The sequence below is a fragment of the Lysinibacillus sp. genome (assembly GCF_032093475.1).
Taxonomy (GTDB): domain Bacteria; phylum Bacillota; class Bacilli; order Bacillales_A; family Planococcaceae; genus Lysinibacillus; species Lysinibacillus irui.
This window is the reverse complement of the sequence record NZ_DAMDAY010000005.1, coordinates 44,369-85,480: the sequence shown is the minus strand read 5'-3', so window position 1 is coordinate 85,480 and position 41,112 is coordinate 44,369. Positions and strand designations below refer to the sequence as shown.

At 36.6% G+C, this 41,112-nt stretch carries 46 protein-coding genes and 1 pseudogene; 15 read left to right on the top strand and 32 right to left on the bottom strand.

Going from position 1 to position 41,112, the window contains the following annotated elements:
• The 6 genes from RT445_RS02665 to RT445_RS02640 all read right to left on the bottom strand — a co-directional run.
• Positions 1-389: NAD(P)-dependent oxidoreductase (locus RT445_RS02665; RefSeq protein ID WP_313469628.1), on the bottom strand; the 389-nt coding region annotated here is incomplete at its 3' end.
• Between the two features lie 69 nt (positions 390-458).
• Positions 459-872, bottom strand: a complete 414-nt coding sequence (locus RT445_RS02660; RefSeq protein ID WP_274797040.1) for an Rrf2 family transcriptional regulator — start codon at positions 870-872, stop codon at positions 459-461.
• A gap of 104 nt (positions 873-976) precedes the next feature.
• Positions 977-1,183 carry a thymidylate synthase gene (locus RT445_RS02655; RefSeq protein ID WP_274797039.1) on the bottom strand — a complete coding sequence of 69 codons (207 nt, stop codon included), beginning with the start codon at positions 1,181-1,183 and terminating at the stop codon, positions 977-979.
• A gap of 44 nt (positions 1,184-1,227) precedes the next feature.
• Positions 1,228-1,491 carry a hypothetical protein gene (locus tag RT445_RS02650; protein ID WP_274797038.1) on the bottom strand — a complete coding sequence of 88 codons (264 nt, stop codon included), beginning with the start codon at positions 1,489-1,491 and terminating at the stop codon, positions 1,228-1,230.
• Positions 1,492-1,596: 105 nt separating this feature from the next.
• The gene (locus tag RT445_RS02645; protein WP_274797037.1) at positions 1,597-2,574 is read right to left on the bottom strand and encodes a thymidylate synthase; all 978 of its coding nucleotides are present in this window, start codon (positions 2,572-2,574) and stop codon (positions 1,597-1,599) included.
• Between the two features lie 74 nt (positions 2,575-2,648).
• Entirely contained in the window at positions 2,649-3,569 is a 921-nt protein-coding gene (locus RT445_RS02640) for a hypothetical protein (RefSeq protein ID WP_274797034.1), read from the bottom strand.
• A 189-nt stretch (positions 3,570-3,758) separates the two neighbouring features.
• On the opposite strand from RT445_RS02640, the gene RT445_RS02635 reads away from it, so the two are divergent.
• The 3 genes from RT445_RS02635 (at position 3,759) to RT445_RS02625 (ending at position 6,969) form a co-directional block, all read left to right on the top strand.
• On the top strand, positions 3,759-5,951 hold the full coding sequence (locus tag RT445_RS02635) for an ATP-binding protein (protein WP_274797033.1): 2,193 nt from the start codon (positions 3,759-3,761) through the stop codon (positions 5,949-5,951).
• Positions 5,926-6,552, top strand: a complete 627-nt coding sequence (locus RT445_RS02630) for a response regulator transcription factor (protein ID WP_274797032.1) — start codon at positions 5,926-5,928, stop codon at positions 6,550-6,552. The genes RT445_RS02635 and RT445_RS02630 overlap by 26 nt, the downstream gene beginning before the upstream one ends.
• Positions 6,553-6,768: 216 nt before the next feature.
• On the top strand, positions 6,769-6,969 hold the full coding sequence (locus RT445_RS02625) for a cold-shock protein (RefSeq protein WP_274797030.1): 201 nt from the start codon (positions 6,769-6,771) through the stop codon (positions 6,967-6,969).
• A gap of 126 nt (positions 6,970-7,095) precedes the next feature.
• Here the strand turns inward: RT445_RS02625 and RT445_RS02620 are convergent, their stop codons facing one another.
• A complete protein-coding gene (locus RT445_RS02620; RefSeq protein WP_274797029.1) occupies positions 7,096-8,409 on the bottom strand; it encodes a hypothetical protein in 1,314 nt (437 codons plus the stop codon).
• Between the two features lie 150 nt (positions 8,410-8,559).
• Here RT445_RS02620 and RT445_RS02615 point away from each other — a divergent pair, with 150 nt between their 5' ends.
• Positions 8,560-10,089, top strand: coding sequence for an AbgT family transporter (locus RT445_RS02615; RefSeq protein WP_313469623.1), 1,530 nt, complete (start codon positions 8,560-8,562; stop codon positions 10,087-10,089).
• A 12-nt stretch (positions 10,090-10,101) separates the two neighbouring features.
• Entirely contained in the window at positions 10,102-11,292 is a 1,191-nt protein-coding gene (locus RT445_RS02610; RefSeq protein WP_313469621.1) for an amidohydrolase, read from the top strand.
• A gap of 405 nt (positions 11,293-11,697) precedes the next feature.
• On the opposite strand, the gene RT445_RS02605 is transcribed toward RT445_RS02610, so the two are convergent.
• Both RT445_RS02605 and ccsB read right to left on the bottom strand, forming a co-directional pair.
• The gene (locus tag RT445_RS02605) at positions 11,698-12,036 is read right to left on the bottom strand and encodes a hypothetical protein (protein ID WP_274797026.1); all 339 of its coding nucleotides are present in this window, start codon (positions 12,034-12,036) and stop codon (positions 11,698-11,700) included.
• Between the two features lie 16 nt (positions 12,037-12,052).
• A complete protein-coding gene (gene ccsB, locus RT445_RS02600) occupies positions 12,053-13,237 on the bottom strand; it encodes a c-type cytochrome biogenesis protein CcsB (protein WP_274797316.1) in 1,185 nt (394 codons plus the stop codon).
• Between the two features lie 310 nt (positions 13,238-13,547).
• Between ccsB and RT445_RS02595 the strand changes: the two genes are divergently transcribed.
• Complete coding sequence (locus tag RT445_RS02595) at positions 13,548-14,285, top strand: class I SAM-dependent methyltransferase (RefSeq protein ID WP_274797025.1); 738 nt, start codon at positions 13,548-13,550, stop codon at positions 14,283-14,285.
• 14 nt (positions 14,286-14,299) lie between these two features.
• On the opposite strand, the gene RT445_RS02590 is transcribed toward RT445_RS02595, so the two are convergent.
• From RT445_RS02590 to RT445_RS02580, 3 genes are read right to left on the bottom strand one after another with little or no spacing between them, the layout of a single operon-like run.
• Positions 14,300-14,731 (bottom strand): GNAT family N-acetyltransferase, encoded by a 432-nt coding sequence (locus RT445_RS02590; protein WP_274797024.1) that lies wholly within the window; start codon positions 14,729-14,731, stop codon positions 14,300-14,302.
• Complete coding sequence (locus RT445_RS02585) at positions 14,719-15,216, bottom strand: GNAT family N-acetyltransferase (RefSeq protein WP_274797023.1); 498 nt, start codon at positions 15,214-15,216, stop codon at positions 14,719-14,721. Before RT445_RS02585 ends, RT445_RS02590 begins: the two co-directional genes overlap by 13 nt.
• Complete coding sequence (locus tag RT445_RS02580) at positions 15,217-15,801, bottom strand: SMI1/KNR4 family protein (RefSeq protein WP_274797022.1); 585 nt, start codon at positions 15,799-15,801, stop codon at positions 15,217-15,219.
• 192 nt (positions 15,802-15,993) lie between these two features.
• Between RT445_RS02580 and RT445_RS02575 the strand changes: the two genes are divergently transcribed.
• Complete coding sequence (locus tag RT445_RS02575) at positions 15,994-16,545, top strand: GNAT family N-acetyltransferase (protein WP_274797021.1); 552 nt, start codon at positions 15,994-15,996, stop codon at positions 16,543-16,545.
• Positions 16,546-16,592: 47 nt separating this feature from the next.
• Here RT445_RS02575 and RT445_RS02570 read toward each other — a convergent pair whose 3' ends face one another.
• Positions 16,593-17,150, bottom strand: a complete 558-nt coding sequence (locus RT445_RS02570) for a histidine phosphatase family protein (protein ID WP_274797019.1) — start codon at positions 17,148-17,150, stop codon at positions 16,593-16,595.
• 25 nt (positions 17,151-17,175) lie between these two features.
• On the bottom strand, positions 17,176-17,700 hold the full coding sequence (locus RT445_RS02565; protein WP_274797017.1) for a hypothetical protein: 525 nt from the start codon (positions 17,698-17,700) through the stop codon (positions 17,176-17,178).
• A gap of 521 nt (positions 17,701-18,221) precedes the next feature.
• On the opposite strand from RT445_RS02565, the gene RT445_RS02560 reads away from it, so the two are divergent.
• Positions 18,222-18,392, top strand: coding sequence for an aspartyl-phosphate phosphatase Spo0E family protein (locus tag RT445_RS02560; protein ID WP_004230265.1), 171 nt, complete (start codon positions 18,222-18,224; stop codon positions 18,390-18,392).
• Between the two features lie 161 nt (positions 18,393-18,553).
• The gene (locus RT445_RS02555) at positions 18,554-19,024 is read left to right on the top strand and encodes a hypothetical protein (protein WP_312507287.1); all 471 of its coding nucleotides are present in this window, start codon (positions 18,554-18,556) and stop codon (positions 19,022-19,024) included.
• 128 nt (positions 19,025-19,152) lie between these two features.
• On the opposite strand, the gene thrS is transcribed toward RT445_RS02555, so the two are convergent.
• The 3 genes from thrS to RT445_RS02540 form a co-directional block, all read right to left on the bottom strand.
• Complete coding sequence (gene thrS / locus RT445_RS02550) at positions 19,153-21,069, bottom strand: threonine--tRNA ligase (protein WP_313469614.1); 1,917 nt, start codon at positions 21,067-21,069, stop codon at positions 19,153-19,155.
• 723 nt (positions 21,070-21,792) lie between these two features.
• Positions 21,793-22,149 (bottom strand): hypothetical protein, encoded by a 357-nt coding sequence (locus RT445_RS02545; RefSeq protein ID WP_274797014.1) that lies wholly within the window; start codon positions 22,147-22,149, stop codon positions 21,793-21,795.
• Positions 22,150-22,161: 12 nt separating this feature from the next.
• Entirely contained in the window at positions 22,162-22,761 is a 600-nt protein-coding gene (locus RT445_RS02540; RefSeq protein WP_274797013.1) for a hypothetical protein, read from the bottom strand.
• Between the two features lie 134 nt (positions 22,762-22,895).
• Between RT445_RS02540 and RT445_RS02535 the strand changes: the two genes are divergently transcribed.
• Positions 22,896-23,378 (top strand): hypothetical protein, encoded by a 483-nt coding sequence (locus RT445_RS02535; RefSeq protein ID WP_274797012.1) that lies wholly within the window; start codon positions 22,896-22,898, stop codon positions 23,376-23,378.
• Positions 23,379-23,441: 63 nt separating this feature from the next.
• Here RT445_RS02535 and RT445_RS02530 read toward each other — a convergent pair whose 3' ends face one another.
• The 6 genes from RT445_RS02530 to RT445_RS02505 form a co-directional block, all read right to left on the bottom strand.
• Positions 23,442-23,888 (bottom strand): DUF6241 domain-containing protein, encoded by a 447-nt coding sequence (locus tag RT445_RS02530; RefSeq protein ID WP_274797011.1) that lies wholly within the window; start codon positions 23,886-23,888, stop codon positions 23,442-23,444.
• Between the two features lie 313 nt (positions 23,889-24,201).
• Complete coding sequence (locus tag RT445_RS02525) at positions 24,202-24,708, bottom strand: hypothetical protein (RefSeq protein ID WP_274797010.1); 507 nt, start codon at positions 24,706-24,708, stop codon at positions 24,202-24,204.
• A gap of 134 nt (positions 24,709-24,842) precedes the next feature.
• A complete protein-coding gene (locus tag RT445_RS02520; protein ID WP_274797009.1) occupies positions 24,843-25,307 on the bottom strand; it encodes a hypothetical protein in 465 nt (154 codons plus the stop codon).
• Between the two features lie 47 nt (positions 25,308-25,354).
• Positions 25,355-25,840, bottom strand: a complete 486-nt coding sequence (locus tag RT445_RS02515) for a GNAT family N-acetyltransferase (protein ID WP_274797008.1) — start codon at positions 25,838-25,840, stop codon at positions 25,355-25,357.
• Positions 25,841-25,856: 16 nt separating this feature from the next.
• The gene (locus RT445_RS02510; protein WP_205443261.1) at positions 25,857-26,204 is read right to left on the bottom strand and encodes a DUF3147 family protein; all 348 of its coding nucleotides are present in this window, start codon (positions 26,202-26,204) and stop codon (positions 25,857-25,859) included.
• Positions 26,204-26,602, bottom strand: a complete 399-nt coding sequence (locus tag RT445_RS02505) for a MarR family winged helix-turn-helix transcriptional regulator (RefSeq protein ID WP_274797007.1) — start codon at positions 26,600-26,602, stop codon at positions 26,204-26,206. The genes RT445_RS02510 and RT445_RS02505 overlap by 1 nt, the downstream gene beginning before the upstream one ends.
• A gap of 239 nt (positions 26,603-26,841) precedes the next feature.
• Here RT445_RS02505 and RT445_RS02500 point away from each other — a divergent pair, with 239 nt between their 5' ends.
• The gene (locus RT445_RS02500) at positions 26,842-27,177 is read left to right on the top strand and encodes a hypothetical protein (RefSeq protein WP_274797006.1); all 336 of its coding nucleotides are present in this window, start codon (positions 26,842-26,844) and stop codon (positions 27,175-27,177) included.
• Between the two features lie 224 nt (positions 27,178-27,401).
• Here RT445_RS02500 and RT445_RS02495 read toward each other — a convergent pair.
• From RT445_RS02495 to RT445_RS02470, 6 genes and pseudogenes are all read right to left on the bottom strand, one after another.
• Positions 27,402-27,686, bottom strand: a pseudogene (locus tag RT445_RS02495) (HD domain-containing protein); the annotation flags it as partial.
• The gene (locus tag RT445_RS02490) at positions 27,687-28,334 is read right to left on the bottom strand and encodes a class I SAM-dependent methyltransferase (protein WP_274797005.1); all 648 of its coding nucleotides are present in this window, start codon (positions 28,332-28,334) and stop codon (positions 27,687-27,689) included.
• A 449-nt stretch (positions 28,335-28,783) separates the two neighbouring features.
• Positions 28,784-30,049 (bottom strand): S-adenosylmethionine decarboxylase related protein, encoded by a 1,266-nt coding sequence (locus RT445_RS02485; RefSeq protein ID WP_274797004.1) that lies wholly within the window; start codon positions 30,047-30,049, stop codon positions 28,784-28,786.
• A gap of 386 nt (positions 30,050-30,435) precedes the next feature.
• Positions 30,436-31,113, bottom strand: a complete 678-nt coding sequence (locus RT445_RS02480) for a DUF2642 domain-containing protein (protein WP_274797003.1) — start codon at positions 31,111-31,113, stop codon at positions 30,436-30,438.
• A gap of 13 nt (positions 31,114-31,126) precedes the next feature.
• Positions 31,127-32,476: an arsenic transporter gene (locus tag RT445_RS02475; RefSeq protein ID WP_274797315.1), complete on the bottom strand. Its 1,350-nt coding sequence runs from the start codon at positions 32,474-32,476 to the stop codon at positions 31,127-31,129.
• Between the two features lie 185 nt (positions 32,477-32,661).
• Positions 32,662-33,195 carry a hypothetical protein gene (locus RT445_RS02470; RefSeq protein ID WP_274797002.1) on the bottom strand — a complete coding sequence of 178 codons (534 nt, stop codon included), beginning with the start codon at positions 33,193-33,195 and terminating at the stop codon, positions 32,662-32,664.
• A 591-nt stretch (positions 33,196-33,786) separates the two neighbouring features.
• On the opposite strand from RT445_RS02470, the gene RT445_RS02465 reads away from it, so the two are divergent.
• Entirely contained in the window at positions 33,787-34,440 is a 654-nt protein-coding gene (locus RT445_RS02465; protein WP_274796999.1) for a FusB/FusC family EF-G-binding protein, read from the top strand.
• A 322-nt stretch (positions 34,441-34,762) separates the two neighbouring features.
• Here RT445_RS02465 and RT445_RS02460 read toward each other — a convergent pair whose 3' ends face one another.
• Positions 34,763-35,659 carry a TetR/AcrR family transcriptional regulator gene (locus RT445_RS02460; RefSeq protein WP_274796998.1) on the bottom strand — a complete coding sequence of 299 codons (897 nt, stop codon included), beginning with the start codon at positions 35,657-35,659 and terminating at the stop codon, positions 34,763-34,765.
• Between the two features lie 470 nt (positions 35,660-36,129).
• Here RT445_RS02460 and RT445_RS02455 point away from each other — a divergent pair, with 470 nt between their 5' ends.
• Both RT445_RS02455 and RT445_RS02450 read left to right on the top strand, forming a co-directional pair.
• Positions 36,130-36,552, top strand: coding sequence for a gamma-type small acid-soluble spore protein (locus tag RT445_RS02455; protein WP_313469607.1), 423 nt, complete (start codon positions 36,130-36,132; stop codon positions 36,550-36,552).
• A gap of 1,278 nt (positions 36,553-37,830) precedes the next feature.
• Positions 37,831-38,220 (top strand): spore coat protein, encoded by a 390-nt coding sequence (locus RT445_RS02450; protein ID WP_274796996.1) that lies wholly within the window; start codon positions 37,831-37,833, stop codon positions 38,218-38,220.
• A 375-nt stretch (positions 38,221-38,595) separates the two neighbouring features.
• Here the strand turns inward: RT445_RS02450 and RT445_RS02445 are convergent, their stop codons facing one another.
• Positions 38,596-39,267, bottom strand: coding sequence for a serine/threonine protein kinase (locus RT445_RS02445; protein WP_274796995.1), 672 nt, complete (start codon positions 39,265-39,267; stop codon positions 38,596-38,598).
• Positions 39,268-39,810: 543 nt separating this feature from the next.
• On the bottom strand, positions 39,811-40,314 hold the full coding sequence (locus RT445_RS02440; RefSeq protein ID WP_274796994.1) for an Rrf2 family transcriptional regulator: 504 nt from the start codon (positions 40,312-40,314) through the stop codon (positions 39,811-39,813).
• Positions 40,315-40,686: 372 nt separating this feature from the next.
• Between RT445_RS02440 and RT445_RS02435 the strand changes: the two genes are divergently transcribed.
• A partial coding sequence (locus RT445_RS02435) for a carboxymuconolactone decarboxylase family protein (RefSeq protein ID WP_313469605.1) occupies positions 40,687-41,112 on the top strand: 426 nt, incomplete at its 3' end.

The window sequence follows — 41,112 nt, the reverse complement described above, 5'->3', positions numbered from 1 at the left end:
TGATTTTGGGCTGTTGCCAAAAACATCTCTGGGAAATCAGGTGTATCCATAACACGCACTTTTTTCTCTGGGTCCACAAATAGACTGCCTGCCCCACCTACGACAAATAATTTTGTGTCAATTCCGTTGAAAATTGCAATCAAATGACGACCTGCTTTTACATGTAACTCCTCTTGACCTGCTGGTGCACCAAATGCATTTACCACCACATCAAAGCCCTTCACATCTTCTTGCGTTAATTCAAAAACCTCTTTTTCAATCACTGGAATAGAGGCTGTTACCTTTGCTGCCGAACGAACGATGGCTGTTACTTCATGACCACGTTGTAACGCTTCCTCTACTATTTTTTGTCCTGCTTTCCCTGTTGCACCAATCACTGCTATTTTCATTCAATTTTCCTCCTCAAATATAGTTGTAACTATTTTAGTTACAGGTTGGATACAAAAGATCATCTCCGTCTAAATACGAAGTTGATCTAGCACGTCCTGAAGCGTCTGTGCTTGTAATTGCTCCTCCATTGCCTGCCAAACAGATGTATAAACCCCTTCCAATGTATGTTGGATTTTACGTCCCACTGCACACGCTGGATTAGGCTCATCATGAATCGCAAAAAGCTGCTTTGGCCCATCCATTGCTTGATAAATGGCTAACAATGTTAAATCCTTTGGCTCAACTAATAGCTCGTAGCCGGCCATCCCAGATCGTGATGAAAGTAAGCCCGCTTTTTTTAGGACACCAATCATACGTCTCACCACAACCGGATTTGTATTCACACTGCCAGCAATAAAATCGGACGTTAATAGGCTTTTATCAGATGTTGTGGCAATGAGCGAAAGTATATGGATCGCCACCGAAAATCGACTGTTCACCATATGAATCACCACCTGTTGTAACCATTATAGTTACAGGTGCAGAAAAAAGTCAAGCACTGTCACCTGTAAATATTGTTTCCCTTTAACTATTTCCCATGCATGACTTATATTTTTTTCACATAAATCACTAATTCTTGACGGATTTGTCCATTGTCCTCATAAAAATCTAAATTGTGAAATTCATATTTAAAGTGACCTACTGGAAATGTCACACTTTCTCCCTGAGCAGCTGCCAAAATACCCGCTACATCCTGTGAGACCATATGTAATAATTCTTCCCCTGAAAATGAATCGATAAAAATTACGTTCATAAAAAACACCTCCACAGCCATTATAGCTTAGAAGGCGCTTACATTTATAGTGTTTCTTTATAGCCTTTCAGCCGAATCTCCTCAATGATTTGCATCATCTCTAGGACTTGCTGCTCTGACAATTTTGCAGTATTAACAGAAAACATTTGTTGCTCCAAACCAATTTTTTGTTCTAGATGTCTTGGATGTGGTTCACTTTCTTCTGCTTGAAGTACTAGTGTATTCTTCACAACTTTCACCTCTACCATTATGTTGACGAACGCCATTGTTCCAAATAATGCTAATAATCCCATAATTAATATAATCAACTTCTCTTTAACTAGTCATCTAACTATTTACCCGTTTACTAAAATGATTAGTAAGAACTAGATGAAAGCAAGAAAAAACAGCAACCATAATGGCTGCTGCTAGTATTATACGGCAATAGGAGCTTTAATCGTAGGATGCGGATCATATCCTTCAATAGATAAATCCTCAAGCTCAATATCAAAAATCGATGTTTTATTCGGATTGATGTGTAATGTTGGTAGGTCTCTTGGCTCACGTGAAAGCTGTTCCTTAACTTGCTCCACATGGTTTGCATAGATATGAGCATCCCCAATGCTATGAATAAATTCACCAACCTCGAGTCCACATTCATGGGCAATCAAATGAGTTAATAAGGCGTAAGAAGCAATATTGAAAGGACAGCCTAATAATGTATCTAAGCTTCTCTGCATTAACTGACAGCTTAATTTACCATCAGCTACATAAAACTGGAACATGACATGACATGGCGGTAATGCCGCTTTACTGCCCTTTGCACCCGCATTAATGACATCCTCTGGATTCCATGCATTGACAATGATACGACGTGAGTCAGGATTATGCTTAATTTGATCAATGACATCCTGTAACTGGTCAATGCTTTCTCCATTAGAGGTTGTCCAATGACGCCATTGTTTGCCATAAACATTGCCAAGATCTCCGTACTGTTGTGCAAAATCATCGTCTGTTAAAACACGCTCACAAAATGAGGCAAGCTCTTTTTGATAGAGGACATTAAACGATTCGTCCACTAAACAACGGCGACCAAAATCCGTCATATCAGGGCCAGTATAATCGTCTGATTCTACCCATTTTTTAAATGCCCATTCATCCCAGATGTGATTATTATGCTGTAATAGATAACGAATATTTGTATCCCCTTTTATGAACCATAGCAATTCACTCGCTACAAGCTTAAAAGGCACACGCTTTGTTGTTAATAGTGGAAAGCCTTTGCTTAAATCGAAGCGCATTTGGTAACCAAAGACACTGTATGTACCTGTCCCTGTACGATCCTCTTTTTTCGTGCCATGTTCTAATATATGTTGTAGTAAATTTAAGTACGCCATTTCTGGATGCGTCATTTTTCTTCAACAGCTCCTTCAAGTTTGCTGTTGACCATTATACCATTTTACAGCGTATTTTCGTACGTCTATTATTAGCTCGAATGGTAGGAATTCTTGTTGTTAAGCTCCCGGGAGATTTCACTCTCTGCCGTGACGAAAAAGCTAGGAAGTAAAATAATATTGAGTAAAATAGGTCCAACGATAACTAATAAATCGATGCCAGGGCTGAAGTAAAGCCCGAATGCTGTAATAAGGCCAGTCATCACAAGAAAGATGATTTGGGCAACAATAATTAAAATTGGTAGTAATTGATACAGATAATTCAGTCTACGGAACTGATGCATATTGTCTGGATTTTGAATGATTTTTCTTTTTAAGCGTCTCGACAAAATGAGACAAGCAAGCAATTGAATACCAATAAAACTAAAATAAATGACACTGTATACTAATAATTGATTTTTCTGAATCGTACCATTAAAATGACCCACCCTTTGGTTCAATAAATCGTCGACTGCGCCCTCATATATATATTCGCGCTCACTTAAAAAAGTAAAAGGCTCCATAAAGCCAAGTGCCGTCCAATCCTTTGTATTGACAGTCCAATGGGATAACTTACTCGCTAAAATACGCAATTGAATAGGATCCTGTTCCCCAAACATCCCAAGTAAAATACGATAAGGAATCGATACCTTCAGCTGCCCATCTTGCTTTTCTTGAAATAAATCCCCTATGTAAAAGGTGTAAGCAACATTTGAATTATTCGCCTCATAATGAGCTTCTTCAATTTTCCAATGACTAGCTAAGGAAGCTTGAATGCCATTCCTCATTTCAGTGTAGGGTATATCCTTATGTAAACGCTTCGGAATTTTATAAACAAAATGATTATCACTACCGATGAGACAAATTTCCACTTCGACTTTCTCTTGATCTACCGTTTTGGCTTTCGTGGTCAACGGACTCATGATCATAGCGATGAGGAAAAACACAATAAGTGATAAAATGCCTTTTTTCACGCAATAGCCCCCCTATTCGTCACAATGATTAAATTTACCCTATCATAGCCATGTCCGAAAACACTATTTCGTTATTCCGAAAAAATAATAGTGGTTTTCCGAAACGCGTCATTTCGGTATTCCAAATTTATCAATAATTAGCGATAATATATAGGAGATTATTATCATAAGCAAACTTGAGGTTTCATAATGAAAAAATGGACATATAGTATTTTTCTTACCTATTTTATACTTGGCATTTATGTATTAGCCATTGCAATCAAGTCGCCCTTTATTAGTATGAGCGTTGATATAACAAATGGACAACCTGTCTTCATCGATAGCTACTATCCTCAATGGGCACAGCAAAAAAATATTAATAAAGGGGACATCGTTCTAGCCATTGATGGAGAGCCGACTTTGGAAGACCGCTCTGTTCAGCTATATTCCATCATTAGAAGTGCCCATACATTAACGATTCAAAAACCTGATGGGGCGATTCAAACCATTGCTGTAAAGCATCGAGATATGCCGGAAGAATTATATTTACAAATTTTGTTTCCTATCTTTTATTTTCTTTTAGCTTTCGTTGTTGCACTTTATTTATGTCAGCGTAATAAAAATAATCTATCCACTTTTTTATTGATTCTATTTTTATTAACCTGTTCCCTGGCCTACATTAGCACAGGCGCTTCTGCAAGAGGGAATGTCATTGGCAAGTTTGTCATCGGCATATGTATTATTTTATGTATGGTTCTCTTCCTTCACTTTTTACAGCATTTTTTCAACTACTTACGAATTAAATGGACCTATATCGACAGTAAATGGCTATATCTGTTTCCACTTATCATTCCGGTCTGTGATTTACTAGGAGAATTTTTGCCAACTGTTCGTGAGTTGACACCTCTCTTAAACTTGAGCTTATTTGCTATTCTTGTGCTCTATGCTATTTATATTTTATTAACGAGTTACTTACGGACGAAACTAGCTAAAATTCGTTTGATTGCCATTGCGTTTATTGTGCCATTTTTACCATTTTTATTGTTTTTCGTGGCACCTGAAATTTTAGGACATAAGCCGTTATTACACGCCGAAATAGCTGCTTTATTTTTATTATTTATTCCATTCTCATTTCTGTTTATTCAGGTGAACGAACGATTATTTGATATTGAATACCAATTATCCCGTTTACGCTATTATTCAACACTGGCCTTTTTCAGTGCCCTTCTAGCCACAGCAGGGATTACGCTATTATTTTTAGGCGAGCTTTCCATTGTTCATATGACAAGTATTTTTTTACTGCTGTTTTTGGTTATCATTGCTAGCTTTTATGTAAAAGAACGCATTGATTTTAAGTATCGAAAAATTATCTTTTCTTCCACTGGAAATTATGTACATAATTTATATGCGGCGGTTCATCGTATGGGGAAAGCAAAAAACCAGCAAGAATTATTAGACCGTTTTAAATATGAAATTACCGAAAAACTAGGCACGACAGCCTTTCATATCTGTACGATAACAGAAGATTCCCCACAGCTTGCCAGTTCCTATACGCGGCTGCTGCTACATGATGCTGGTGAGGAAAAAATTATGTTAGAGATACAACATGCCTTACAAAAGGAAGAGCTGCTTTGGTTAGAATTGCTCGCGCTGTATGTGTCCATGTCCATCAATAATTTACAGCAAATTGAGGATTTAGTTCGTGACATACAGCAAATTAAAAACACCAGTGATACACCGCTTCATTGGCTCGATAAATTGCTGTGGAATATTATTGAGAAAGAAAAAAGTATTTTAGCACAGGAATTACACGATACCATTTTGCAGGAGCAGCTGCATTTAGCTAGAGAGCTTGATGTTCTTGCTGGCTCACCTACTATTAACAAAGGAACCGTGCTGGATATTCGTGAGCAACTATTAAATGCGACGAAGGACTTACGAGAATATTGCGAGAACTTAAGTCCCCCTCTACTAGATACCTTTGGCTTACAAATAGCCTTAAAAAAACTGATTCAAAAGGTAAAGATACGTGCCGACTTTTTATTAGATGCTCGAATAGATCAGGTGCAATTCCAGGATGTAACCCTCCATCTCGTGGTCTATCGTCTCGTTCAGGAGCTTTTCAATAATGCAATCAAGCATTCCGAAGCAACGGAGGTCTCGCTCCAATTACAAGCAGTTCCCCATGGCTTTATCCTTCAATATGACGATAATGGGATAGGCTGTGACATAGACGATTTGATCCAGTCCTCTGCATCCATGGGCATTAATGGCATTCGCGAACGTGTCCGTGCTTTTAATGGTAATATTACCATCCAATCTAGCCACAATGAGGGCATGCATATTTTTATACAAATACAAGAGGACGGGGATTCATATGATGAACATACTTATTATAGATGACCATCCTGTCGTTTTAGATGGTACAAAAACATTGTTACAGGATTTAGCCAATGTCAAAATCGAAACCGAACAGGATAGTGCAGCTGTTTTACCAAGAATGGATACCGAAGCTTTTCAGTTATTCCTAATTGATATTAATATGAAGCCAATCAATGGCATTCAATTATCAGAAATGATTAAGAAAAAACAACCTGAAGCACTCATTATTCTTTATACAGGCTACGAGCTGTCCGATTATTATGAGCTACTCATTGAGAAAAAAATTGATGGCTTATTATCAAAGCTTGCAACGAAGGAACAGGTGATTCAAACGATCCAAGCAGCGCTAAGAGGCGAAATTTTGCTGGCAGCCGATTTCTTAGACTTTGTCCAGCAACGTACCAACCTACCTAATGTTCAGCAAGAGGTATTATTAAGTGATAAAGAACAGGAAATATTACAGCTCGTTGCACAAGGCTGTACGAACAAAGCCATTGCCTCAGCTATAGGGGTCACTCAGCGCACGGTAGAAAATTATTTATCGAAGCTATTCGTCAAACTGAATGTTGAATCCCGAGCAGAGGCCGTCATTGTGGCCAAGGAAAAAGCATGGATTGATTAATATCATTACCATTTGATGACAATTGTAAAAATTCTTTTACTAAAAACGGAATATACTGGATATACAAACAATTCTGTACTATAATAAAGGTAATAATTACATTACTTCGTTGCGATGATTAAAAACGCGTATACACAAGGAATACAAGCTTTTGAATACGTTTTTTATATGTGATGGAAGCAATTGATTGTTGAATTTTTTTGGGAGGGTGTTTACATGACACAAGGAACAGTAAAATGGTTTAACGCAGAAAAAGGTTTTGGCTTCATCGCAGTTGAAGGTGGCAACGATGTATTCGTACATTTCTCAGCGATCCAAGCAGATGGCTTCAAAACTTTAGAAGAGGGCCAAAAAGTAGAATTCGGCGTAGAAGAAGGAAGCCGTGGACCTCAAGCAACGAATGTAGTGAAACTATAATCTTCACTTAACATAGACGTGCATCATAAAGAGACATCCTACAATGGATGTCTCTTTTTCATATTTCAAGGCTATATCATACAAGCTCCAAGGAACTGTCCACTAAGCCCCTGTTTGATAGTAAGTTTAGTTAAGGTCCTTGTTCGTTAAAGTAATTTGATAATACTTTTTTGGGCGCCCACGTGTTGAAGAGGTATTGCTTGGCAATTCGTGTGCTAAATTTTTTTCATGGAGCTGCTTTAAAATTCGGTTTGCCGAGCGGACTGTTATGCCAAGATGAGTGCTGAGCAATTCGCCACTGACGATAGTGGTCGTTAGCTTTTCCAGCATAGCGTCAATTTTTTGTAATTGTAATAAAGGAATGTCATAGGTAGTGCTTAACGTTTTTAAGTATTGTTGTTTTTCATCGTCAAACTGTAGCTTTGTTGCATATAATAAAGGTCCGATTTCTCGTGTATTTTCAATTATATAGCCCTGTGTTTCCTTTGAGGAGCAGAGGGTTGCGGCTTTTTTAGCAAACTCCTGACTTTCAATAAGAGAGTCACCAATCCCCCACCCTATTTTGACAGGAAAGGATAGCTTATCATTTAAAAAATCAACTAACTGACAATGTGTATATTGATCTGTTGTAGATAAGAATTGCTGATATGTCGTGATAATCGCAAGGAATGAAGCCTCTCGATGCACGATAAACGAACAAGCATATAGTCGTTTGAAATCTAAAATCGCTTTATATAAGGCGATTTGCCGATATTCTAAGTCATCTAGATTCGATTTGTCTATCGGAATTAAAATATGTACAACAACGACTTTGTTTTGATTAAGCTGGCGAATTTGAAGCTGTTTGACAAAATGATCCAATGTTAATTGCATGGCATACAGAGATGGGTAAAAAGCAATAAACGGTATGTTTTGAAGCGCTAATCGTTCACGTATTTCTGCAATGCGTGTAAAGCTTAGCTCAACCTTGTTTTCGTTATGCAATTGTATGTGCCATTCTGCAGCTTTGTCGATAATATCGCTACTAGCGAACTCGCTCATTGTTTGGCTAAAAAGAAACGGTTTTTCACCTATCGACCATTCATGAATACCAAGATAGCCGTTTTCCTCATAACAAAAATCGATGGCGATACGATTCATAGCTATCTTTTTCTCATAAAAAAGCTCCGTAACGGTACGGTAAAAATCACGCTCTGAAATATCGAAATAATGCATGGGTACTGTTACTTCTTGAAAATAGCTTTTAGCAAAGAAATAAGGAATCTGCCCGCTAAAAAGTGCTCCATCTCCCCCATCTAAATGCTTCTCTAAAAGCTCATGTAAATGTGCATTATCGTTATAAGCATAGTAATGAAATTTACAAAAAGCGGGTTTAATTTTTTCAAGTTGCTGAACCCAAGAAAGCGAACGTTTTGCGGTAAAAACATTAATTTTATACATACATATATCTCCTTATTGAAAAATAAATATTGAAAATAGTCAGAAAATATGGTTTCTTTGTATAAAGGACATAGATTTTTAATGTCTTAAATTACAGACATTCATTTTTTAAAGAATAAGTCTAATAAAGTATAAAAGGAGATGAAATTTATGCAAGGGAATTCACAAACAATTAAGAAAAAATCTTGGATTGACAACATGTTAGATAAAATCGATCGTGCAGGCAATAAATTACCAGACCCAATCACGTTATTTATTATTCTAGCAGGTATAGTACTAGTTTTATCATGGGTTCTATCTATGCTAGGTATTTCAGCAGTTCAACCCGGTACAGATGAGGTCATTGAAGTCAAAAACCTGCTAAGTCAAGAAGGACTCATCTTAATTTTAACGCAAATGGTATCGACATTTACAGGCTTTGCTCCTCTAGGGCTAGTTATCGTGACGATGATTGGTATTGGTTTAGCTGAGCAAACAGGGCTAATTTCGGCTGTCATGAAGAAGATCGTGATGTCAGCACCGACAAAGTTAATTGTACCTTTTATTATTTTTACAGGTTTAGTTGGAAACTTAGCTGCTGACGCGGCATTTATCATTTTACCACCTATTGCAGCTATGATTTTTATGAGTATTGGTCGCAATCCATTAGCTGGTTTAATTATTACATATGCAGCTGTAGCTGGAGGCTTCAGTGCCAACATTTTGATTAGCTCTCTCGATGTATTATTACTAGGAATTACCGAATCAGCAGCACATATAGCAGACCCTACGTATACTGGTCGTGCAACGATGAACTACTACTTCTTAATTGCTTCGACATTTTTACTAGTCATTATTGGCACGTGGGTTGCGAAAAAGTTTACAGAGCCTCGCTTCGGTACGTTTAACGGAGAGGTTGAAAAGCTAGAGCCATTGACAGCCCTAGAAAAACGAGGATTAAAATGGGCTGGAATCGTAACGCTAGCTTATATTTTAGTCATTGCTATTACAGTTATTCCATCGAATGGGCTTTTACGTGATCCTGAAACAGGCGGCTTTTTAAATTCACCTTTCATGTCAGGCATTGTACCCATCATGTTATTCTTCTTCCTATTACCTGGTCTTGCCTATGGTATTGCAGCGAAGGAGGTTAAAAACGATAAAGAAGTTGCGGAGAAAATTTTTAAATCCATCGCTGATATGGCACCATTTATTGTATTAGCTTTTGCCGCTTCACAAATGATCGCCTTCTTCAACTGGAGTAATATTGGTTCTATTTTAGCCATAAAAGGGGCTGAGCTGTTACAAGCATTAAATTTTACAGGTTTACCAATGATGATTGGCTTTGTTTTAATTTGTGCATTTGTTAACTTATTAATCGCCAGTGCATCAGCCAAATGGGCTTTGCTTGCACCGATTTTTGTTCCGATGTTCCTCTACTTAGGTTATACCCCAGCGATTACACAAATAGCCTATCGTGTAGGGGATTCGATTACAAATCCAATAACGCCGATGTTACCGTATTTCGCGATTCTTCTGTCGTTTGCAAAGCGCTACGATAAAAATATCGGTATCGGGACACTTATTTCCTCTTTATTACCGTTCTCGGTATTCTTTGCAATCGGCTGGATTATCTTATTTGCTCTTTGGTTCCTATTCGGTTTACCGCTAGGACCTGGTGATTATATTTACTTAAAATAAGGAGTGTTTTACATGACAGCATTACAACAACAATTAGCAGAGTTATTAAAGCAATATGAGGAAGAAATGATTCAGCTTCGTCGTCATTTCCATGAAAATCCTGAACTTTCCTTCGAGGAAGTAGAAACGCCGAAAACAATCGCAGCCTTTCATCGCGCCTTAGGTCATGAGGTTCATGAAGGTGTAGGTGGCAATGGTGTTGTGGCAAAGCTAGTAGGTGGTAAACCCGGGAAAACCGTAGCGTTACGCGCGGATTTTGACGCCTTAGCCATTACAGAAGAAACAGGCTTACCTTTCCAATCAAAAATTAAAGGTCGTATGCATGCTTGCGGACATGATGGACACACAGCCTCCCTGTTAATTTTAGCGAAGGCCCTCAACAAAATGAAGGATGACCTAGCAGGAACTATCGTCTTTATTCATCAGCATGCAGAGGAGCTGGCCCCGGGTGGAGCTATTTCAATGATTAAGGACGGCTGCCTAGAAGGTGTCGATGTTATTTTTGGTACACATTTATGGGCTCCAACTGAACTTGGAAAAGTACAAACAGCGAAGGGACCATTAATGGCTGCAGCAGATGGTATTTATATAACAATCAAAGGCAAAGGTGGCCACGGTTCCAACCCAAGTGACACCAAGGATTCCATTGTTTTAGCGGCACAGTTTATTACGAATTTACAGCAGCTCGTGGCACGTCGCGTCAATCCATTACGTCCAGCAGTAGTGTCGATTGGGCATATCGAGGCCCTCAATCCATTCAATGTCATTGCTGATCAAGTGTATATGAAAGGTACTGTACGCACTTTCCACGAGGAAGAGCGCAGTTTGCTAGAGCGTGAAATTGAAGAACTATTAAAGGCCACATGCTATTTAACAAAAGCAGACTACGAATATGAGTTTGTACGAGGCTATCCACCTGTTGTTAACCATGAAGCAGAGACAGAGCATATTATGGAATCCGCAGAGAAAATTGCAGATGTAGCAGCTGTTGAACTGGTTGACCCTAATATGGGTGGTGAGGATTTTGCCTATTACTTAGAGGAAATCCCAGGTGCCTTCTTCTTTACAGGCGCAAAAAATCCAAATTGGGAGGAAGTATATCCTCACCATCACCCGAAATTCGATATCGACGAACGCTCCTTACGAATTGCTGCCAACGTTCTAGGCCAAGCAACATTAGACTACTTCGCAAAGCATAATTAAAATTAATAGGACGAGATGCATGCAGCATCTCGTCCTGTTTTTGTTGAGAAGCGGAGGATTTAAGAGGTTCTCTTCGGGGTGAAGTGGTTCTGCCTTGCATTGGTGTGATTTCCTGATTTGGTGGAGCGGTTCGATCACTAGTTCGATCACTTCCCCCTCGCTTTGGAGCGGTTCGATCACTTTTTGGATCACTTCCAACTCACTTTGGAGCGGTTTCCTCACCTTTTGGATCACTTCTCACTCAATTTGGAGCGGTTCTATCACTTTTTGGATCACTTCCCCCTCACTTTGGAGCGGTTCGGTCACCTTTTGGATCACCTCTCACTCACTTTGGAGCGGTTCGATCACCTCTTGGATCACTTTCCTCTCACTATTGAGCGGTTCGATCACCTTTTGGATCACTACTCACCCGATTTGGAGCGGTTCGGTCACTTTTTGGATCACTTCCAACTCACTTTGGAGCGGTTCGATCACCTTTTGGATCACTTCCCACTCACTTTGGAGCGGTTCGATCACCTTTTGGATCACTTCCCACTCACTTTGGAGCGGTTCGATCACTTTTTGGATCACTTTCCCCTCACTAATGAGCGGTTCCCTCACCTTTTGGATCATTTCCCACCCAATTTGGAGCGGTTCAATCACCTCTTGGATCACTTCCAACTCGCTTTGGAGCGGTTCCCTCACCTTTTGGATCACTACCCACCCGATTTGGAGCAGTTCTCGCACTGGTTGGTCTACTTCCAAGCAAGTGCACTCTAAATTAAGCATAGGAATGTAGGCCGGCAATTACTAGATTGACGAAGACTTGGTTGAATACGATGATGCCGAAGCCGATGATGGCTAGCCAGGCTGTTTTCTCACCTTCCCAGCCTTTGGATAGTCGGAAATGGAGAAAGGCAGCGTAGAATAAAAAGGTAATCAATGCCCAAACCTCTTTTGGGTCCCAGCCCCAATAGCGACTCCACGCAATTTGTGCCCAGATCATAGCAAACAATAGGCCGCCTAATGCGAATAAGGGGAAGCCGATGACGACAGCACGGTAGGATATTTCATCCATTAATTGGGGCTGCACTCGGCTTGTCCATGGCTTTAATAAAGCACTAATAGATTTTCTTGTAATTAATCGAATGACAGCGTATAAAATCGTACCGACCATAAATGCCCAAACAATGGAATTTAACTTTTTGGCATCAATTTTGTTCGTGATTTCAATCATACCGACTGCTTCACCATTTTCTGTGACCGCACCTTTTGTCACAATAAGTGGCATCATCGAGTAAACGGCTTGTTCTGACTGTCCCTGCGCATTGTCAAATTGTACTTTGACATCGTCTGAGGCAAAGCTAAATGTCGTGGAAACACCGATAAAGCCGATGACCACAACTAAACAATATAAAACAAACTCTAGACCGTATGTACTGATGGATTTCTTCGAGACATCCAACGTTCTTAATAAATAAATCAAACCTGTAGCAAAGGACACTGATAAAATTGCGCTAGAAAAGGCAACTGTCATAACATGAATAGTTAACCAGTGGCTTTGCAGTGAAGGAACAAGTGGTGATACTTCCTTCGCGAAAACGCTTCCATATCCAAGGATGATTAATGAAACAGGAATAGTAAATAAGCCCACTACAATTTGTTTATAGAGGAAATGAATAATTAAATAACTTCCTGTCAGCATAATGCCAAAGAATGTCATAAATTCATACATATTACTCACAGGTGCATGATCTACAGCCATCCATCTCACCACAAAATAGACGAGCTGTAAAGCAAAGGCTACATACGTGAGAAACAGTCCTAGCTTGCCGAATAATTTGCCCTTTGATTTGACCGCAAGCCCTAAAGGCACAATTGCAATCAGTAGTAAGATAAAGGCAACAAATAAAGAATTGCTGCTAATAGATAATAAGGTTTCTTGATTCACATGAATCCCTCCCATGTTCTGTTTCGGAATTTGCTTCCAACTAATAGGAACGATACAAGATTGCAAGAGGTGCCATGTTTTCCCTGTAAATATTTTTATTTTTTTGAATTGTTACAAATTGGTGAAATAGCAGGTGAATTGAAGGACGTAGAGCATAACAAAAAATCATCTAACTGTAAATAGATGGTAATAGAAAAAGTGATATGCCTCTATCTACATCCTACAAAAAATTGCAAAAAAAGTCTATTTCTTTTTTGCCTCCCATGGGAAAATAATGATGCGCACAATTGACATAACGTTATGTTTCACAAATTGGAGGTTTTCCATGAAACAAAATATTTATGATAATCCGATATTTTTCCATCAATACAAAGCATTAAGGCAAAAGGAATTGAATTATAATCGTCTGTTGGAGCAGCCCACAATGAAATCTTTACTACCACCATTAACGAATAGCGACATTCTCGATATCGGCTGTGGTATGGGTGAGTTCGCCAAATATTGTATCGACCATCAGGCCAAGCATGTGACCGCACTGGATGTTTCTAGTAATATGTTGGCAATGGCGAAACAAGAGCATGCCCATCCGCAAATTGACTATCAGCTACAAGCAATCGAGGATTATGAAGCACCTTCCAATAGCTTTGATTGTATAACAAGCTCCCTTTCCCTTCATTATGTTAAAGACTTCGATGCGGTTATTGACCGAATAGCTCGAATGCTACGTCCTAACGGTGTTTTTGTTTTTTCTGTCGAGCATCCGATTGCTACAGCTCGTCAAGCAATGGAGGATAATTGGATTTATGATAACGAGCATAATCGTCTTCACTATGCAATCGATCATTATCATGAAGAGGGCTTGCGTGAGCAGACATGGCTCGTGGAAGGGGTTGTCAAATATCATCGTACCATTGCGACGATGATCAATACATTGATTGCCCACGGGTTAACCATTGAGAAAATAGTCGAACCTCTTCCTAGCAAAGAAGCTATCCTTCAGCTTCCTTCCCTTGAAAAGGAGCTACGCCGTCCGTCCTTTTTATTTATAAAAGCTAAAAAATAAGTAAAAGCCTCACCCTACTCCTGTGGTGAGGCTTTTTTTACATAAATAATTTCTGGATCCCCTTCATCTAAGTTGTCAATAAAGCCACTTTTAATAAACCCTAAGGCTTGAAATACTTGCTGCATGCTTGTATTGGATTGATTAGTAGAAGAAAATACCTTTGGTGTCCTCGCGACTTCCAAATATGCACGCATTAAGCTAGTCGCCACCCCTTTTCTCCGCTCGGAAGGCTTGACAATCACTAAAGAAATAAAGCTATGACCAAAAAAGTCGTTATTAAATAGTAGAAAACCCGCAGCATCCTTATTAGCTTGATACAAAAGGCAGCGTTGCTCTTTAATAGCTTGTTGAATTTCATGGCTTCTTGATTGATCGCCAATTACTTCTTGATCAATCGCACAAAGTACCTGTAAGTGCTCCATTCCTGCTTCTATTATATTTTGCATTTATCATCATCCTTCATGGAATAGCTCATCACCTTAATCTCATCTCGAAATCCCATGACCCGTCTTCCCTCATCCACAAATCCGCACTTTGTATAAAGGGCTTGCGCCGCTTTATTTGGTACATTTACACCTAGCACAAGCTCATTTATATGAGGGAAATGCTGCCGCACAAAATCAGGTAACAATTGCAGTGCCTTCTTGGCATAGCCTTTACCCTGCTCGTAATAATCAGTAGAAAATGAACGGATTAACAATGCCTTATCATTAGAAGTGTAAGGCTTGACCCCGTCTTTTTCATGTAGCACAAAAAAGGTTACCAGCTTGTCTCCATCCATGGCTAAAATAGCATGCCGACTGTGATCCTGCCTAGCGAGTTCAATATTTTCCTGTGGTGACTTTGTATAGCGGAGCTGCTCATCTGTTATTGTATATTCTTCTATTAAAGATTGCGCACTATCCTCATAGAACATAAGCTTCATGGACATTTAGTACTCCTCCTCGTAAATAGCTGTAAATTCGTAGTCCCCTTCTTGAAGCTGCTGTAAGTAATCATCAAAGGAGGAGGCAATGACCTCAAAGCTATCTGGATCATGCACATAACGAACCACTTGCCCTACTTGTCCCGCTTCATTTGGTGAAAAATCAAGAAACAGGCTAGATGTTCCACCATTATTCATGCAATCGGCAAAGCATAATCGTTCATTTAATGGCACATGCATATTGATTTTTCCGTCGACTTCGACATACTCCAAAAACTCTTGATAACGTTCATATATTGATTCTCGATTGTCATGATAATCTTCAATGATTTGCTCAACGGATTTCAGATAATACGGGTAGTCACCTAAATCGGAACCTAGGACAAGAACACAGATTGTTTCTTGACCATGCTTACAATAATAGGTACCATTGACATCCTGAAGTAATGCTAGTAAGGACTGCGGACAATCCGGAAAAACTTCAAGCAATGCCTGAATTTGTGTATCTGTTGCACCAGTTGCACGCTCTAATTGTCGTTGTTCCTCTTCAGGTAAGTGTTGGAGTAAACGTTGAAAATAGCTAGTACGCATTTTAATCCCTCTTTCTATTAAACTTATTTTTTACATTAATATACTTTTACTATTCCGTCATGCTACTATGGAAGTATTCATGAAGAAGGAGTTGTGCCTATGAGTTCGTTCAATGCAGTAGACGTTAAAGTTTTATCAACAATCAAAGGGTTGTAACGCTACTTGCAGCCCTGATACAAGGGAGAATAACAAATGGAACACTATGTCAACACATTTCTAACTGGTCAATCAGTTATGCTACAGCAAATGGATTCTACTGATTTAAAAGCCTTCGTAGCCAACGAAAGTGAAATAACTACATTGCTTCTTGCCAATGATGATATTCCCTTTCCTCAAACGAAAGAGGATCACACTGCATTCTTTCATAGTATAAGTGGAAAAAAGGAGGAATTCTTTTTTGGCATTTATGAAAAGGACTCCCATCAACTGATTGGCTCCTGCGGTGTTTTTTCCGTCAACTGGCAAAACAGTACTTGCTCTGTAGGCATTGCAATCGGAAAAGCGTGGCAAGGCAAAGGATATGGGACTGATGCAATGAAAACACTCATAGATTTTATTTTCCAATACATCGCTGTACAAAAAATCAAGCTTCAAGTTTTTAGCTTTAATCAGGCAGCTATTCGCTCCTATGAAAAATGCGGCTTCACAAAAGAAGGTACTTTACGCCAAGAAATTTTTCGCTTCGGTACATTTCATGACATCTTATTGTTTGGCTTATTACGCTCGGAATGGGAGAAAAATTAACCAATAACTACAAGAGAGATACTATGGTTGCTGTAGTATCTCTTTTTTTATTCCTCTTGCCATATGCGTGTTACTTGCTGTAGTGCTAAACCTTGGAATGTTAGTTTATAAATATCCGGCATCGTAAGCTGCTGCCAAAATGCGTAATCATAGCGGGCATCAAAGTATTGCATCATCAATACCATGATATTGCCATGTGTCCCTAAAACAAGGCTCTCCTGTGGATGGGTAAGAATGATGGATTGCAAGCTCTCGACAGCACGTGCCGTCGCCTGTTCATTTGACTCCCCACCCTCCCACGCAAAGCTTGGCTCCTGCCACACTCGCTGAATAGCTGCATGAAAATCCGTCATCTCTCCACTTGAAAGCTGCCGTTCTTTTAAAGCATCCACGGTTTGTATGGGTAGATGATGAGCATGCGCAATGCCCTCCACTGTTTGAATTGCTCGACGATATGGACTAGCATAGATTGCTTCAATTTGTTTCTCTTTAAATAATTTTGTAACACGCTCCGCATCCTTTATCCCTTGCGTCGAGAGAGGTCGGTGATATTCATCCACTGAATAATGTGCATGAGCATGTCTTACAAAATACATAACAGTCATCCTATTCTTTTCATCTCCCCTGTTATCAAAATAAAAGAATCTTCCAAATACCATCTTGCCTTTGAAGAGCAAAGGTTTTTGCGAAGTTGTGATTACTCGCGGAAATTTCCAGTTGAACAACCTGCCTATCTGGGGTGCTCGCTTCATTAATAGCTACTTGATCATAATAACGAAACATTAGATGGGTTTCTAACAAATCATATGCCCGTAAATCCATATATTGCTGTTCAAACTTTTCTTTTGTAGGAGTTGCACTATTTTGGTAAGTAATTGCATATAATGCATCTATTCGTGTTTCGTGCACTAAATCGAGCATTATCAGTACCATCTCCTCTGGCGAAAAGGTTTGCAAAACTGCTATATCGCCGTCATTTAAGAACGTCTGATAGTGCTCCTTTTTTTCTGATGGTAAATTGGCTACATAACTAAAGTCAGTCGCAGCTGTCTTGACGATGTCAGCATCAATGGTAGGTTGTTGAGCGGGTTCTTTCGCTTCACATGCTGCTAGTAAACTTGCAATAACTGCAACATAAACTAGCTTTTTCACCATACACTTCATCACCTCAAATCTATCTTTTATTATTCCATTAATTTCAAAAATTCTCAACATTTCACCATACATAATGAAATGTCCACAATTCTAAACAACATAAAAGGGAATTTGCTAAAATGTGACAAGATAAAAATCACAGGATAAATTATCGGAAAATTCAATTTCTATTCACAACTATTTTCATAGTATAAAAGGATCAATACCTTCTTTTTTTTCACTTAATTTTTTCTAAATAAAAGCAAGCAAATAACCCTATCAAGTCAATGAATAGGGTTTTAAGCATGGTATAATTTTCTATAAAAAGGGAATTAAATAGACCATTTTATTCAACATTATAAAAAACATTTCATTTTATTAAACAGGATAAAGGTCCCTACATGTGACTAAATTACGAATTTGCTAAACGATACACAATATGACATTTTTTTTAATATAAGTGATATACAATGAAAAAGTTGAATCGAGGTCATGAGAAATTAATTTCAGGAATATGGATAAAAAATTAGGAGGAAAATATCTTGGTAAACTTATTACTTAAACAATTCTTGAAGGCGGAAATTGAGATCAAACGAAGAATTATGTATAAAAAGGCAAAGGATCTTGGTTTCACCCACCCTATTGTAGTAGATTACAGTCAAGAATTGGATGTCCTACTTAATAGATATTTAAAACAAGCTCAAGCTTCCTAATCAAACGAGGCATCTATATAGAAGAAAGAATAGATTGAGATAAAGCCAGACAAGTTTTTTGGCTGGTTTTATCTTTCATGCATGCATTCATCAAGCCGAAATGTATAGATACAGTAAAAGTAGGCGATGTTTTTCTTAAGAAGACATTTGGAGGTTGAATGATGCAAGTATTCATCTTAACTTTTATGGTTGTTTCTAAAATATTATTGCCACCTCAACATTCAGTAGACCAAACAACACCCACACTTTGCACACCAACTGAAATCAATACACTATATCAATATCCAAACAACCAATTTCAATCGTTTCGTGATGAGGACGAATTTTATCAGCAGCTTAATCGTACAATTTATGAGGAATATGCTAATGCTTCATTGAATATTCGTCAAAAAATGGCTTTTAGAGATGTAGAAAATGCGACACAAAACTTTTATTTACAAACAAATAGTAATCAGGAAACAATCGACCTCTCTCAACATACTTTTATTCATCCCAATCGACAAGTTTATTTTTTAGCATCCTTTCAGCACAATACCGATGAGTCCTATCAAAAATTTCTTGTCATCGACGCTGAAACACAAGAAGTAATACTTGGACATTCACATTTTCTAGAAAGTTCCAAGGACCTTTAATTCATTGTATGCACATCACGTAGATTCTAGTAGTCATTTCAAAAAAATAGAAATAAAATTTTTCTAAAAATTGAAAAGCTTGCTTTGAACACGTACATTCAAAGCAAGCTTTTTTTTCTACAGTGGAATTAAGATAACCTTTTTTCTTGAATAGCTCCTGTGATGTCATCTATTAGTTGCTGTAGTGATTGCTCAACGGAATTTTGCTGACCATGTCTACGAACAGCCACTCGTTGGTTCTCAACCTCACGATCTCCAATGACAAGAATATACGGAATTTTTTGTAGCTGTGCTTCACGTATCTTTTTCCCAAGCTTTTCTTGGCGGTCATCTAATTGCACACGAATTTCTTGCTCTTGTAATACTTCTACTACTTGTTTGGCATAGTCATGATGCACTTCTGCAACATTAATAACTTGTACTTGCTGTGGTGCTAGCCAAGTTGGGAATGCTCCTCCAAAATGCTCAATAAGAATGCCTAAGAAGCGATCAATCGAGCCAAATACCGCTCGATGGATAACAACAGGTCTTACTTTTTCATTGTGTTCATTAATATATGTTAAATCAAACTTCTCTGGCAGTTGGAAATCGAGCTGTACTGTTGCACATTGATGGCTGCGCTGAATTGCATCTTTAATATGAATGTCAATTTTTGGTCCATAAAAAGCGCCATCGCCCTCATTGATTGTATAGGCAATACCCAAATTTGTTAGCACGTTCTCTAGTGCCGCTTCTGCTTGATCCCATAGTGCCAAATCGCCCATATAATCATCTGGTCGTGTCGATAATTCTATTGTATAGCGGAAACCAAATACGTTGTACACCTCGTCAATAATCTTTAATGCCAGCGCAATTTCATCCTCAATTTGCTGTGGTGTTGCAAAAATATGGGCATCATCCTGACAAAATGATCGGACACGTAATAAACCATTTAAGGCTCCACTAAATTCATGTCGATGTACTTGCCCAAATTCAGCCATGCGAATTGGTAAGTCTCTATAGGAATGGAGGCTGTTTTTAAAAATGAGCATATGTCCTGGGCAGTTCATTGGCTTTAAGGCAAAGCTTTGATCATCCACCTGTGTAAAATACATTTGATCCTTATAATGATCCCAATGGCCCGACTGCTCCCAGAGGCGCTGATTCATCATTAGTGGTGTCCTTACTTCCCTATAATCATATTTCGCTTGTAAATGTCGCAAATAGGATTCCAGCTCATTGCGCAAAATTTGACCGTTTGCTAAATAAAATGGCATGCCAGGCGCTTCTTCTGAAAACATAAATAAGGATAGCTCTTTACCAAGCTTGCGATGATTACGCTTTTCCGCTTCCTCTAAAAAGACAAAATGGTTGTGCAGCTCTTCTTTTGTAGCAAAGGCTACACCGTAAATGCGCTGAAGCATTGGCTTACTGCTGTCACCTCGCCAATAAGCTCCTGACACATGCATTAATTTAAAGTGCTGCAATTTACCTGTAGTTGGGACATGTGGGCCTCGACATAAATCGTAAAACTCTCCCTGCTCATAAATCGTTACCGCTTCATCTACCGGAATAGCCTCAATTAGCTCTAGCTTCAACGCATCGTGTGCAAATAGCCGCTGTGCTTCCTCCCGAGATACTTCACGCCTGTGAATTTGGATATTTTCCTGCGCAATTTGTTTCATCTTTTTCTCAATTTGCTGCAAATCATTTGGTGTTAATGTGTTGGCAATATCTATATCATAATAAAAGCCGTTTTCAATGACTGGTCCTACCCCAAATTGTGCATGTGGGTATAGTAGCTTAATTGCTTGCGCTAATAAATGGGCCGTAGAATGGCGAATAACCTCGATCCCTTCCTTCGAGCTTGCATCGTACAATGTAACTTGAGCATCTTCCATAATCGGGTGCGTCAAATCAACGATGGTTCCATTAACACTTCCTGCCACTGCCTTTTTACGAAGCTCGGGACGAATTGCCTGCGCAATATCGGTTAGTGTCACGCCTTTCGTAAATACTTGCTGTTGACCATCTGGAAATTGAATGTGAATAACTTGATTTGACATGTTCTCTACTCCTTTTAGTAAAAATGTAATAATATGCGCCTCGGCATTGTTTCTGTCTAGATTTTTGGAGTTTGCTCGAAAAGCTCTCTCCAAAATTCATCCATGACACCAGCCTGAGCGTTTATCTTGATTCCGTTGTCGCTATGTTTTCGAAATAAAAACAATTGCTGAATCAAAATAAAAAAAACACATATTCGCCCCAACAAAGGGACGAGTATGTGTTATTACCCGTGGTTCCACCCAAATTCCCACTAGTTTATTTGCTAGCGGCTCATTGATTTTGCTGTAACGTTGCAAAAAACGGTGCAAGTTTCCAAGCACGGCTCCAAGGTAGTAAGAAGAAATCACGACATTAGGAAGCTTGCAGCGATTGCCTCCCTCTCTGAAAATGGTTGATTAAATCTCTTGTCCTTATCATTGCCCATTTCATCTTGCATGAAATTGTTAATTACTATAACGAATAGTGGATTTTTTGTCAAACACTGATTTGAAAAAATTAACGATTGCTAGGCAGTGTGTAATCAGGCCGCTGTACACAGTAGCGGCAATGCAGATCATCACATATTTCCTCTTTCAACTCATTACAGCATGTGAAAAATAAAACTATAAAAGGTATCATCATAAATGACATAACGTTCACAAGTGGAGTATTTTGGTTCCGCTAATCTTTATTCACGACCACTACATTTCCCCGTTGCTCAATTCGCACATTTTTGTTATCTCTTAATGATTTTTCACTTCTAAAGTCTCGCTTTTAGTTTGCCATTTCATATGAATTATAGGTTTCGCATCACGTTTAAACATTTTCTCACTCTCTTTTTTCGTGAATGAATAATATCCCTCTTTATTTAAATGTGCATCATCCAACGATTGAGTGATTTTTGTTCCTTCAATTGTAATTTGTAAAGGCCCCAAATCATGGGAGTCACCCAGATAATATAAACGTAAGCCTTCCTCGGTATTATTATGATAGATCGCTTTCCAATGTTCACTTTTAGCAATGTAATGAATCTCTTGTTCTTCACTTTGACAGCCTGCTAAAAGGATAAACAGGACCAGTGGAAGTATCCATTTTTTCAACAAGCCTTCCCCCTAACAATGTATAGTGACAGTAAATCCTGTTGGCTTTTCTTCAAAAACATCATGATATTCTGTAAACACGAAGTCGAGTCCTTGGATGTCATCTGGTAAGGGTGGTGTCACCACAAACTTATTGCTTTCATGCCCATCCGAGCCGCTCGCACCCGTATTCCGACATTCGTAATGATCATCTATAAACAACTTTAAATATTTGCAGTCCAATTTTTCATGAATACGCTGAGTAGCGTCTTGTTGCGCATCCCAGTCAATTAATAGCTGGACCACACTTGCATTTTCGTATTGGCGAATATAGGAAACTGTATATAACCGTTCTCCCGCTTCAACTGTCTGTAATACGGGAATATATTGAAGAAAGCCTGTAGGTTCTACCTTTGCTTGATAGTATTTTTCTGATCTTATTAAACTAAAGAGCATGGTTAAAAATAAGTCATCAAGGCCATACTTTTGCGCCCATTCCGTGATGGTTTCATCAGTGGGGAAACCTGGGGTATGACTGAATTGCTCTTTCCGTAGTTGCAACAGTACACAAATTTCTTCGTCTATTTCTTCTAGCCTTGGGTCGTCGTAGCCCTTGCTTGGCATTTTAGACATCCAACTCCTCCTCCATCCTACGATCCTTCTTCTTTCTATACGATATTCCCACCATTTGGTTCCATAAACAGCCTAATTTTACTTTCAAGTACCAAAATTGCTATAATTCAGTTAATTAAAAAAGGGGGGTCTATATGAAAAAAATCATCATGATCTTGTCTTTCCTTATCATTATCACTGTTGGTTTTTTAATTGTAAAAAAAGACCAAAGCGATTCTACAACAGATGTTATGAAAAATAACAACTCTACAACAGACGTACTGGAGAACACTGAATACTCCGCAAAGGATATATTAGCAAACGCTGATTTTAATGTGGAAAAGCAGACTATAACCGTTCATACCATTGATACAGATAAAAAAGATATATTTACACGAATTGAAATTCCAGAAGAAACGCAAAAAAAGCTTATACAAGCTTTTCAGAATGCAAAATTTGCTAAAACAACAATAGACCCCATTGAGTACGATTACCGAATAACGATTTCATTAAATACAGGTTATACAATGTATCTTATTTCAGACAAAAAGTCGCTGCATATTGTTAATAATCGAGAAAATTATGCCATTGTAAACGATAGTGATTTTTTTAGTATTTTAGTAAATGCAACAAAATAAAAGGCACTTACTCAAGTGTAAGTGCCTCTATATAAGGACAAAAGCTGTATTAGCGTAATTAAATCATCGATCATAAAGAGAATGGAGTAGTTGATGGTCATCCTCAACTGTTGAAAAATCATTTTCTTTCCAACGTTTTAATATATCAATATATGTTTCATTATGAAAAAAGACGGCTTCCTCTTCTTCTGTTATCTGCATCAAATGATCAATTCGTTCCGCTGTTATCTCCATTGTACCTTCTTCTACATGCGTATCAACCTTTTGGTGTGTCATATCTAACATCACTTCTTGCACTAAACGTTCATCAAACGTTTTATCTCCACTTTGCCAATCATCAAGCATAGCGGCATGAACACCGTCTACCCAAGATAAATCCGTTTCCTTAAGTGATTCTTCCCCATCATCTTCAACAATGGACTCTGTTTCTTTATCATTTATCCAAAACGCAACACCTATACTCAACACTACAGCTACAAAAAGAACACCCCAAATATAACTTTTTTTCAATTTTAAACCACCTCTTTAAAAATTATCGCAAATTTATTACGTCCAAACAATAGAAACACAAAAAGTCCCCTACATATGTAGGAGACGTTATGAATTGTCTATTCACGCTGCAAAGCATTTGTTGATGCTTGTATGCATGAGAGTTTGGTAGTTTGCAATAGCATAGATTTTTGCCATAACTCGAATAAAGGCTCCAATTTCATAAATGCTCAAGCGATGGTTCGTTCTGAGTAGCCTCAAATCTTCTGCTAGTTGTCTTTTTTAAGGATACGTCAACGTATTTTCCATTGCCCTAAGACATTGGATAGCTAAGCTAATTGACTACAACATCATTGTGCCAGCTCGTTGAGTCAGATAATTGATATGTGACCATATTGGCTGTGACCGCGAGAACAACCCCCGCTCTCGATATATTAGAATGGGTCGGACTTTCCAGCACAAGAACTACATAGCCCTCTCCCCGCCCCTGTTCATCAATTGCCTTTGCTGCATTGATGTCAAAAGTACAATAGGATTGCTCAGTTGTTGCAAATAGAAGCCGCTCTTCATGATAAGCACCGTTCTCTTTTAAATTGTAGCTAACTGGCAACCAACCTTCAGACCATTCAATACTACCTATTATTTCTCGTCTTCGACTGGCAACCCGACCAATTGAATACATAAAATATATTTTCATTATCGTTTGATTGTCTTCATTTCTCCCATTACAAGTGGCTGTCACGTCAAGCATAATATCATTGTTCGAAAGCTTTTTCATTAACACTAACGTCACAGTGATAATACAGATAAATAGTACTATACCAAAAATGATAAATGCCATTAGGTCCCTCCTAGTATCAAGATTGCTGTTACTAAAATATTACCATGATTTAGGAGAGATAGGTGCTTTTCATCAAACAATCTTAGAAATAGACACGGGCATAAAGGATAAGACAAAATTTGCTTCGCTTATCCTTATTTCCCCGCTTGAAGCTCGGCTGTTAGTGTAAAAGGTATTTTTAAATACTCATAGTGAATCGTTACTTTCTTAATGTCAGAAGCTTGAACTTGAACAGCATAATGCTGAGGCTGCTTGCCAATCGCTTGTTGATCTATGTATCGACTTGGTAAAATTATGCGCTGTGATAATTTATGAAAAGACATTTGGCTATTTCCCTCTAGTTTTGTTTCTACCTCAAATGGTTCGGACTTACTAATGACAAGCTCTACGCTGTCTGGGAGCTTATCGTTCACAAGAAGTTGTTTGAGTTTAATTTCACGTAGCCCTTTATTTTCAAGCGCTATTATTTTGACTGCCTCATTGTCCTGTTTGCTTGTATAGCTTTGAATGACAAGTGGCGGATTACTTTTGAGATAAATCATAAAAACGGCACCGACCACAAGTACACTCAATACAAAAATAAATAGTAATTTTTTCATACTTTCCCTCTCTTTCTCTTTCATCAGTATAACAAAAACAACCTGACCTATTGATAGTCAAGTTGTTTTTGTAAACGTATTTCATCTCGTATCGGGATACCATCATTACCAATGAAAGGGATAGAAGGCTTATAGGCTCTCGCCTGTTCGACTGCATTGCGCAATATTTCGAGTAAATAATAGCCTCGTTTTTGATAAAATTTCAAGGCATGTAAGTTATCGTTCGTTGTGATAAGAGAAATGCTTGTACAACCTTGTCCAACAGCTTCTTGCTCTACAGCTTTTACAAGCGCTGAACCAATGCCTCTCCCCTCAACTGTACTATCCAATGATATAATTTCACAGTCCTCTTCGCGCATAATATAGGTAATCAATCCAATGATCGCTCGCTGCTCATCCAAAAAAGCAAAGCCTTCTAATTGACTGCAGTCATAGATCCCACTGGAAATGACCATTTCTGTACTGCCCCAATGCTCCTCAAAAAAATGAAGCACCTCATGTTGGGGTAATTGGTGAATTTTTGTCAATGTCATGTTTAGAACCCCTTTTTTAAATCGAAATATGAAAAACACCTGCAATCGCCTTTTGAATGCCTAGGAACACTGCCCATGACAGCACACCTAGACCAATAGCAAGGACGATATGCATTGAGGATTTCATCGCCATGTATATCACAAAAAGCATGCACATTGTTGCTGGCAGGCCAACGATGACTCCTACTGTAAAACGCTGAATATGCTCGCTCGACTCACTTTGCACCGTCAGCCAAATAATACTTAAAATACTCACCAACGGCAATGCGGCAATGATGCCACCATAGGTTGGAAATCTTCGTGCTACCTCGGTTACAACACCAATAATCGCCGCCGAGCTAAGAATTTTAAAAAATGTATACATTATTTCGCCACCTCACTTAGGCGTCTAAATGCCTGTAGGATAGCTTGCTGTTCCTGTTCAGTTAGCTGAAGAAGTGCCTGCTGTAGCTTGTCCTCATCTAATTCGGAGTTTTTCTTCAGCACCTGTAGCCCTTCTGGGGTTAAATGAAGAATAACTTTCCGTTGATCATCACTCGCCCGCTCCTTTGTCACCCAGCCATGGCGCTCCAGCTTTTTAATATGCTCTGACGCTGTATTGGGAGAAATATTTAGTAATCCAGCAATATCACGTACTGTTACTTCCGCCTCCTTTTGAATCATCTGTAAAATACGGACGCTTTGATGGGAAATGACATCCTCATGTGTTGTATGTAGATGATAGAAAATCGTTGTAAAATAGTCATTTATATCTTTAATCATCGTCTAGACTCCTTTATATCGTTCCACACGATTATATCGTATAATACGACATAACGAAAGAGACATCCTTAAAGTTTTTATTTTCAGACAGTTCCCCAACAACCTTCTTAAAATTTCTATCTATTTTTCATAATCATCTATCTTTCTGCGTATCTTGCTAACGATGTGAAATAGGTACTTGTCATCATCAACTTTCTACATTATTATTACCCTATTCTGAATTTAATCGAGGGCATCCAATGTTATACTTTCTCTATTTTCTAGTTGGTGGCACAATCATGGTACTGGCGCTGCTACTTAGCCAATCAAAATACTTATTTTTGTCAGGCATTATTACCGCATTACCGATTCTGACGCTCATCAATATGGGGATGCAAATGAAAAATATGAAAGAAGATACCTTTCATACCGTCTTACAAAATACAGTATTTGGCGCGGTCGGTATGTTGTTATTTACCGTACTTGTCTTTTTATTAACGAATTGGTTGAAGCCAAGTATTTCGGTCATGAGCGCACTCGCTGTCTATGCCGTATTTATGCTATCTGGCAAATATATACTATCGATGTTCGCTTAAAAGTTGAAAAAGGAGCTGCCATATGACAGCCCCTTTTTTAGTAGATCGAAAATTCGTCTACCTGTTGATAATCTTCACATAAACACCCTTCTTAAACCTGTCAATCGCTTGGGTATTCATATATTTTACATTGTCTGATAGTTCGTTTGCCTTCCATAATTGCTGTTCGTGATAAACAAATGGATCAATTAAACGTACCTTATTCCGAAATGAAAATCAAAACTCTCTTGATTCTCGCATACTTCAACATGTTCATGAGAAAAAACAGTATGGGATACATCATGTAATAGGGCCGCAATTTGCTCCTCCACTGATCCCCCAAACTTTTTGATCAGTAGCATAACACCTATCGAATGCTCAAATCTCGAAATATTCCACTTGCTGTTGACTAGAAAGCTCGCTCCAGCCTGATGAATTCCTTTTAATCGTTGCACTCGCTCGCTTAAAATAAGTTCTTCTAGCACACCATCAATTTCGAATGATCCATACAGTGCATCTGTAATCAGCATTTAACCATTGTCCTTAACATGGTTTGTGATGACAAAAACTCCACCACAGTGTGATATCGGATCAAATGTTAGCTGACAACTATCCTGCAATAAAGCTTGTAGCTCCTCGTGGACAAAATAAAATTCATCATCATCCCAATAGCCTTTGCTATCCAGTCGACATTGTTCTAGCTGCTCCCTTGTGTTAAAGGCAACATCGCCAATTAACATTTTACCATTGGGCTTTAGATGCTCTAATAATTGGGTAATATACGACACCTTTTGCTCATCTGTAAAATGATGGAGCGCATAGGTACTAATAACGGCATCATATGACTGCTGCAACAGCACGGTAGGTAACCCTTTCGTTAAATCCCACTCGATTAAATTAGCCTGTGGCATTTTTTCTTTCGCAATAGCTATCATGTTAGAAGAAAAATCGAAGCCATTGATCTTATGGCCATGCTCATAAAGCTTGGCAGTTAAAATGCCTGTTCCAAAGCCTATATCTAAAACAGTCGAAGCTGGAACGTCCATTACTTCGTTAAAAATTTTATTTAATATCGCCTTATAGCCTGCAAATGGATATTGATTGTTTTCCTCACTTAGCTGAACGGTTTGATCATAATCATCCGCCCATAAATCGAATCCCTGTTTATTTAATATCATAGTGCCTCCTACAATTGATAAATTCTCCAAGCCTTTGTTATTGTACGATTTGTAGTCTGCTTCATAAAAAACGCTCCCTTCTTTAACCAATTCATGCTATTATACCAATTTTTTGTATATCGAACAATTCAGAAAATAATTCGAACTTTATCATTTATCAAATGATTGAAGTAGCCCTTTAGAGTTCATTCAATTTGTAATTGGATATTGCATCATTTTTGGTCGCTATTTTTTTATTGACCACTTTAATAAGAGCAGTCTTGTTCATAACTTGGCCTTATTAATCTGGAGCAATTTCATACAAAGTAAGTAAAAGAAAATTGCATTTGTATGTAGTATTTTTTTCAAATTCAATGTTATATTCTCCAAAAGGTAAACTTTAAATAATTTATAAAATATGCTAGACAAGATTATTTATCTTGGCTAGCGTATCATTTGTATGTTAGTGATTATTCAATTCTCTTCATCCTTTGATGTAATAAACCATCCGAACTGTTATTTTCACCATAGACGAAATTCTGCATATAATAGTTCAAGTATTTTCCATAATCACTTTGTGTATTTAATAATAATTCATCGACATAGTATACACCTAAAGGAACATTATCTAACATTAAACTCGCAGTCCCTGCATATATTCCACAAGCTACTTGAAAGTAAGTTGCGCTAGTTTTATATTTTGGGAATATATCACTACTTTTCATCGAGTTATACATATAAATTTCCTTATCACTGTATACTAATAGAACACCAACAAGGTCCTCTCCTTCCACCTCTCCATCAGATGGGTCAATCAGTTTTTGCTTCCAATCCCAAAGATCATCTACATTATCTAGATTTTTTCTAATTAATTCGGTTGTATATTCATTGACTCGATAGATAAATCCTATTTCAAAATCATATATTTCACCTAATGTCAGTACTTCTTCATGAGGCATAAGACAACCGTAAAATTCCTTTTCCCCCAATTTCACCTTAAATTCAGAAGCATAGACGTCATCGTATAAGTATAATGGTAAATGGTGGTGGACAAACATTGGATAGCTTAAAATTGCTTCATCCAGAAAACATTCAACAGACCAAGTAGAATAAATAGTTTTAGGCTGAATAAGCGTTTTGTCTTTATAGAAAGAGCTGTCATGTTCAATAATGTAACAAGCTAATGGTTTGTTATCAGCATGATCTTCCAATAACTTAAATGCCATCCATTGAACGACTCCCGGGTTCATACCTGAGCCAATAATCGCTCTTGTATTAGTAAGTGTTTCTTTTATATCTTCAAATCGATAATAGCGTTCAGTCAAGGGGAAACCATATAAACTCTCATCCAGATCTACCGCAGTATTTTCTAAAGCGGAGTTAATATAATGAACACCCAGTTTATTACAGCATTGTAGCATGTCAATTGTATCAGCCCAGGATACATCAATAACTAATTTTGTGTTTGTTGATTGTAGATGTTCAGTAAACTTAGCTGTGTCACTTAGGTCAAATTGTAAGAGGGTAATTTTATCATTTAAATGTGGAAACAAAGTATCATAATAATCTAATGGATTTTGTTCGATATCTATTAGAAATAGTTTCGAACTTGTAATAACATGATGGATAGGATCGTTTTTATCTATAGCGGAATGATTAAGAATAGATAGTATTGACTTAGCAACACCGCCCTTACTTCCAAGGATAGTGATAGAATATTGGTTAAGTTGTTCCACGGCATTACATCCTTTTCTTATAATTAACATAGCTTATGAATTTTCGAATGAGTATGCTTGTATGAAACAACTAATTTCAATAAAACATTCACTTTCGTTAAATAGCTTAATTAATGCATGCCTATGTAATTATCGCATCATATTACCTTAATCAATTTCCCATTATAGTGCTGTGAGTCTATTGACCTGTTACATTATCTAAATGTATAAACCTAATGCATTGATAAAATAAAATACAAAAGACCACACAGAATACAAAATTTTGTGTAGTCCAAGAAAAATTATCTCTCGTTTGTTTTTTTACTCTTATATTATTCTTATTTTGATATGATTGAATTCAATTGCATAAAAACTATTGTATTTATCCTACAAAAAACAATGAAGCATCATGGAGTATGAATAGTTTTTATATGTTGGAGATTATAATAGACGATATCCTTAGCAGTTTGAAATTGGATAATTGAACCTTTTATTTCAGTTATTTTCCCTGTAAAATTGTTTTTTTCACTTAAGTTTAATACTATAAGTTTATTTCTTAAATTTCCAATTTGAGCCTCAAAAGTACTTGGGAAATGTTCGTTACATGCAGTAATTAAAAATTCATCATCTGTTAGTTGATACGGCTTCTGTTGGTGACTATAAGGTACGATTGTTTTTATATGTTTAATGGGAATATACATTTTTTTGTAAACGGGAGATTGAAATACAATATAATCATTTAAAATACTGGAGATATATCCATGGAATGGCTGATTATTTAACACCTGAATTTCTAAAAATGTCCCTAAAGATTTTGTTAGAACTTTTGCAAACGTCATTTCTTCATTTGAATCGTTAAATATTTTATCCTGTGTTATAGATGAAGGAATTTTAAGTCCATCTTCATTAACATCATCTATTTTTATCTCATGAATGTGATTAAAAGGAATATAAAAAAATTCTTTACCGTTAAATAAAACAACTAATTCACTACTGCTATCAATTATGATTCCTTTGAGTATTTTTTTCCCTGTTACTTCTAATTTAACGATTTCTTTATCAAAATCTTGAATCAAATTCTTCAAAGTCTCCCCTCCTCTATTCAAAAATTAAGGCAACCCATAAATATAGACTAAATAAGCTTACAATTAACCCAATTGGAACAACAAGGATTGTAACTTTTAAATAATTTCCCCAAGTAATAAGGATTCCATGTCTTTTTAAAATAAACATCCAAATGAGCGTTGCTAATGTACCAATTGGGGTTAATAATGCACCAATATCACTACCTATCACATTTGCTAAATAAGCTACTTGTAAGTATAAAGGGTCAAGTCCCATCTCCATTATGGACAATGTACCGATCATCACTGTAGGAAGATTGTTAAAGACATTTGACAGGAATGTAGATAATAGCCCCATAATCATGGCTGCGTTTAAAATATCATGTTCTACTGATGTCTTAAAAGTTTTTATGATAATATCATTCAGTCCCACATTTTTAAGACCATACACAAGCACATACATATTAAATGCGAATAAAAAAATATACCATGGCGAATTTTTAATGATATCTGTTAGTCCTGTTCTCATTCTAAGCCATCTAACTGTAATTAAAATGGCAGCACCAAATAAACCAATCCATTCTATTGGAATACCTAATGGGGATAGTGCAAAGAAACTTGCCCTTGTTGCTACAACGATAATTAAGCATATTCTAAACATTTTCCAATCGATCGTTACATAGTCTGTACGAATATCTAGCGGATGCGAATACAAGAGCTGTTCATTTGTATTAACATTGATTGGTAGAGCCTTAGTTCTTTTAGGGATAGATCGTTTAAAATAGAAATATAATAAAAACGTAATAGTTATGATACCAATCATTGATGGAATAAATACCATTTCCACATAACTATTTAAACTAAGACCAACAATCTCTAATGCAATCAGATTAGAGATATTACTTACAGCAATAGGTGCACTAGCAGCTGTGGCAATAAGTGCACCTGAAATTAAATAGGGTAATGCTTGATGAGGTTTAAAACGAAGGAGCTTGACTATGTGTATAATTATGGGCGTTGTAATGAGAATACTTCCATCATTATTAAAAAGCATAGTCATTAAAAAACATAGCAAAATAATATACACGTATAGTCTAATACCAGATTCCTTAGATTTAATGACGATGTTATAAGCAATCCAACGAAAGAATCCTATACTTTCAAGTACAATTGACATCATGATCGTTGAAAGTATTGTCAGTGATGGACCACTGACAATACCCAATATCCCTAGGACATCGTTCCAAGATACAATACCTGTCATCAACACAATCACTGCACCGATCGTTGTTGGAATAGTTTCATTTATTCCAAATGGTCTCCACAGCATGAATATTATAGTTAAAATAAAAACAACCAACATGATAGTAATTGAACTATCCAACATTCACATCAGCCGCCTTATGTTTAGTAATGGTTGATGTGGTAGGATTGATTGTAATTTCTTTGCTACGTTCGTCAGGTTTCCTAAGAAATAATTTATAAAATAATCCACCAACGATAGAGAAGTAAAGGAGCATAATCACATTCCTTCCTCCTTTCTTTAGCTAGGCTTTGTACAAAAGAGTATTATCTTTTTCGATTTCTTGCATTTCTTCCCTTATTGTTTACGCTATTATTGTTGGTAGTATTATTGTTTGTTGTTTCATTATTTCCTTCATTTTTATTTTCCTCTTCTTTTTTACTAGTACCTAAACTAATATTACGAACGTGATACATGGCAAGGCGGATAATTTCATCTTTTGAAAAAATGGTAATATAATCATCAGTGACCTCTTCCATTATGCCCTCTAGCATTTCTGGTCCACCACGATTTACTTTAACCCATTGATGTAGAAAATTACTAACAACTGTTTTAAAATTAGTTGGGAGTAAGTAGGAATCATCTTCTGGATCTTCAACTTTAAATTCCATTCCATCTCTTGAATTGACCGTAATACTTTTTATGTGCTGCGTTTTATAATAAACAATACCGTCTTTTTCTGTTAGTAAAACAAAATGATCCTCACCTGCTGTCAATAACTTGCCAATACGCGATTCTGGACCTCCCCTATCAACCCTAACAACTTTGTCAACTAATGAAATAAGCAGATTTCTGTTCATTATTTTAGCCTCCTATTTTTATTGTCTTGCTATCTATATGTGTGCTCCGATAAATACCTTATTGGAAATGCCTAAGTAGGTAAAAATATACTTTGAACTCCCTTACCAGTTCATATTTCTCACATCCATTTTGGCAATGGTGTAGTTATCAACGCTGTCTTTAATTGCTTCAATAAAAAAGCAATTTCATTATCGAGTTTCTGGTTAAAATTTGTTAAAATAAATAAAGGGATATGACATTCCTTTGCGCGAAGTAGATTTTTAAAAAGCAAATAAGTCATACACATGGTAATATATAAAGAGAGGTACTTATAAGATCCAAATCATTGAAGAAAAAGCTAAAAATGAAGATGGGTAGTTTATGGGTCCTCGTTAAATTCAATTTATTATGTAATCTTAAATAAACCTTATATAATCAATGTTATCTTTAAAGGAGGGATCGAAATGATAGCATTCACTTGTAATGCTTGCTCTAGAACGACTTCTTTAGGTCAAAGAGGTCTAGTTTAAGTTATACGAATAACATAAAATTGAATGATCTCTTTAGGCCATAGATTAACAAAATAGCCTAAGAATCAGGAGAGATTTCAAATGGAAAACCAAACAATTCAGCCGTTTTTAACGGTCGCAAATTATCATTTACTAGAACAACAGTTAAATAAAATTTTACATGCCCTTACGACAACAAAGGATAAAAATGTTATTCTTGCCGTACGTGGGCTTGTTGATACTGAAATTACAACTAAATTAGAGCTTTCCGCCGAGGAATTAAAATTAATTGAACAGCTATTTGCTGTGACAGATCGTGCGCAGGGAGATGCATTTTTAGAACAATTAAAACCATATGTCATCCCGTTCAAGCCAGTGACAGCCAGCACGCTAAAGGCTCTATTTAAAAAAGAAAAAAAGCTAAAGTTACCAAATTTAGAAGAACTGGATTTTCAACAAATTTGCTATCTTGCTTGGGATGATCCAGGAACACATCGTAAATATGTTGTTCTTGAACAAAATGGACAGCTAAAAGGCATTAAGGGCATATTTGCCAACAACACTGTGCGTGGTATATGCGCCATCTGTAATCGTCATTCAGATGTCGGCTTATTTACAACGTCCATTAAAGGCCAAGTGGTAGGCACATTTACCAACCATAGTAATTACATTTGCGCCGATAGTAAAACATGTAATGAGCATGTCACAGATATGGACAGAACTCACGAATTTTTCGAACGTATTACACAAAAATAGCGAATTAATAAAGGCAGAAATGTTGTGTATGCAACATTTCTGCCTTTTGTATGGTCATAGGTTCAACTATGCGTGTAGCGATAAATAATGCAGGAAAGGTCATAAGGAAAGTGACTGATATTGAATGTGGTAGCTTTTGCTGGTTTGGACCTTCATAAAATCCTGTAAATTGTAATTTATTGTGATAAAGCACAAATAGGATCATATATATAGCTATCACTGGTAACCAGCCATTCTCTACACTTAATCTCAACTGAATAAAGAAGCCTTATGACTCCCCACATTAGACATCCTAAATTGTTTTAAGTGCATTCATCTTTCATCACGATCTATTTTTTTGCATTTTTATATAGAGCCAAAAAATATTGGCTATCTCTTCAGCCTCGACAGTATAGATTGTGTCAGTAAATGCATTACGAAATGGTTTTAGCATAATTTCTAACACACTAATCCTAGGCTTTTCCCGACCCATTTCTTCTAAAAGCAAAGAAGTTAGTTCGATGGATTGTTGGGGAAGCTCGACAGTCGACATGTTTTTATCAAACTTCCCCAACTTCTCTAGTATCATGTCTTTCGTTACCATCTTGGTTTCGAATTCACTTTCGATCAAATACATATCTTTTGGATCTAAAAAAACCTCACCACATGCTATCATCTCTGGAAGGAAATTTTCTACATATCTTAATGATCTACAGATTACCTTTTTGATATCGATCGTCGTATTCGTTGCTAAATTCCAGTAAAAAGACAAGTATTGAAATGTACCGAAAAATATCACGGCACATTCATAGTAATAAGGCTTTCCGTCCTCGCCATAAATATCATACAATCTATTTTTTAACCATGTGATTTCATGGAAACGATGATCCGCAAGAATTTTTTGTAACTCTTCATCATGTAAAAAAGAGATTTCACGAAATAATGGCATTAAATTATATTTTTCCTTAATTCTTAATGAAGCCATTAACTGATCAACCAAAATTTCGACATCATTCATTTTCTGTCCAACAAGAATTTCCTCTTTTAAAACATCCCTCTCTCGCCGATTTTGTTCTAAAACAGCCTTCAAACATTCATTCTTTGATGAAAAATAATTATAAAATGTCCCTTTTGAAATATTGGCTCTATCTAAAATATCTTGCACAGAGGTATGTTGATAACCTTTTTCCGTAAATAACTGTATTGTTGATTCGATGACTACTTGTTTACGATCTTTCATACATTTCTCCAATCTCCAAACCTATTCCAATTATACTAGTAAAATTGTATTTCACAACATCCTCTATGTATGTAAGTTTTAATTGATCTATCATACCTTACGGAATTGCATCTTCCCTCATTTCATCATTTAATGGAATTAATTATTTTGATTAGTACATTTAAAATACATATGTAGAATAATTGCCATAATCATCCCTATGCCACAAACTATATAATTGAATGTAGATGAGAATGAAAAGATAGTCGATATGCTAAAAAAACGAAAAAATAAATGATCAACAAATTTGAAGCTATTTTCCTTCCAAATTTCATAAAAATCGCTTCCTCACTGTAAGTTTTGGTTAATTTTCCATATGAGGTAGTCATTTAGAAGAAATCTACCTGCCATTTACTTCGACCAAGTTTTTTTAAAATTTACGGATACTAAAGCACCTTCTGGTCAAACTAATTTTCAGGAGGTGATTTTCAATGGCAAAAAATAATAACAACAACCAAAACTTCAGCTCTAAAATTCCTAATGCAACGCCAAATGCAATGAATTCAATGAATGTTGAATTCGGGAATGAGACTGATGTGAACCAAGTTAGACAACAAATTCAACAAGCGGAAGCGAACAAACAACAAGCTTCTGGTTCAAGGAATGCAATGAATTCCATGAACGTTGAATTTGGTAGTGAAACTGATGTGAATCAGGTTCGACAACAAATCCAACAAGCGGAAGCGAAGAAACAACAAGCTTCTGGTTCAAGAAATGCAATGAATTCCATGAACGTTGAATTTGGGAGAGAAACTGATGTAAATCAAATCAGACAACAAATCCAACAAGCGGAAGCGAACAAAAAATTTGCTTCTGGTCGTTTTGCAAACGAAAATAATACAAATAATCAATAGCTCCACAACCGGCAACCACTGCCGGTTTTTTTGTTTCCAAGGAACTCCTATTAAAAGTATGCACAATCCTTTGAAGTACATGTATCGTCGTTTCTTCATGATCGAATCCGATTCGTATATTGGTCCTTTTCATCCTTTTTGACACAACTAAAAAGCATCCACCAAAGAGGATACTTAGTGTAAAAAAACATTTATAAAATACATTATTAAACAGCCTGTAACAAAAGCATGAAACATCAACGCAATTTTGGTTTGAAACTTAATTTTAAAAACAGATACTAGAAATTTATATAAAAAAGAAAATATTGTCAAAACTACAAAATGACTTATTGAAAACAAAAAACTCCATACAACTAAAGAAAGAGTACTCAAATCTCCTGGATAACTATCTGCAGCTGTAAACCTTACACTGCCCATAAAAAGCACTGTTACCCATTGCATACAATAAGTTAAAATAAGTCCTATTACAAAATAAACTATGTACGATAAATATTTACACATTAACTTATGGTCCATTCCACACTCCCAAAATAACCTCGTTTAATACATTAACGATATTCCCGTCCATTTGTTTCATACCTATCCAAATATTCCAATATTATTCTGTATTTCCTCGTAAATCAAGTATTTTGATCACATAATCTTGCTTACCACCTACTGAAACGACATCAACTTAAATAACTTTAAGCAACTTATCATAGCTTTACAATTACATGGTATATCTAATGAGGAGTAAAATAGATACCTCTTTTATTTTGGTAAATACGTCGAGAAGTTTTAATCTAAAATAATTGAGCTTTACCTCTTCTAGACCCATACTCTAGATCTACTATAAAACCCTTACACTAATCTTAAAATAACAATAGACGTGCTGATAACAGCCGGAATGCCTACATTTCCATTGAATAAAGGTTTTGGGCTGTCATCAATATTTCTTAAAGTAAGAACATCAGATGCATTTAAAGGTGTGATTACTTGACCATTTTTTATCAAAGGGCAATAAACTATAAATCCCAAGTGTACTTAGCATATAAATAATAGTGTTAAGCTAAACTGGTTTAACTTGAGACCTCCCGAATTTTTACTTAGGGTCACCACTATCCCGGGTGACCCTTTTATCGTTACTTTATTCATATACATCTTAGAGGATAGACATCGGTCTAGTATTATAATGGCTAATATCTGTATTGAACATATTTTTCACTCTACCTTCCTTATTGTCTATATAACTGTATTCGATATGAATAATTTATTTATAAGAGAGGAGGTGAATATAAAATGGCAACATTTGAAATTGGAGCGAGAGGCATTTTCAATTTTCGAAACGAACGCTTTTTCCTATTAGTTGAAGATGAAATCACAATTCCAGAAAAAGGTGTGGAGATTGATCCAGTTAATATCTATGAAATTGACGAACAAACTTTCAATTTTATTAGAGATGAAGGAGATACACCTGTAGTTGTACCACGTTTTAATCTTCCTCCTGTACCACCTGGATTTGAATTAGAACGAAAATGTATTTTTACAGTCGATAATTCTTACTTTGTGATATATGAATTAGAAAATGGCACTGATAACTTTGTTATGTTAAGAATCGGTGCAGCTTTATTTAACTCATTGAGAAATTCTGGTGTTCATGAATGTATTCCTCAAAATTTCATTAATTAATATTTCCACCAGATATAGTTGGAGACGATTTTCTGTGGGAAGACTTTAAATAATTCTCTTAAAATCTTCGCTGCTTGCCTAAGTAAAATTATTATTATTCATCATAGTGAAAATGATGTTAAGCAACGCTCCATCATCCTTGCTTAACATTTTCTATATACAAACTTGCCACCAAGAAGCTTGAAATTTCGAGAGCTGTAGCGTCTATAAACGCTACGGCCTTTTTTTTATGTTATATTCTCCAGAAATATCTTACAAGGCCAGTAAATGATGTATTTAGAATATGATGCATTGTCGTTTGCGCTTCTCTTCCTAATTGAAATACGCTACCCGGTGTGAGTAGCGCTTCAAAATATGAAACCATCTAGTAGTCAATTATTTTTTATACAATAGTTTTAAAATATTTTTTGTAAACTCTTCATATGAAGTATTTTTTCCCCGCAGGTTATACCACTTTCGAATCGTTTCTACTAACCAGAACGGCACAGAATTTCCGTCTATTAGATGATAGTATTGCTCATATCCTTTTTTTAAATGCTCCCATCGACAATCATTGCCTGGTTGGGTGTATTCAGAGACATCAATTATTTTAATTCTGCCATTTTGTAATAAAATATTTTTTAAATGAATATCACGAGGGTTAAGGCCCTTTATCCGGACATATTCTCTTGCAGCCTCCACTTCATTTACAACCTGTTCTGGAATATGAATACCTTGTAGAATGCAGTCAAAGAGCGTTTTTCCTTTTTCATAACTTAAAACAAGGTATTCGTCGGATGATGCAAAACATGTTGAAAAGAAAGGTGAATCTCCTAATATTCGGTAAACATTTGCTTCAACTTTTACCTTGTGTACTTTGTCCTTGGCATATAATTTAAATGCATAAGCTGGAGCAGAAAGATATTGAAAAACAGCCGCATCTGTCCCAACACCGATACACCTCAAATCATCCGCTTCACCACTTATAGTTACTGGCTCGTTATTTGGATTTGAAAAAACGTTTATTTGAGAAAGAGAACCTATAGCTTTGTTCCAGTCGTTTTCCATATTATCTCTCCCATCATTTGGATTGAAGAAGGATTATAGAATACTATCTCCTAAATGTCGCACTATATCCTTAGTTCCCTACACGTCCACTTCAAAACATTAGGAAAACGATAAATTCTTCCAAAATACATTCTTCTTATGGAAGTATACTGCTTCAATGGCTAGAGAAGAACCAATGCCCCTCTTCCTCTTTATCAGTAACAATTACCCTTAACCATCTTCATTAAAAACTTTCAAAGTATTTGATGTACTTCTATTGTTGCTCTAGATTGCCCTCAATTTATCGAGAACTGTGGAGTGGTTGCTTTAATCAAAGTAGATAACTCTAAAAAATTCATCTAGTATTTCTGTTTAATGTCACTTCAAACCTAGTGACCCTTTTTAACCGTCAAATCGTCGCTTGCTTAATGAAAATTTCTGTATGCAAAAGATCTCACTATTCGCTTTAAAAATAACTTAAACAAAAAAACACTCGCTATGTAAACGAGTGTTTCGCATCCTTCTTGACTACCACTTAGCTGGTTTGTTTTTTTCCTTCTGAAGTTATTTATTCCCTTTTTTAAAGAAGTTTTTTGCTTCTTCTAGTTGCTTTCCCGGTAATGTCCGTTGTAGTTCCTCTTCTAACCAAGCTATTGTTTTACTTCTTAAATAATTACGCATTTGTTCTTCAGCTTCTAGCATTACACTATTAATCGTGCAATTCGATTGACCTATACAGGATTCACACTGTTCGTTTGTTTTTTGATAAGCAAAATTCGCTTTAATATTCTTACATTGAAATATCGGATCTTCACCTTCTACGGCACGCACAACATCCCAAAATGAAATATCTTGTGGTTTTTTATTGAGTCGATACCCCCCTTTTACTCCAGATACGGAACTTACAATCCCTTCCTTGGACAACTTCCCTAAAACTTTTGAAAGATAGGTCTCTGATAATCCTTGAAATTCAGATAAATCTTTTATGCCAATACTTTCATTTGGTGGTACATCGATTAAATAAACAAGACTATGTAGTGCATATTCAACCATAACACTATATTTCATTACTTCACCTTCTTAAAACATTATCCTTACCATGATAGTAACACATTTTAGAAATACATAAATGAATCAGTTTGACAAAAGATAGTTAAAAGCGTATATTGTAGACAATGTTAATCAACGATTAATTTAATCGACGATTAATTCAATCTTTATTATATGGGAGGATTTTTATGTAGTAACTACTTTGCTCAAGCACACCCCAAAGTGGATTCAAAGACTTCTATGAGACAATTTCTACAAACTGATAAAAAAATAAATAGGACCATGAAGTAGTTAATTAAATTAATCTATATAGAGAGGTTGTTTTAGATAGGTAGTTAACAAAGTCAATTGAATTAGCTAATTAGCTAATAAATAATGGAGGGATTCACAATGACACAACGTATAAATTACTATGAAATTGCACCGGATGCTATGAAGATCATGATGGAAATGGAAAAATACACGAAGAAAAGTGCTATCGAAAGAAAACTTCGTGAACTCATTAAAATTAGAGCCTCTCAAATTAATGGTTGTGCCTATTGCATCAACATGCACACTGCTGATGCTAAAAAGATGGGAGAAACGGAACAACGTTTATACTGTATTAGTGCTTGGAGAGAATGTACATTTTATTCAGAAGCTGAAAAAGTAGCATTAGAATTAACGGAACATATTACACTTATTCCAGAAAAACGAGTTCCTGATGTTTTATATGAACGTGTACGTAAGCATTTTGATGAAAAAGCGTATGTCGATCTAGTTATCTTGATTAATCAAATTAATAGCTGGAATCGAATTTCTATAGCGATGGGCAAT

Excerpts from the sequence above, each read along its gene's own strand:
- RT445_RS02555 (WP_312507287.1), top strand. The coding sequence starts at position 18,554 with ATGCAAGTATTCATCTTAACTTTTATGGTTGTTTCTAAAATATTATTG.
- RT445_RS02525 (WP_274797010.1), bottom strand. The coding sequence starts at position 24,708 with ATGGCATTTATCATTTTTGGTATAGTACTATTTATCTGTATTATCACT.
- RT445_RS02470 (WP_274797002.1), bottom strand. The coding sequence starts at position 33,195 with ATGAACAGAAATCTGCTTATTTCATTAGTTGACAAAGTTGTTAGGGTT.
- RT445_RS02465 (WP_274796999.1), top strand. The coding sequence starts at position 33,787 with ATGGAAAACCAAACAATTCAGCCGTTTTTAACGGTCGCAAATTATCAT.
- RT445_RS02440 (WP_274796994.1), bottom strand. The coding sequence starts at position 40,314 with ATGAAATATAGTGTTATGGTTGAATATGCACTACATAGTCTTGTTTAT.
- RT445_RS02610 (WP_313469621.1), top strand. The coding sequence starts at position 10,102 with ATGACAGCATTACAACAACAATTAGCAGAGTTATTAAAGCAATATGAG.
- RT445_RS02580 (WP_274797022.1), bottom strand. The coding sequence starts at position 15,801 with ATGCGTACTAGCTATTTTCAACGTTTACTCCAACACTTACCTGAAGAG.
- RT445_RS02645 (WP_274797037.1), bottom strand. The coding sequence starts at position 2,574 with ATGACGCATCCAGAAATGGCGTACTTAAATTTACTACAACATATATTA.
- RT445_RS02445 (WP_274796995.1), bottom strand. The coding sequence starts at position 39,267 with ATGGAAAACGACTGGAACAAAGCTATAGGTTCTCTTTCTCAAATAAAC.
- RT445_RS02660 (WP_274797040.1), bottom strand. The coding sequence starts at position 872 with ATGGTGAACAGTCGATTTTCGGTGGCGATCCATATACTTTCGCTCATT.
- RT445_RS02505 (WP_274797007.1), bottom strand. The coding sequence starts at position 26,602 with ATGATTAAAGATATAAATGACTATTTTACAACGATTTTCTATCATCTA.
- RT445_RS02590 (WP_274797024.1), bottom strand. The coding sequence starts at position 14,731 with ATGCAAAATATAATAGAAGCAGGAATGGAGCACTTACAGGTACTTTGT.
- RT445_RS02500 (WP_274797006.1), top strand. The coding sequence starts at position 26,842 with ATGTTATACTTTCTCTATTTTCTAGTTGGTGGCACAATCATGGTACTG.
- RT445_RS02655 (WP_274797039.1), bottom strand. The coding sequence starts at position 1,183 with ATGAACGTAATTTTTATCGATTCATTTTCAGGGGAAGAATTATTACAT.
- RT445_RS02490 (WP_274797005.1), bottom strand. The coding sequence starts at position 28,334 with ATGATATTAAATAAACAGGGATTCGATTTATGGGCGGATGATTATGAT.
- ccsB (WP_274797316.1), bottom strand. The coding sequence starts at position 13,237 with ATGGGAGGGATTCATGTGAATCAAGAAACCTTATTATCTATTAGCAGC.
- thrS (WP_313469614.1), bottom strand. The coding sequence starts at position 21,069 with ATGTCAAATCAAGTTATTCACATTCAATTTCCAGATGGTCAACAGCAA.
- RT445_RS02620 (WP_274797029.1), bottom strand. The coding sequence starts at position 8,409 with ATGTATAAAATTAATGTTTTTACCGCAAAACGTTCGCTTTCTTGGGTT.
- RT445_RS02585 (WP_274797023.1), bottom strand. The coding sequence starts at position 15,216 with ATGTCCATGAAGCTTATGTTCTATGAGGATAGTGCGCAATCTTTAATA.
- RT445_RS02455 (WP_313469607.1), top strand. The coding sequence starts at position 36,130 with ATGGCAAAAAATAATAACAACAACCAAAACTTCAGCTCTAAAATTCCT.
- RT445_RS02460 (WP_274796998.1), bottom strand. The coding sequence starts at position 35,659 with ATGAAAGATCGTAAACAAGTAGTCATCGAATCAACAATACAGTTATTT.
- RT445_RS02565 (WP_274797017.1), bottom strand. The coding sequence starts at position 17,700 with ATGGTGAAAAAGCTAGTTTATGTTGCAGTTATTGCAAGTTTACTAGCA.
- RT445_RS02520 (WP_274797009.1), bottom strand. The coding sequence starts at position 25,307 with ATGAAAAAATTACTATTTATTTTTGTATTGAGTGTACTTGTGGTCGGT.
- RT445_RS02570 (WP_274797019.1), bottom strand. The coding sequence starts at position 17,150 with ATGACTGTTATGTATTTTGTAAGACATGCTCATGCACATTATTCAGTG.
- RT445_RS02595 (WP_274797025.1), top strand. The coding sequence starts at position 13,548 with ATGAAACAAAATATTTATGATAATCCGATATTTTTCCATCAATACAAA.
- RT445_RS02615 (WP_313469623.1), top strand. The coding sequence starts at position 8,560 with ATGCAAGGGAATTCACAAACAATTAAGAAAAAATCTTGGATTGACAAC.
- RT445_RS02510 (WP_205443261.1), bottom strand. The coding sequence starts at position 26,204 with ATGTATACATTTTTTAAAATTCTTAGCTCGGCGGCGATTATTGGTGTT.
- RT445_RS02515 (WP_274797008.1), bottom strand. The coding sequence starts at position 25,840 with ATGACATTGACAAAAATTCACCAATTACCCCAACATGAGGTGCTTCAT.
- RT445_RS02625 (WP_274797030.1), top strand. The coding sequence starts at position 6,769 with ATGACACAAGGAACAGTAAAATGGTTTAACGCAGAAAAAGGTTTTGGC.
- RT445_RS02635 (WP_274797033.1), top strand. The coding sequence starts at position 3,759 with ATGAAAAAATGGACATATAGTATTTTTCTTACCTATTTTATACTTGGC.
- RT445_RS02450 (WP_274796996.1), top strand. The coding sequence starts at position 37,831 with ATGGCAACATTTGAAATTGGAGCGAGAGGCATTTTCAATTTTCGAAAC.
- RT445_RS02535 (WP_274797012.1), top strand. The coding sequence starts at position 22,896 with ATGAAAAAAATCATCATGATCTTGTCTTTCCTTATCATTATCACTGTT.
- RT445_RS02575 (WP_274797021.1), top strand. The coding sequence starts at position 15,994 with ATGGAACACTATGTCAACACATTTCTAACTGGTCAATCAGTTATGCTA.
- RT445_RS02630 (WP_274797032.1), top strand. The coding sequence starts at position 5,926 with ATGATGAACATACTTATTATAGATGACCATCCTGTCGTTTTAGATGGT.
- RT445_RS02540 (WP_274797013.1), bottom strand. The coding sequence starts at position 22,761 with ATGTCTAAAATGCCAAGCAAGGGCTACGACGACCCAAGGCTAGAAGAA.